This window comes from Shimia sagamensis (assembly GCF_900182745.1).
Classification (GTDB): domain Bacteria; phylum Pseudomonadota; class Alphaproteobacteria; order Rhodobacterales; family Rhodobacteraceae; genus Shimia; species Shimia sagamensis.
The window spans coordinates 396631-452168 of the sequence record NZ_FXTY01000002.1 but is presented as its reverse complement, the minus strand read 5'-3'; the positions used below and the strand labels follow the sequence as shown (position 1 = coordinate 452168).

Sequence of the window (55538 nt, the reverse complement as noted above, 5' to 3'; positions counted from 1 at the left end):
CGTCGGGGAATAGCTCCGCCACCCAGGCAATCTCATCTGTCTGCTCACTCAGGTGGGTCTGCATCAGGCAATCGGGATGCTCCGCCCAAAGGCTGCCAAGCGCTTCCAACTGCTCCGGCGTAGAGGTGGGCGAAAACCGAGGCGTGATGGCATAGCTGATCCGCTCCACACCATGCCAACGCTCAATCAAGGCTTTGCTGTTGTCAAAAGCGCTTTGTGGCGTGTCCCGCAGCCCGTCCGGCGCATTGCGGTCCATACAGGTCTTGCCTGCAATCACCCGCTGCCCGCGTGCTTGTGCCGCCTCAAAGAAGGCGTCCACCGATTCCGGGTGAATGGTGCAATAGCTCGCCATGGTGGTCACGCCATGTTTTGCCGTAAGGTCGAGGTAGGTGGCAGATATCTGATCCGCATAGGCCCGATCGCCAAAGCGCATCTCTTCGGGGAAGGTGTAGCTGTTGAGCCAATCAATCAGCCGTTTGCCCCAGCTCGCGATGATGCCAGTCTGCGGGTAATGCACATGCGCATCGACAAAGCCTGCTGAGATCAGCTTGTCGCCATAGTCGACCACCTCTGCCGCAGGGTGGGCGGCCCGCATGTCATCTGCGGAGCCAAGCGCGACAATGCGGCCGTTCTCCACAACAACCCCACCATGTGTCTCATGGTGCGCCGCGTCCACGCCAGCCTCAAACGGATTGGCGGCAAAACTCAATGTTTGCCCAAGCAGTAGGGTCTGTGCGCACATAAATCTCTCCAATCTCTTGAGGGCGGGTCTTTTTTCCGGGGCAACAGGTCGTGTCCCATTGAGTCCTAGCTTTGATTTACTCTATGGTCCGTGGCAAGTCCAAGGCCACACAAACTGGCCCATCGCCATGAAGGAGCGCGTCATGCCCAACACAGAGTTGCAGACCGCCCCCGAAGCAGACAACGAAGACTACGCGCTCTCAAAGAAACTGGTGGCAGGTGTCCTCTATGCGTTGGAGGCACAGGACCGTCACACGCTGATTGAGCTGACCGAGCCACTGCACCCGGCCGACATCGCTGACCTTCTGGAGCAGATCAGCCCGCTTGACCGCCGCCGCCTTGTGCAGCTTTACGGCGAAGAGTTTGACGGCGACATCTTGTCCGAACTGGATGATGGTCTGCGCGAAGAGGTCATGGCGGTTCTCAAGCCGGACGTGCTCGCAGAGGCGGTGCGCGATCTGGAAAGCGATGACATTGTCGACATCGTTGAGGATCTCGACGAGCCCGCGCAGGAAGCCATCCTTGAGACGCTGGAAGATGCGGACCGGGTCGCTGTTGAACAGGCGCTGAGTTATCCGGAGAACACCGCTGGTCGTTTGATGCAGCGGGAGACTGTTTGTGCGCCTGAGCATTGGACGGTGGGAGAAGCCAGTGACTATTTACGGAGTGCCGAGGAACTTCCGGAACAATTCTACCATGTGATCCTTGTGGACCCGCGTATGAAGCCCGTGGGCAATGTCACATTGGGCAAGCTGATGTCATCGCATCGCGATTTGCCACTGACCAAAGTGGTGGAAGAGTTGTTTCAGGTGATCCCAGCCACGCAGGATGAAGAGGACGTCGCTTACGCCTTCAACCAATATCACCTGATCTCCGCCCCTGTGGTGGATGAGGATGAACGGCTTGTGGGTGTGATCACCATTGATGACGCCATGGTGGTGCTCGATGAGGAACATGAAGAAGACATCCTGCGCATGGCGGGTGTGAGTGACGAAGCAAGCCTGTCTGACACCATCCTTGATGCCGCCAAGGGCCGCGCCACTTGGCTGTTTGTGAACCTGCTGACCGCCATTTTGGCGTCCGGCGTGATCAACCTCTTTGCGGACACCGTCGATCAAATGGTGGCGCTTGCCGTGCTGATGCCCATTGTGGCTTCCATGGGGGGGAACGCAGGCACACAGACCATGACCGTGACCGTGCGCGCTTTGGCGACCAAAGACCTCACCGCGCAGAACGCCTGGCGGGTAATCCGTAGGGAAGTATCGGTAGGGGCATTAAACGGTGCGCTGTTTGGTCTGATCATGGCAGGGGTGGCCGGTGTCTGGTTTGGGGTGCCCATGCTGGCGCTGGTGATTGCCGTGGCCATGTTCCTCACCCAAATCGCCGCCGCGCTGGGCGGTATCCTGATCCCCATGACGCTGGAACGCATGAACGTCGATCCAGCACTGGCGTCCGGGCCCTTTGTGACCACCGTAACCGATGTGGTGGGGTTCTTCCTGTTTTTGGGCCTGTCAGCTCACATGCTGTTGTAACTGAAGGATACGGCAATGGATTTCACTCAGCAGAAGGCCGCCGCGCGGAAGCTGGCCTTTACCCGTCGCAAAGAGGCTTTTGCCAATGCAGGTCCCGGCCAATCGGCGCATCTCTCTGAAGTTCTCGCCGGGTATCGTGGGGTCCCACTGGCCGGATACATGCCGATCCGCACAGAAATCTCACCTCTGGCCGCGATGGCGGAAGCTTCGGCCCATGGCCCCGTGGGGGTGCCAGTCATCCAAGGCGAGGCCATGCCCTTGGAGTTCTCCCGCTGGGAACCGGACTGTGCCCTGCGCGAGGGCCCGTTTGGCGCCCAAGTGCCTGTAGAAGACAACTACTTTGATCCGGAGATTGTGATTGTGCCGCTGGTGGCCTTTGACATCAAAGGGGGGCGGCTTGGCTATGGTGGTGGCTTTTATGACCGCACGTTAGAACGCTTGCGATCTCGCCGTGCCACGTTGGCCATTGGCTTGGCCTTTGACGCACAAGAAGCTGACCACTTGCCTTTGGAAGACACCGATCAGCCTCTTGATATGATGATCACGGACACCCGCATCATCGAGTTTTAGGACTCAAACTCCGGGTTGGCGCCTGTGGCATTCACACGGAAATACTCCCAAGCATCCTGCTCACCGCCGCCTTTGAATTTACAGACGCCGTATTGATTGCCGTCTGCGTCTTTGCGGATTTCATAGGCGTGACCTTGATTGATACAGAAGGTGGCTGCGGGGTTGGCCGCATCTGTGGCTTGGTTTGGTGCGGAGTATTCGTCACAGCCTGCAAGGACAGCCAAACTGCCAGCCGCTGCCAGAGTCAAAATTGGTTTCATAAAAAACATCCTGTGTTGTCAGTTCCCGCTTAAGATATCGCCTGATTGGTGTGGAGCAAGGGCGGAGTACACGCTGACTGGCGCCATTACGCCACATTCCGCTGGTGACACTCTTGCCAAGCGCGAAACTCCCCCCTAGGACGATCCCCATGAAAATACTTTTCCTTGGTGATGTGATGGGCCGCGCGGGACGTGCGGCTGTGGCGGAACGCCTGCGGAAGCTGCGCGACGAATGGCGACTGGATTTTGTTGTTGTGAATGGCGAGAACGCCTCCAACGGCATGGGCTTGTCCGGCGATCACGCCAAGTCGCTGCTGGACGCCGGCGCGGATTGCATCACGCTGGGCGACCATGCCTTTGATCAAAAGGACATGTTGCAGTTTATTCAAAATGAACCTCGTGTCATTCGTCCGCTGAACATTGCTCGCGGCGATGTGCCCGGCAAAGGCTTTCGCGTGTTCACCGCTCGCGCCGGTCGTAAGGTGCTGGTGACACAGGCGTTGGGTCAAGTGTTTATGAAGCAGCCATACAGCGATCCGTTTTCGGCGGTGGACCAAGTGCTGCGCGCCCATCCACGTGGTGGCATGGTGCAGGCGGCGATTGTTGACATGCACTGCGAAGCCACGTCTGAGAAAATGGGCATGGGGCACTACTGCGACAGTCGTGTGAGCTTGGTAGTGGGCACCCACACGCATATCCCAACCGCAGATACACAGATCCTGCCGGGCGGCACCGCGTTTCAGGCCGATGCCGGCATGTGCGGCGACTACAACTCGGTGATTGGTATGGAAAAAACCGAACCCATGCGCCGCTTTGTAACCGGCATGCCAAAATCACGCTTCACACCCGCGCTGGGCGAAGCCACACTGTCTGGTGTCTATGTGGAAACCGATGACCGCACCGGCGCCGCGACCCGCATTGAAATGGTGCGACAAGGTGGCCGTCTCAGCCAATGTGGGCCGAGCTAACCCGACCGACAGCCTTCAAAACCAGACGATCCTCAATCACGTTGACCACGCAAATGCATTTGCGAGTAGATATGACGTTAGAGCGATCCAAGTCCTATGATGCACCTGCGGAAAATCTGTTGCCCAACAGGGCCTTCATGCTAAACGTTGGCCGCTGGTAACATTGGGATTGGTATGGACCTTTTTGCATTTTCGCAAACCACACAGGCTGTTTTGGCGCTTCTTACCGTGTTGGGCATGTTTGTGCTGTTTCTGCGCGAAGCGTATCCCACCGAGGTGGTTGCTATCGGCGGTGTTGCGGTCCTCCTGTTTTTGGGGGTTCTGCCGTATCAAGCCGCCTTAGGGGTTCTGTCCAACCCAGCTCCATGGACCATCGCAGCGATGTTCATTGTCATGGGCGCCTTGGTGCGCACGGGGGCTCTGTCTGTTTTCACGGCTTTGGCAGATGGGCAGGCGCAAGAGCGCCCACAAGTCGCGATCTCTGTGTTGCTGTGCTTTGTGGTCATCGCCTCTGCCTTTGTGTCCAACACGCCGGTCGTGGTGGTGATGATTCCGGTGTTCACCCAACTGGCGCGAACCTTGGGAACGTCGGCATCCAAACTTCTGATCCCATTGAGCTATGCGGCCATCATGGGCGGAACGCTGACCCTTATCGGGACGTCGACCAACCTTCTGGTCGATGGTGTGGCCCGCGACCAAGGCTTGGAGCCGTTCAGCATCTTTGAAGTCACGCCTCTGGGCCTGATCATCGTCGCTTGGGGCATGGCGTATCTCTACTTCTTTGGCCGCCGTCTTTTGCCGGAACGCGCCAGCATGGCGGACCTGCTTTCCAACCGCAGCCAGATGAAATTCTTCACCGAGGCGGTGATCCCTCCGGAAAGCAACTTGATTGGCCGAGAAGTCACCGGGGTGCAGTTGTTCAAGCGGGACGGCGTGCGTTTGGTTGACGTGATCCGGGGCGACACCTCTCTGCGCCGCAATTTGGCTGGTGTGACCTTGCACGTAGGTGACCGTGTGGTGTTGCGAACCAAAATGACAGAGCTGTTGAGCCTTCAGCGCAACAAGTCTTTGAAACGTCTGGATCAGGTTGGCTCAGTGGAAACCACCACGGTGGAAGCGCTGATCACGCCGGGCTGTAAAATGGTTGGCCGTCGCCTTGGTGCCTTACGTTTGCGTCGCCGATTTGGCGTCTATCCGCTGGCGGTACACCGCCGAAACCAGAACATCGGACAGCAGTTGGATCAACTGGTGGTCCGCGTGGGTGACACATTGCTGCTCGAGGGCGCGCCGGAAGACATTCAACGCCTCGCCAGCGAGATGGACATGGTAGACGTGTCCCAGCCCTCGGAGCGGGAATACCGTCGAGGTCATGCCCCCATAGCCTTAGGCGCGATGATGGGCATTGTGATTCTCGCAGGCATGGGCGTGGCCCCAATCCTGTATCTCGCAATTCTGGCGGTGGCTGTGGTGCTGCTGACCCGCTGTATTGATGCGGATGAGGCGTTTTCCTTTGTGGATGGCCGTCTGCTGTCGCTGATCTTCGCCATGCTTGCCATCGGGGCCGCGCTGTCGCATTCCGGCGCGGTGTCGCTGATTGTGAATGGCCTTGCCCCGGCGCTACAAGGCCTGCCGCCGTTCCTGCTGATTTGGGCGATCTACCTGCTGACCTCGGTGCTCACAGAGTTGGTGTCCAACAATGCGGTGGCCGTGGTGGTCACGCCAATTGCTGTAGGATTGGCACAGGCCATCGGCGTGGATCCGCGCCCATTGGTGGTGGCGGTGATGATTGCCGCTTCGGCCAGCTTTGCCACCCCAATTGGCTATCAGACCAACATGCTGGTCTTTGGCCCTGGCGGCTACAAGTTCACCGACTTCATGCGCGTGGGCATTCCGCTGAACCTGTCGATTGGCATTCTGGCCTCCGCGTTGATCCCTTACTTCTGGCCGCTTTAAGTAGAGGGGCCAGGGGAGGCAACGGGCGTTGCGTTTACCGTTGCGTGGTTTTGGCGTCTGAAAAAACGCACCTCTGCAAAGCAGTCGCGATACAGACCAAATACCGACGTCAAAACAGCCTCAAATCTGCCGGTTAACAGGCCAACAAAAAACGCGCCGCAGAGGCCTGCGGCGCGTTGTCTTTGGATCAGATGAAGATCACTTCTTTTTGCGCGGTGGCATCAGGTCGGTGATTGTGCCTTCAAACATCTCAGCGGCAAAATTGATGGTCTCGCTGAGCGTTGGGTGGGGGTGAATGGTGTGGCCCAAATCAACCGCATCCGCGCCCATTTCGATGGCCAAAGCCACCTCCGCAATCAGGTCACCAGCGTTGGGACCAACAATCCCTGCGCCAATCACGCGCTCGGATTCTTCGTCGAAAATCAACTTGGTAAGCCCTTCAGAGCGACCCAGAGACAGCGAGCGACCAGAGGCGGCCCAAGGGAAGACACCCTTGCCAACCTTCATGCCCTCGGCCTTGGCCTGTGTCTCTGTGACACCCACCCAAGAAACCTCAGGATCGGTGTACGCCACAGACGGGATCACCCGTGCATCAAAGTGGCGCTTGTGACCCGCAGCCACCTCAGCGGCCACTTTGCCCTCGTGCACAGCTTTGTGGGCCAGCATTGGTTGTCCAACAACGTCACCAATGGCAAAAATATGAGGCACCCCAGTGCGTTGCTGACTGTCGACCGCAATGAACCCGCGCTCATCCACAGCCACACCAGCCGCCGCCGCATTGACCTTCGCCCCGTTTGGACGACGGCCCACCGCAACAAGCACTTTGTCAAAGGTATCAACCACTTCGCCCTTAGGGCCTTCCATGGTGACCTCAAGACCAGCGTTCGTTGCTTTAACAGCTGTGACTTTTGTCTTGGTTAGGATGGCCTCATACCGCCCTTCAATCCGCTTATGCAGCGGTTTCACAACGTCTTTGTCCGCACCTGGAATGATCTGATCCATGAACTCGACAATGGTCACTTTGGAGCCCAAAGCATCATATACGGTGGCCATTTCCAGGCCAATAATGCCGCCACCCAGCACAAGAAGGCGCTCTGGCACATCTTCCAGCTCCAGCGCGCCAGTGCTGTCGATTACGCGCGGATCATCATGCGGAATAAAAGGCAGGGTGACCGGCTCGGAACCGGCTGCGATGACACATTGGTCAAAGCTGACGGTGGATTTTTCGCCGTCATTGTCGACTTCGATCATGTTGGGGCCAGTGAAGGTGCCGTAGCCGTTCACAACCTGCACTTTACGCGCCTTGGCCAATCCGCCAAGGCCGCCAGTCAGCTGATTAACAACACTTTCTTTCCAATCGCGCAGCTTTTCGAGGTCAACCTCAGGCTTGGCGAAGCTGACGCCGTGTTCCGCCATTTCCTCAGCCTCGGTGATCACTTTGGCCGAGTGCAGCAGCGCTTTGGAAGGAATACAACCTACGTTGAGGCAGACACCACCAAGCGAGCTGTCTTTTTCGATCAGCACAACCTTTTTGCCGAGGTCCGCGGCGCGGAACGCCGCTGTGTAGCCACCTGGGCCAGAGCCCAAAACAACCACTTCGGCATGCACATCACCTGCACCTGTCGCGGCACCGGTTGCAGCAACAGCTTGTGGCGCAGAAGGGGCTTCGGATACGGCAACCTTTGGCGCCTCAGCAGCACCTTCAACTTCCAAAACAAGGATCAGGCTACCCTCAGAAACAGCGTCGCCTTCGGCCACTTTGATGTCCTTCACCACGCCTGCGGCGGGTGATGGCACTTCCATGGTTGCCTTGTCGCTTTCGACCTCAATGAGCGGGTCTTCTGCGGCGACAGTGTCGCCCACAGAGACCAGAACGGAGACCACAGGAACTTCGGAAAAGTCCCCAATATCAGGTACTTTGACGTCCATCTTTGTTCTCCTTACCACATCAATTTGCGCATATCGCCAAGTAGGGTTTTCAGCGTCACGGTGAACCGTGCAGCCAAAGCCCCGTCGATGGCGCGGTGGTCGTAAGACAGCGATAGAGGTTGCATCAGGCGTGGCACAAACTCTTCGCCATTCCAGACCGGCGCCATTTTGGAGCGGGTCAGGCCAAGGATCGCCACTTCCGGCGCGTTCACGATGGGTGTGAAGGACGTGCCGCCAATGCCGCCAAGGCTGGAGATTGTGAAGGTTGCACCTTGCATGTCGGGGCCTTTGAGCTCGCCTGCGCGGGCTTTGCCGGACAACTCCATGAGATCCTTGGAGATTTCTACAATGCCCTTACGGTCCGCATCTTTGATTACTGGCACAACCAACCCGTTTGGCGTGTCCGCAGCAAAGCCGATGTTGTAGTAGTCCTTCTTGATCAGCTTGTCGCCGTCCGGATGGATTGACGAGTTCACTTCCCAGTGCTGCTTGAGAGCAGAAACCGAGGCTTTGACCACAAAGGACAGAAGCGTGACCCGATAGCCTTCTTCTTTGGCCAACGCGTCCATTTCTTTGCGATACTTGTCCAGATCGGTGATGTCCGCCTCGTCGTTGTGGGTGACGTGCGGAATGTTGAGCCAGCTGCGGTGCAACGCCGGTCCGGACAGTTTCTTGATGCGTGGCATCTCGACGTCTTCGACTGGACCAAATTTGGAGAAATCCACCGCTGGGATCGGCGGAATGCCCATGCCACTCTGTGCTGCGCCAGCAGCCACTGGGGCGGCTGTGGTGCTCTTCAAGAAGGCTGTCACATCTTCACGCAGGATACGACCTTTGCGACCCGAGCCATTCACCTTGGCCAGATCCACGTCCAACTGGCGTGCAAAGGCGCGCACAGATGGGGAGGCGTGGGTCTTGCCAAATCCGGCATCGGTAACCGCCGCGGGAGCTGGTGCGGCGACTGGGGCTGGTGCTGCAGCTAAGGGCGAGGCGGTTTCTGCTTTAGGGGCAGGGGCTTCCGCCGCATCACCTTCCGCGTCCAGCGTCAGGATCAGGGAGCCTTCCGAAACCGCGTCGCCTTCGGCAACTTTGATTTCCACGATTTTGCCCGCCGTCGGGGAGGGCACTTCCATGGTGGCTTTGTCGCTTTCCACTTCGATCAGCGGGTCTTCTGCGGCGACCACGTCACCGGCACTCACAAGAACGGAAACCACTGGAACTTCAGTGAAATCGCCGATGTCGGGAACTTTGACTTCGATTGTCATTTTCAAATCTCCTCTCTTCCCGATCACACCAGGCGCGGGTTCGGCTTGGCGCCGTCGATGTCATATTTGGCCAAGGCGGCCTCAAGGTCTTTCTTGGTCACAGCGCCCTCTTTGTAGAGGTCGACCATGGCCGCAGCTGCGATGTGGTTTGCGTCCACCTCAAAGAAGCGGCGCAGGTTCACGCGGCTGTCAGAGCGGCCAAAGCCGTCTGTGCCCAACACGGTGTAGTTGCCCGGAACACAGGTCCGGATCTGCTCCGCGTAGTTCTTCATGTAGTCGGTCGCTGCAATCACTGGCCCTTTGGCCTTAGAGAGCTGCTCTGCCACAAATGAGATCTTCGGTGTGGCCAGCGGGTTCAAGCGGTTGTGGCGGGCCACATCCTGACAATCCCGTGCCAGTTCATTGAAGCTGGTTGCAGACCAGATTTCGCTTGTCACGCCAAAGTCTGCTTCGAGCATTTCCGCAGCCTTCATCGCCTGCACCAGAATGGTACCGGAGCCCATCAGCGTGACGTGTTTCTTGGAGGGTTTCTTGATCTCTTTGAAACGGTAGAGACCTTTAATGATCTCATCTTCCACACCCATCGGCATATCCGGGTGGGCATAGTTTTCGTTCATGAGTGTGAGGTAGAAGAACACGTCTTCCTGATCTTCATACATCCGTTTCATGCCGTGCTGCACAATCACCGCCACTTCGTGTTGGAAGGTGGGGTCATAGGTGATGCAGTTCGGAATGGTGCTGGCGAGAATATGGCTGTGGCCGTCTTCGTGTTGTAGGCCTTCGCCGTTCAACGTGGTTCGGCCAGCGGTGCCGCCAAGCATGAAGCCACGCGCACGGCTGTCGCCTGCGGCCCAGGCCAAATCGCCAATGCGCTGGAAGCCAAACATGGAGTAGTAGATGAAGAATGGGATCATCGGTACGCCATGGTTGGAGTAAGCGGTGGCCGCCGCAATCCAATCTGACATGGCACCAGCTTCGTTGATGCCTTCCTGCAGTACCTGACCGTCAGTTGTTTCCTTGTAATACATCATCTGATCAGCGTCTTGCGGCGTATACTTCTGACCTTCCGGGTTGTAGATGCCTACGGAACGGAACAGGCCTTCCATACCAAAGGTGCGGCTTTCATCGGGCACAATAGGCACAATGTTCTGGCCGATTTTCTTGTCCCGCAGAAGCGTTGTCAGAATACGCACAAAGGCCATCGTGGTGGAAATCTCGCGATCGCCTGTGCCTTTAAGCTGCGCGGCAAATTTGTCCAACGGCGGGATTTCCAGCTTGGGGGATTGGCTTTCCCGTTTGGGGAACTCCCCACCAAGTGCTTTCCGTCGATCCGCAAGATAGGCTTTCTGCGCGTTGTTCAGCTTCACAAACGGCGCATCCCCCACATCTTCGTCGCTGACCGGGATCTCAAAGCGGTCACGGAAGGCGCGCAGTTGATCCTCGTTCATTTTCTTCTGTTGGTGCGTGGTGTTCTGGCCCTCGCCAGCAGTGCCCATACCGTGGCCTTTGACGGTTTTTACAAGCAGGCAACTTGGTTGCCCTTTGGTATCACTCGCGCGTTTGAACGCGGTGTAGACCTTTTGTGGGTCGTGACCACCACGACGCAGCGACCAGATTTGTTCGTCAGTCCAGTCTTTCACCAGCTCGGCTGTCTCAGGGTATTTGCCGAAGAAGTGTTCACGAATGTAGGCGCCGTCTTTGGATTTGAACGTCTGGTAGTCGCCATCAACGGTTTCATCCATCAACTGACGCAGCTTGCCAGAGGTGTCTTTCTCAAGCAGTTCGTCCCAGCCCTTGCCCCACAGCAGCTTGATCACATTCCAACCCGCGCCGCGGAAGTCACCTTCGAGCTCCTGCACAATCTTGTGGTTACCGCGAACCGGCCCATCAAGGCGTTGCAAGTTGCAGTTCACCACAAAGATCAGGTTGTCGAGGCCTTCGCGTACGGCAAGGTCAATGGCCCCCCGGCTTTCCGGCTCGTCCATCTCGCCGTCGCCAAGGAAGCACCAAACCTTACGGTCGGCCATGTCGATCAGGCCGCGGTTGTGCATGTATTTCATGAACCGTGCTTGGTAGATCGCCATCAAAGGTCCTAGGCCCATGGAGACGGTTGGGAACTGCCAATAATCCGGCATCAACCAAGGGTGCGGATAGGAGGAGAGGCCGCCGCCGTCCACTTCGGAGCGGAAGTTTTCCAATTGCTCTTCGGTCAGGCGGCCTTCCATGAAGGAGCGCGCATAAATGCCGGGGATCACGTGTCCTTGGAAGAACACAAGGTCGCCGCCATGGATTGCGGATTTGCTGCGCCAGAAGTGATTCAGACCTATATCATACATCACCGCAGAAGAGGCGAAGGAGGCAATGTGCCCGCCATACTCGCTGCTCACTTTGTTACGACGCACCACTGTTGCCATGGCGTTCCATCGGTTGATGGTGCGAATGCGCCATTCCATGTCCAGATCTCCAGGGAACTCTTCCTGATCGTCTGTTGGGATGGTGTTTTGGTAGGGGGTGGTCGCCGAGAAAGGCAGGGTGGCCCCAGCTGCTCGGGCCTGTTGAACCGCTTTGTCGAGCAGGTAATGCGCTCTGTCCGGTCCATCCCGTGCGATGACATCCTCAATGGCGTCTTGCCATTCTTGGGATTCTACCGGGTCGATGTCTGAAAAGTCATTTGCCATGCGGCGTCTCCTCCACTGCAATCCGCGTTTCAATTCTTATAGTTTAATATTAAACCATGTAGCTAGTGCGTGAAATGCATGGGTCCCATGCGTGAGGCGCAAAGCTGTCTGTAAAGAATACCCGACGAGTGTAGCGTAATTTGTCGACAAAAAAACAGGGACCCAAGGGTCCCTGTAAGTGTTTGAATTTAAGTGGTTTCAGTCTTCTTGAGGAAGAACCAAGTTCAGAACAATCGCACACAATGCAGTTGGAGCCACAGCAGACGTCATCAGCGTTTTCACAACACCAGGCAGGTATTGCACAGCTGTTGGTACAAGGTTCAGCCCCAAGCCCACAGCCAGAGACACTGCGATGATCACCATATTGCGGCGGTTCATTGGAATCTCTGACAACATGTTTAAGCCGGCGGAAGCCACCATGCCAAACATCACAATCACACCACCCCCAAGTACTGGCAAAGGCATGGAAGCAATCACGGCGCCAACTTTCGGCATCAAACCACAGAGGATCAGGATGACGCCACCAATGGTCACGACGTGGCGGCTCATCACACCTGTCATGCCGACGATCCCGACGTTTTGCGAGAATGATGTGTTTGGCAGGCCGCCAAAAACACCAGCGATGGCTGTGCCCAGACCGTCTGCATAGGTCGCGCCTTGGATCTCTTCGTCGGTTGCATCACGGCCCGCGCCAGCTTTCGCTGTGGCAGAAGCGTCGCCCACGGTTTCAATGGCTGAAACGATGGACACCAGTGTCACGGCAATCACAGCGCCAAGGCTGAATTCAAAACCATAAGGCAGTGGTGTGATCCCTGTCACCCAAGATGCTTTGGCCACTGCGCCGAAGTTCACCATCCCGGACAAGTAGGCCACGATATAGCCTGCGATCATGCCAACAAGAATGGCTGCACTAGAGAGTGTGCCTTTGGTGAAGAACTTTAGGACCAGCGCAACGATGACAACTGTCAAAGCCACAGTCCAATGCTTCAATGAGCCAAAACTTTCGGCCTCCATTTGGAACTGTGCGGCACCGCCTGCAGCGTATTTGATTGCCACTGGAATCAGGTAGAGACCAATTGCCAAAATAACCAAACCTGTGACCAGAGGTGGGAACAGCCAGCGTAGCTTGCCAATGACAGAACCAAGGGCGAAGTGGATGACACCACCAATGATACAGGCGGTTAGAGCAACGCTGAGGCCTTGTGTTGCGGCCACACCGGCGAGCACACCAACAAAGGCAAAACTGGTGCCTTGCATGATTGGCAGGCGTGCTCCAATTGGGCCAATACCCACGGTTTGGAACAATGTTGCGATGCCCGCAAACAGCATGGCCATCTGAATCAGGTACACCTGTTCAGCGCCACCAAAGGCGAGGCCGGCCGCTCCGGCCACAATGATGGATGGGGTCACGTTTGAGGCAAACATTGCCAGAACGTGTTGGAATCCCAGTGGGATCGCCTGCCCCAATGGGGGCGTGACGTTTGGGTCGGAGTATTGTCCGGTCGCTTGTGTTTCCTGAGCTGTCATAGTGTCAGCCATGTCCTTCTCCTGTCGGTCGTTGAGCCCCGCCGCTTCTTTTTCCGAGCGGCTTAAGGGCGGTTTGGTCAGGGGATACCTGACCGTTGGTTTTGATCCGCCACCACTTGGTAAGCTGTGTCGAACCAAAATTCTTCCAAGTTGGCGCCGTCGCCAATGCGGTCCACCACGGCAAAAATGCCGGGAGCCGCAAGCGGGGTCAAAACGCCGTGCCACGTGTTGCGATGAAAGTTGATGGCTTGTCCCGGCAGCGTCTGAAACGCGACGGGTGTATCTGGCTTGCCGCTCAAATCTTTTGCAACAATCACTAGAAATGCGTGTTCTGTCATCGGAATGAAAGCCTGGCTCCCGTCCGGATGCCGCTCCACCATTTCAAGAGTGTAGGGCAGGCTGCGTGGCTGCGCATTGAACATACTGATACCAGCGCGTCCATCAGCAAAATCCATCACTGCAAGGTCGTGATGACGGCCACACATACCCTGGTTGATGATTTTGTCAGCCTCGGGCTTGAGGGCAATCACATTTCCAAAGGGAGCGAACGCCTTAGCAGTCAACGGCTGAATGACAATTTCGCTCACGGAAACAAGTCCATCAAACGGAATTCGGCAATGCGTTCCACTTGTTTGCAGGCCTCGGAAAGTTCGGTTGAGCTGTCATTGCAAATGCGACGGTCAAAGGCCGCCATGATCGAGGTCTTGTTATGGTCCCGCACGGCAATAATAAATGGGAACCCGTGTTTGGCAACGTATTCAGCGTTGAGCTGCGTGAAATGCATTCGCTCTTCATCGGTGAGCATATCGAGGCCAGCGCCTGCCTGTTCGGATGTGCTTTCTGCGGTTAATCGGCCAGCCGCTGCCAGTTTACCAGCAAGGTCCGGGTGTGAATTGAGCACGCCAAGCCGTTCCTCATCGCTTGCCGTACGGAAGGCACGGCATAGAGCATTGTGTACTCCGACAGCGCAGTCATGTGCTGGACCAAGTTCCAACGCGTGTGCCCGCTCTGCAATCCAGGCAGAGTGCTCAAAAATGCCGCCGTATAGTTCCACGAAACGCGCTTGGTCCATTTGGCTTGGACGCTCGAACCGTTGGTGCGGGTGAGTGTTGGCCCAATGCTCCGCAATTTCGACCCTGCGCGGGGTCCATACCCCTTCAAAGCTTTGAATGTAGTCCAAAAACTGGGCCAGACCTGCAAGTTTGCCAGGGCGACCAATCAAGCGGCAATGCAATCCGATCGACATCATTTTGGGAGCGCCTTCGTCACCTTCGGCATAAAGCACGTCAAAGGCATCCTTAAGGTAAGTGAAAAAATCTTGTCCCGTGACCCAGCCCGGCGCTGTGGCAAAGCGCATATCATTGGCTTCCAGCGTGTATGGAATGATCAGTTGATCACGGTCTCCAAATTCGCGCCAGTAGGGGAGGTCATCGTCATAAGTATCTGAGATGTAGTCAAACCCACCTTCTTCAGCAACAAGGCGCACCGTGTTCTCAGAGCAACGTCCCGTGTACCAACCGCGTGGCGGTTCCCCAACCACTTCGGTGTGTAGACGGATAGCCTCAACAATAGAGGTTCGTTCTTCTTCTTCGGGCATGTCCTTATGTTCGACCCACTTGAGGCCGTGGCTGGCGATTTCCCAATCCGCAGCTTTCATGGCGGCAACCTGTTCTGGGTTGCGAGCCAATGCGCTGGCGACTCCATAAATGGTTACGGGAATGTCTTTGCCGGAGAAGAGGCGATGCAGTCTCCAAAAGCCTGCGCGGGCACCGTATTCGTAAATCGATTCCATGTTCCAGTGGCGTTGGTTCTGCCACTGGGCCGCGCCGGGAATGTCGGAGAGAAACGCTTCTGAGGCTGCGTCTCCGTGGAGGACACAGTTTTCGCCACCTTCTTCGTAGTTCAACACAAATTGTACGGCAATCTTGGCGTTATTTGGCCATTGAGCATGTGGTGGATTGGGGCCATAGCCCCGCATGTCCCGTGCGTAGCGCGTCACGACAATTCTCCCCTGTTTCGCGATTGCTTTGTTTTAGCTTAAAAACCACATCGTGACTTTCCAATTTTTTTTGAAAGAGTTGTTGTCACGAACGCCGTTTGCAAAAAACCTATTGGCCAGATGTCTTGGGGCTAGGTACCTGCTACGGCTTCCTTTTTTTGAAGAGCAGCTTGCACACGTGGTGTCATAAACTCAATCAGGAGCCTTGTTTTGGGATCTTGGTGACGTCGGTGCGTATACAGAAGAGCCATTTGGATCGGCATTGGCGGTGTGTTGGACAGCACAGGCACCAATGTTCCTGACGCCAGGTGCTCCGCAATTTCAAATTCTGGTTTGAGCGTGATTCCGTGTCCTTCGAGGGCCCAATCAGTGAGTACATCGCCATCGTCTGATTCAAAGGGACCTTTGACGGCGAACCGCCGAGTGCCCTCTAACGTCTCCAAGGGCCATTGGAATTCTGGTGCGCCCGGGTAACGTAAATTGAGGCAGTCATGTGTGCCATTGGTCAGTTCTTCGGGCGCGGTCGGCGCTCCCCGCTCTGACAGGTATTTTGGGGACGCGCATAAGACACGGGGACAGTCCGCGATTTTTCGGATTCGCAAAGTGCTGTCTTCTGGAACACCCAAAAAGAAAGCCACATCAAGGCCTTCTGCCGTTAAGTCCAACTTGCGATCAGACAAGCGTAAGCGCAGATCAATGAGCGGGTATTCTTTTTTGAACTCGGGGATCAGTGGGGCGATCAGGCGTCGACCGACGCCCAAGGGTGCAGCAATATGGATCAAGCCGCGCGGGCTTTGTGTGATCGAGTTTACGGCCGCCTCGGCTTCGTCAATGGTGGCCAAAATCTTACAGGCGCCCTCATAGAAAGTGTTGCCTTGCTCTGTGGGGTTGAGCTGCCGTGTCGTGCGGTGAAACAAGCGAACACTAAGGTAATCTTCCAATTGTGAAATTCGCGAAGACGCCACGGCTGCCGAAATGCGTTGGTCCCGCGCGGCAGCGGACATGCTGCCAAGCTCATAGACACGTACAAAGGTGCGAATGTTGTCGATGTAGGACATAGCGATCTTCAGGCATTTCTTGAAACTGACATTGTATTCCACGGTATCCCAAAATGATTGGCGGCACCAGTGGGACCAGAGGACAAACGATTTCGCGCTTTTCATTGCCGGCGCGGCGTGGTTGAAAACCCACAGAACCATAGGCTTTAGAGGTGGGCGCGATGCAGACTGTGATCTTTGACTTGGACGGCACCTTAGTGGACAGCGCACCGGACATCCGCGCCTCTGTGAACAAAATGTTGGCGGAGGAGGGCTTGCCAGATCTGAACCTCCCGACAGTTATATCCTTTGTTGGCAACGGATTACCGACGCTAGTGCGTCGTGTCATGGCGCATTTCAGTATAGAGGACAGCCAGTTTTCCCGTCTCAATGCGCGGGTTTTGGCAATCTATAATGCGTCAACTTATGAACACACGGTGATGTATTATGGTGTACGGGAAGTGCTAAGCATCCTTCATGCGAAAGGGGTGCGGTTGGGGGTGTGTACCAACAAACCTGAAGAACCTGCGCGGCATGTTTTGGATGCTTTGGACCTGACGCAGTATTTTGACGTCGTGGTTGGCGGCGACACGTTTGAAAAACGGAAGCCTGACCCTTTGCCGCTTTTGAAAGTGATTGGTGAGACATCGTTGTCGGATGTGCTCTACGTTGGGGACAGCGAAGTTGATGCTGAGACCGCGCGGCGAGCTGGCGTAACTTTTGCTTTGTTTACAGAGGGGTACAGAAAGTCTCCAGTTGAAGACATGCCACACGACATGCGGTTTTCTGAGTGGCGGGAATTTCTGAGCGTCGTTGAAGCGAAGAAAGTAGAATAGGCCAAAAATCGCGTTTCAGTCGCACCCCCATAACTGTGACTTGCTCATTGGGGGGTGTTGGTTTTAGGCTATCCCCAAACGCCATGACGCGAGGAGTTTGGTTGTGAAATCTTTTATTGTCAGTGCTTTGGCCGCTGTTTCTATTTTGATTGGGGGGGCGGTCTCTGCACAAGTGATTGATTTGACCCCGGCCAATCCTCAGCCAACAGGGGTGAAGCGAGGGCTGAAGGTCAACTATTTCACCGGCGAGCGCAATGTGCGAAATCTGTCCCAAGCGAAGTCGAAAATCAAATGGTCCAAGCCAGGTAAGCCATTGCCTGGGTTGAATTTTCCAGACAAAGGACAGGGTGCGCCTGTGCTGACTTCCGGCAAGGCAACTTTGGTGGTTGCGGACATTAACGGCTATATCAAGTTTGATAAGCCCGGGGTCTATGACCTTGAATTGCTTTAGCAATGATGGCTCTCAGATTTGGATTGGTGGCAAGTCGGTGGCCAAGCTGAACAAGATCACGCCTTGTGCCAGCGTGGGGCGGCCGAAGGTGAATGTGCCCTCGGCAGGATGGTATGATTTCAAGGTGTTATACTGGCAGAAAGAGGGAACGGCGTGCCTCGAAAGCGAGTGGAAGGCGCCGGGAGGCAAGCGTCAGCTGATCCCAAACAGCGCGTTTGGCTACAAGTAAACGCCTGTTCAGCAAAGTTAATTGGGGGCTTCGGCCCCCTTTTTTGTGGGTGAAATCCGCGTCGGTAAACTGTCTGTATCACGACTGTTTTGCGACTGTGGCGATTTTTGCACCAATCAGCGGCAGATATTCTTAATCTGTGCGTCTTTCCACGGCAGCACCACTGCGTCAGGGCGGGGCAAATCATCGACCGGGAAGTGTGGTGAGAGCAGGGATTTGAGCCGGGCTGTGCGTGGGGCCTTTGGGTCCAGCAGGGAACAGCATAGGTATTCCTCGACCACGGCGGCCTGTTGCTCATATCCGTAGTCCAAGAACGTGTCCGCAGAGGCGCTTTCAAACTGGTACGGGTCGGCGCCATTATTGTGCTCGCGTGCGGCACGGGTCGGGGTGTAGCCGGTGATCTCGCGGTTTTGCCATTGCCAGACGTGCACCATTTCATGTGCAAAGAACATCGCGGCGGTCAAGTGCAGTTGTTCCGGATAGCTGGGCACGTAGTTGGGCAGCGACCAGTCCTTGGACGTGTAAAGCTGCTCATACAGCACCACACCGGCAGCGGAGGCGGTGATTGTGTCGCCTTCGGGTTCCGGATTGATGCGTTCGCGACAGGCCAGACGCGGGCGCTTTTTGTACTCAAACGTCTGAATGCCCAAGGGCGCGTTTTTGGTGACGCGGATGGGCGCGGTGTCAATTGTGTCGCCCAGAATGTCAGCGGTAAACGCTTGTTCCGTTTCGGTCAGGGACCGGCCACAGGAGATTAAAGCGAAACAGAGGAAAACGGGCCAGATGCGCATAACGGGAAGACTACCAAAGCGCCTTGTGGTGGCAAGGTGGGAAATCACAGAAGACTGTCGATTGTGCGGCCCAAGCGGAAAGGTGCCGCGAATGCCACAAGGCAGAGGGCAATGATTTGCAGGATCAGCAGGGCGCGGCCGGATTGCAGGCGCTGCCATGCGTCGCGCAGGGCGGTGATGTCGGCAATCAGCGTGTCGTAAGTGAGCGCCAAGACGCGGTAGTCAGCGGCGATGTTGGGACGTGTGGGTGCGAGGGCTTCCACGGCCATGATGGTGGGCACGTCGCGGGTATCAAAGGCGAGGAATTCGGCCATCTCGAGCTCGGCGGCGGCTTGGCTCATTTGGGCCTGGTCACGGGGGCTGCCAAAAAGCAGCGAGAACCCTGCGAGTGGGGCGGCGCGTTTTGTGATGGTGAGGAACAGGGGCAGGGCGGTGTTTTCGGCTGAACTGGCGGAGAGGAATTCGACCTTCTCACAGAGTGTGGTCAGGTGTTCGTTGTTGGTTTGTGCGCAGTAGCGCAGGCGAAAGCGGGCGGCGTCCGTGTCAAAGGCACGCGACGCGGTGTAGGCGACGGTGATCTGGCGATTGAGCGCGGTGCTGTCCTCTTGGTAGATGCCCGCCGCGATGGCGACCACGGCACCAACGCCACCCAAGGCGACCCAGATGACGTCAGCGATTTGCCACGCGCGGGTGTCTTCGGTGCGTTTGAACAGCGTGAGTGCGGCGAGGCAGCCCAGCACAAAACAGACAAGGATCAGGGGCAGTTGGTAGGTTTGTAAAAACGCGGCCATGGGGGCAGCTTAGCGACGATTGGGTGAAACAGGTATCACGTGTCGGTCAGATCGCGTGTTGGGGATGTTGGATGGTTCGCAGTAAATGCGCACCCTACCGGGGGGTGGTGACCAGACGGCCACCGTTCATGCATTCATGGAAATGGAATTGGTAAAACTGCTGGTCTTGCGCGTTGCCTGCTGCCGAGCCAATGGCGCCGCCGATCATGCCAAAAGCTTCGGCCTGTGTGCGATCTCGTGTGCCGATGTAGCCCGCGCCTTGGCCAAGGCTGGTGCCGGTGCGGCTGCCTTGATCGGTGCCGCGCATGCCGGTGGCGGCGCGGGCGTATTGGTCACAGAAAAGTTGCGTGCGCTGTTGGGTTTGCGGCCATTGATGCAGGTCTGGCGTCTGGCGTTTTTGCGGGCGGGCTTGTTGGCTCTCAGGGGACATGAAGTTGTTCTGATGCCGCGCGGAATCCTTGCGGGCTTGGGCCAAGGTGTCGGTGGCGGGCAGGAAGAGTATGAGGATCAGGGCAAGGGCAGGGCGCATGGGGGGAGTTTGGCAGGGCGTCCGATGGCGGGCAAGATGTAGGGTGTGCATTTATGCGCACCGGCGTGGCGTGTTGGCGAGGTGCAGATTGTGGGAGGTGCGCAATGAATGCGCACCCTACGGGGAATTGTCGCGTGTCGTTTGAGAGCCAATGCGGAATGCAGAGCATTCCGCCGCGCCCGACCCTCCCCCATGGGGTGAGCAGCGAAAAAGAAACCGTCCAGTGGACGGGTTCAGCTGCGAACGGGCGGAGCCCAAAACGCGTTCCTCACCCACCCTCGGGTCAGGCGCTGCCTAACTTGGTCTGTCTCTTCAGCTGTTAGAAGAGAAGCGCGTAAACCCAGCTGTAGATGGAAAACGAGCCAGCCAGGAGCATGGCGCAAACATCCAAACAGGCCACGATATAGAATGCCAAGGCAGTTAGAGTTCTGCGTTGGGGAAAGTCAGTCATCCAAATGAGCAGAATGACCTTAGCGGCAAAAAGCGGATATGCGAGGTTGATGCCGCCAACTGTGAGGGGCAGGAAAACTTTCAGAAGAGCCGATGCGCCGATGTTGTAGAGTTGATAGACCCAAAAAACTTTGGGATCGGAACCTTGGAGTTTGGACATCTCAGTATCTTGGAAGCGAAGCGTTAAGCCTCAAACATCCAACTCCTCCACAAACCGGGCATTCTCCTGAATGTACTGGAAGCGTTTTTCCGGCTTTTTGCCCATCAGGTCATTTACCAAACCATCGGTCTCGCCCGGCTCGTCTTCGTCAATGGTGATCCGGATGAGCTTGCGGCTCGCGGGATCCATGGTGGTCTCTTTCAGGTCTTTGGCGTCCATTTCCCCAAGCCCCTTAAAGCGGGACACGTCTATGCGCCCTTTGCCGCCGATGCCTTTTTCCAGCCAGTCGTCTTTCTCGGCCTCATCTACACAGTAAACGCGTTTGGCCCCCTGGGTGAGGCGGAACAGCGGCGGGCAGGCCATGTAGAGGTGGCCGGCGTCGATCATCGGGCGCATTTGGGTGTAAAAGAAGGTCATCAAGAGTGCTGCGATGTGGGCACCGTCGACGTCCGCATCGGTCATGATGATGATCTTGTCATAGCGCAGATCGTCGACGTTAAATTTGGTGCCAAGCCCCACGCCAAGCGCCTGGGTCAGGTCGTTGATTTCCTGGTTGGTGCCAATTTTGGAGCCGGCCGCGCCAAGCACGTTGAGGATTTTACCACGTAGGGGGAGGAGCGCCTGGGTCTTGCGGTTGCGGGCCATTTTGGCGGAGCCGCCCGCGGAGTCCCCCTCCACGATGAACAGCTCGGTGCCGTCGCGGTTGGTTGCCGAGCAGTCCACCAGCTTGCCGGGCAGGCGGAGTTTCTTGGTGGCTGTCTTACGCGCGGTCTCTTTTTCCTGACGACGGCGCAGGCGTTCTTCGGCGCGTAGGATTAGGAAGTCGAGGATGGCGCCTGCGGATTTGTTGTTGGAGGCCAGCCAGTTGTCAAAGTGGTCGCGCACGGCGTTTTCCACCAGTCGTTGGGCTTCGACTGTCGCAAGGCGGTCTTTGGTCTGGCCCACAAACTCTGGCTCACGGATGAAGCAGGACACCAGCGCGCAGCCGCCGGTGATCAGGTCGTCGCGGGTGATTTGCGCGGCCTTTTTGTTGTTCACCAGTTCGCCGTAGGCCTTGATGCCTTTGAGCACGGCAGACCAGAAGCCAGCCACGTGTGTGCCACCTTCGGGGGTGGGCACGGTGTTACAGTAGGACTGGATGAAACCGTCGCGAGAGGGGGTCCAGTTGATCGCCCATTCGACCTTGCCTGGCACGTTGAAGCGCTCCTGGAAATCCACGGTGCCGCCAAACGGCTGCTCGGCGTAGGTGGTGGCCTTGTCCATGGTTTCTTTGAGGTAATCCGAAAGCCCGCCCGGAAAGTGGAAGGTGGCCTCGGTTGGCGTTTCACCGTCGTCGATGGCGGTTTTCCAGCGGATTTCAACGCCGGAGAACAAGTAGGCTTTGGAGCGGATCGATTTGAATAGGCGGGCCGGTTTGAAGCGGTGGTGCCCAAAAATCTGTTCGTCTGCGTGGAAGGTCACGGTGGTGCCACGCCGATTGGGGGCGGCGCCAATTTGGGCGATTGGACCTTGAGGGATGCCACGGGAGAAGCTTTGTTCAAACAGCTTTTTGTCGCGTGCAACCTGGACTACCATCGAGTCTGACAGGGCGTTCACAACCGAGGCGCCCACACCGTGCAGACCGCCCGAGGTTTGGTACGCTTTGCCCGAGAATTTACCGCCTGCATGCAGCGTGCAGAGGATAACTTCCAGCGCGGATTTGTCGGGGAACTTGGGGTGTGGGTCTACTGGGATGCCACGGCCATTGTCGCGAATGGACATGGAGTAGTCCGCGTGCAACTCCACTTCGATCCGATTGGCAAAGCCTGCTACTGCTTCATCCATCGAGTTGTCGAGCACTTCGGCCACAAGATGGTGCAGGGCGCGTTCATCCGTGCCGCCAATATACATGCCCGGTCGTTTTCGGACAGGTTCCAGCCCCTCAAGGACTTCAATGGAGGAGGCATCATAATCAGACGGCTGTGTATCGGCCAGAAGGTCGTTGGGCATTCGCGGGCTGCTCTTGTTGGTGTTGTTTGGCGGGCAGTATGGCAGGGAGGCGCGGCGGGGGGAAGAGGCAGGACGCAAGAACCGTAAAGCCGCCTGTTGGAAAACAGACGGCTTGTTGGAGAGAGGTAGAATGCGGTGCCCGGATGGAGGGACAAATGTTTACCCGGGCACCACAAGATCACATGGGGATGTGATGTCGTAAGTTGCTGGTCACATAGACAAATAATTGTCTGCCAGCGTGTCGCGGTACTTGTCGATCCACTTGGTGTTGATCGCGGCGATGGTGCCGTTCGCTTCCAATTCGGAGAAACAGCGGTCAAAAGCCACGGACATGTCCGGGTCCCGGAAGTTCATAGCATAGTTTGACGGTTCAAAAATCGCGCGAAATTCCAGTTGCTGGCTGGCGTCGACACCGGCAGAAGAGCCTGCGTCGCGCAGGCTGGCGGCGTAGGCAGCAAAGAGCATGCCATCGCCGAGAATACCGTCCACGCGACCACCAAAGAGCAGTTTGGACTGGGTTTCCTGGTCAGCCATCTCGCGGTAGGAGCCAAAAGAGCCTTGGGCGTCGGACAGACCCGGCAGGATGCCGGAAGCGCCTTCAAAGGCTGCAATGCTCAATCCTGCCAAATCATCCAGCGCGCCAAAATCGCTGCCGATGGAAGCAAGGTAGGACACGCCGTTTTGATACGCGATATAGGGTGCGCTTTGCGCTCCATCCATTGGCATACCAAGTGGCACGGTCATAACCGCGTCGCCGGTGCCACCTTCGTAGGTCGCCCAATGACGTGTGAAAGGTTGCACAACATAGTTCACGTCGTGGCCGCAGTGCTGCATGACCTGGGTCACAATTTCTGCTTCGCGGCCGGAGCCGTCAGAATAGACCATAGGTGGCAGGTCAGCGGCTAGAATGGTGACAGTGTCAGCGACGGCTGCACCTGTCGAAATGGTCAGCGCAATGGCGGACACCGTGGCAGTCAAAAATTTCATGAGATCAATCTCCTCGCAATCCCTGCCGCAGCCTAGGCGCCGAGTTCTTAATGACACCTTAGCGAGAGATGGGTTTTGTTGAGGGGAAAATTAATTGCCTAATTTCATGACTTAAAACGAAAATTTCTGAACTTTATGTAGGCGGCCCTCAGAGGGATTCATTAAAATTGTACCGTTTGGACAAAAATATGGCGGGAGATCCCCGCCATACCTCAACACACCAAACCTATTCTCCAAGTGTCCGCGTTTCAAATTGTAGTCCAACGGCGGTACGAGCCGGAAATCCGTGCCAATACGTGTGATCAGACTTAAGGGTGCCGTCCTCCTCGGCAGAGTAGACTCCGTCTTTGGCGTTGGTGACCAGATCCAGATAGACGGCTTTGTCCTGATCATCTTTGAGGTGCAGATCAAGGAAGGCGGTCGCAAAATGCTGGGTGATATTGTTCATGCGCACGGTGTCCCACACGGCGTCTGCGTAGTGGTCAAATGGCGGGAAGCCGAGGGTTTCGGAGGGTTGCCAGCCTGCCATGGGGACCGGGATAGGCGCGGCGGCATTATGATTGGCGTTCTCAAAGGTGAGCAGGTGGCGGTCCGTTCCTGTGGTGTTTTCAAAAATTTCCCGCATGGCTGCATAGACCGACACGTCGTCAACTTCTCCTGCCATCAGCAGGGTGGGTTTGCGCAAACCTGCGAGGCCAGCGTCATCCCATAAACCGTAGTTGCGACCCCAAGGGCCAATAGAGATGATCGCCTTCACGCGATCGTCGATCAGCGCCTCATGGGTGTCGGTGCCTGCCACATTGTGGATGAGCGTACCTTGCGGGGGTGCAAACGGGGATGCCTCGACGCCTTGAGCCAGACCAGCACCGCCAAAAATCAACGCGCCGTAGCCGCCCATTGAGTAACCGACCACCGCGGCGGTGTCCGCGTTGGTGATGGCCCCAATGGGCCCGTCGAGAGTGGCCATGCTGTCAACGACAAACCTTTGGTCGATAGGGCGATTAAGGAGAGTCGAGCCAAAGGCCGCTTGATCCGGGTAGGTGCTGTCGGTGTGATCAATTGAGGCAACCACATAGCCTTTGGAGGCCAGGTTCTCACCCAGATGAGACAGCAACAAGCGGTTGCCGGGATAGCCGTGTGAGATCACGACAAGGGGGTAGGCACCATCCGACTTAGGGGGAGCATCCCGCGCCGCACGTCCGGTGAGGGTGACGGTCATGGAGGGGTCGCGAAGCTCGGTTTCATAGGTGCCGCCTTGTGGCGTTCCCGCGGCTGCGGGATACCAGATTTCAACGGTGAGCGGACGGTTGTAGCGCGCCAGTGTGTCTTCGTCTGAGTTCAGTACGTCGACTTGGTCTTTGTGTTCAAAGTGGCGTGTTGTGACGCCAATCGGCAGCGCGCCGTAAGGGGCAAGAACGGGGGCATCGGGTCGGATCAAGTCAATGCGGTCTTGCGCGACAAGCGGTGCGGCAGCGAGGGTCAGTGACACAGCAATCTTCCAAAAACAGGATCTGGGTTTAACAAACATGAACGTCCTCCAATGTCTGCAGGAAGTCTAGAGGCGACATTCGCTGTAATCTACTCAGAAGGGAATAAAAGACGCTGGGTCATTGTGTGCCGTTGTGTACGAGGAACAGCTCTGAAATAGCTGGGAAGGCAAAGAAAATATGGGTGATTTGAGAATTTTGTTGACGTGTATCAAGGAGTTTTTGCCGACAAAATGCTAGCTGACTTGTGATCTTAAAAGAAACGTATGGAGACGCTTATGGATGACCAGTTGGATGGTGTGGCTCAGGTAAAAAATGGCGTGAACAAAGACGCGGCGGAGGTGTCCGATGATGTGACACCTACCGAGGAAACAACGCTTGATGTGCGGGCAAGCAATGAGCCTTCTGCGGATGAGTTGCGCCGCGCGTTTGAGCGGGGGGAATATCCTTACGCAAACAAACTGTCTCGTCGGTCGTACGAAAAGCAAAAAGCGCAATTGCAAGCGGAGTTGCTGAAAGTACAGCTATGGGCTCTGGAAACTGGCCAGAAGTTTGTGATGTTGTTTGAGGGGCGGGACGCGGCTGGTAAAGGGGGCACAATCAAGCGCTTCACAGAGCATTTGAACCCACGGTCTGCACGGGTGGTGGCGCTGAACAAACCCACCGATGAAGAGCGCGGCCAGTGGTACTTTCAACGCTATATTGATCACCTCCCGACCGCCGGTGAAATGGTGCTTTATGACCGCAGCTGGTATAACCGCGCCGGTGTGGAGCGGGTGATGGGCTTCTGTGAGCCGGGCGAATATCTTGAATTCATGCGCCAGACCCCGGACTTGGAGCGGATGTTGGTGCGTTCGGGCATTCGGCTCTACAAATACTGGTTTTCGGTCACCCAGGACGAGCAGAAGCGCCGGTTTGAGAGCCGGGAGACCGATCCGCTCAAACAGTGGAAACTGAGCCCAATTGACAAAGCCTCTCTGTCCAAATGGAACGACTACACCGAAGCCAAAGAAGCGATGTTCTTCTATACCGATACGGCGGATGCGCCGTGGACGGTGGTGAAATCCAACGACAAGAAACGCGCGCGTTTGAACTGTATGCGGCACTTCCTGGCGTCGCTGGACTATCCGGGTAAGGATCACAGTATTGTGGAACAGGCCGACCCGCTGATTGTGAACACCGCGAGCCATGTGATCCACCAATCTGATCACATTCTGGGCGCGGCGTTGCATCCAAATACACGTAAGCCGCGTTAAAGTGTGCGGAGCAGTTGCGTTAGCGGCTGCAGTTTTTGAAAGGCGGTCTCGATTTGCGACACGAGGCCGCCTTTTGTGATGTCGCTTTCGTCAAAGTCAAACCAGACCGTGCAGCTTTTGCGTTTTAGCAGCGCTGCTTGTGGGTGGTCTTTGTCAAAGGGGGCGGGCACCCGTTTGAGTTCGGCCTCGTCCATGCGCGCGCCGCTGGCTTGTAGATCAACCAAAGCAGCGGCGATTTTTGCGCCGCTTCTGCCATCGACAGCCGCACGCCATCGGGTGAGCTTGTCTTTGTCCAACCCCATGATGCCACCGCCCACCGAGAGATAGTCGCGGCCAATGCCAAAGAAGAACCCGGTGGGCGGGGTGGACCACAACATGTGCAAATGCAGGTGATAGGGTGTTTTGTCTTTGGAAAACCGCACGTCGCGGTGGGGGCGGAAGAGTTTAGTGCTGGGCACTTGGCCGGTTTGCTTTTCAAGTGAGGCCGCCACAGTGTCGAGCAGGGCCAAAGCGGGAGATTTCAGGTTTGTCTCGTAAACTGCCTTGTTTCCCGCAAACCACTCTTTGGAATTGTTGTCAGCAAGGTCGTTCAAAAAGGCGCGGCTGTCGGAAATCAACGAGGCAAAGGGATCAGCAGACATGGGAGGACCTTCTAACAAAATATCCGCGTCATGGTGGCAGAGGACGGAAGTTTGATCAACGCAAAGGCGGCTCTTGCTCTGTCTAATTAACAAGCTTACTGCTTGGGCATGACAACATCACCAGCGACCTCCCCCATGCGGACGTCTGATCACGTTCGCGCCCTTATGCGTATTGGCCTGCCACTCATTGGCGGGCATGTGGCGCAGTTTGGAATCGGTTTGACCGACACGGTCATGTTGGGCTGGTACTCGGTTGAGGCCCTGGCCTCTGTGGTGCTGGGCAGCATGTTCTTCTTTGTCATTTTCATTCTGGGGTCAGGCTTTGCCATCGCGGTGATGCCGCTGGTTGCAGAGGCGGACGCGGAAGGGGATGAGCAAGCGCTGCGGCGTGTGACGCGCATGGGGCTGTGGTTGTCGGTGATCTTTGGCGTTGTGGTGCAACCACTGTTCCTGATGTCCGGCCCACTTTTGCTGGCGCTTAAACAAGCGCCTGACGTGGCCGAATTGGCGCAGGACTATTTGCGGATTGCCGGGCTAGGACTGGTGCCTGCGCTGTTGGTGATGGTGCTCAAATCTTACCTCGCAGCTTTGGAGCACACCCGCGTGGTGTTCTGGGTCACGGTGGCCGCCGTACCAGTGAACGCGGTGGTGAACTACGGGTTGATTTTTGGCAATTGGGGCCTGCCGGAAATGGGTGTCAAAGGCGCAGCAATTGCCTCGATCATTGTGCAGTTTGTGTCCCTGGTTGGTGTGATCCTCTATGCCATCAAAGCCTTGCCACAACACACGCTGTTTGCCCGCGTCTGGCGGCCAGATTGGGAAGTGTTTGCCAAAGTGTTCCGTCTTGGTTTGCCCATTGGCGTGACAAATCTGGCCGAGGTTGGGCTTTTCTCTGCGTCCTCAATCATGATGGGCTGGTTGGGCACCGTGACGTTGGCGGCACATGGTATTGCGCTGCAATTGGCCAGCCTGGCCTTCATGGTTCATCTGGGGTTGTCCAATGCTGCCACGGTGCGGGCGGGCAACGCCATGGGGCGAAAAGATGCGGATCACATGGCCCGTGGCGCTTGGGTGGCAATCGTCGCCTCGCTGCTGATTGCCTTCGTTGCGGTCGCGATCTTCTTGATTTTCCCGGAGCAGCTGCTTGGCGCCTTTATTGACCCGCAAGAGCCTCAACGCGAGGTGATCATCGCAACAGGTGTAAGCTTGCTCTACGTGGCGGCGCTGTTTCAGGTGATGGATGGTGCACAAGTGATGGCACTCGGATTGTTGCGCGGCGTGCAGGACACCCGGGGCCCAATGGTGATCGCTGCGATCAGCTATTGGGGCATTGGCGTGCCAAGTGCCTACGTGCTGGGTTTCACATTTAACTTGGGCGGCGAGGGTGTCTGGCTTGGGCTGGTCTGCGGCCTCACGGCAGCTGGTATCCTGTTGATGTATCGCTTCTGGGTAACCGATCTGACCCGCCTGCGTAAGCGGTTCTCTGAGAAAAAGGCGTCGGCCTAACACCGACGCCCCAAATTCTCATTCCACAAATATCCTGGGGAGTCCCATCTGTGATGGGGCGGGGCAACGCCCCTCCTACTTTTTGCCTTTGAGCAGGCGATCTGCCTTTTTGCGCACCAAGACAGAGCGCAGGTCATGCATGGCCAACAACAGCGTGTCGGTGATCTGCTCGAGCTGATCCGGCGTGGCCTTGGATTGCGCCCACTGTGAGGTCAAGTTGAGATGATCCACGGAGCGCAAGATGTCGTCGATGTCTCGCTCCGCGAGCAGGGCGCGGCGATCCTGCATCCATGCATCAATCTCTGCCTTGTCGTCTTTGGTCAGCTTGGTGTTGCCATGCGGTTTCACCTCGCCATTTTTGATGTTGATGACGGCAATCTGGTCCATCTCAATCCGCCGTTGGCGGTTTTCCGTATCGACACGGAAAACCATGGCGCCGTTTTCACGGACGCGGAAATAGTAGTCTGGCAGGTCACTGCTCATGGGCCACCTCTGTAGCTCTATCCGTGTTTAGGTCAGCGAGGCGCAGAAGTCTTGAATGCGCGCACAGGCGGTTTTTAGGGCTTCATCGGAGGTGGCGTAGCTGACGCGGAAATTGGGTGACAGGCCAAAGGCCGCGCCAAAGACCACAGCCACATCCGCTTCGTTCAGAAGGGCGTTGGCAAAAGCTTCGTCGGTGTCGATCACGGTGCCCTTGGGCGAGGTTTTGCCAATCAACCCGTCGATGGACGGGTAGACGTAGAACGCGCCTTCGGGTGTGGGGCAGGTGAGGCCGTCGATCTGGCTCAGCATCTCGATCACCAGGTCGCGGCGGCGCTTGAAGACGACGTTGTTAGGCGCCAGGAAGTCCTGCGTCCCGTTGAGCGCCTCAACAGCCGCCCACTGGCTGATGGAGCAAGGATTGGACGTGCTTTGGGATTGGATTTTGCGCATGGCTGCGATCAGCTCGACAGGGCCAGCCGCGTAGCCAATGCGCCAGCCAGTCATGGCATAAGCCTTGGACACACCGTTGCAGGTGAGCGTGCGGTCATAGAGGCCGGGCTCAATTTCGGCTGGGGTGCAAAATTCAAAGCCGTCATAAGCAAGGTGCTCATACATGTCGTCGGTCATCACCCAAACATGTGGGTGGCGCATCAGCACGTCTGTCAGTGCCTTGAGTTCTTCCCGGGAATAGCCTGCGCCGGTGGGATTGGACGGCGAGTTGAAGATCAGCCATTTGGTTTTGGGCGTGATCGCGGCCTCAAGTTGATCGGCGGTGAGTTTGAATTTGGTGTCCAGCGAGGTTTCCACAACAACAGGCGTGCCACCGGCGAGCAGCACCATGTCGGGGTAGCTGACCCAATAGGGCGCCGGGATGATAACCTCGTCGCCATCGTTCAGGGTGGCCATCAGCGCATTGTAAAGCGTCTGTTTGCCGCCGGTGCCGACAGAAACCTGCCCCGGGGTGTACTCCAAGCCGTGGTCGCGTTTCATTTTTGCGCAGACGGCTTGTTTCAGCTCGGGAATGCCATCCGGCGCGGTGTATTTGGTTTTGCCTGCCGCAATCGCGGCCACGGCGGCATCTTTGATGTTTTGCGGCGTGTCAAAGTCTGGCTCGCCTGCGGAGAGGCCAATCACATCACGGCCTGCGGCCTTCAGCTCGGCGGTCTTTGCTGTCATGGCGATGGTCGGGGACGGTTTCACGCGGGACAGGGTGTTGGACAGGAAAGACATTTGGGCCTCGTTTGTAATCACTGCCTCCATGTCTTAGGGTGCGCAGGAATGCCGTTCAAGGCAGAAACCAAAGGAATGTATATGTCACAGGACCAAGTGGAACCGCTGACCGACGAAGGTTGGTATGGTGAGGACGTGGCAACCTTTGGTGATCGCTTGGCCGCCGCGCGGGACGCGGCGGGTCTGAAACAAGGCGAGCTGGCAAAACGTTTGGGCATCAAACGCAGCACTCTGTCCAATTGGGAAGGCGACCTGAGCGAGCCACGTGCCAACCGGCTGTCGATGATGGCGGGCTTGTTGAATGTCTCTGTGGGCTGGTTGCTGACCGGCGACGGGGACGGCGTGGAGATGCCCGGCGACGAAGAAACCGCGGATACGGACCTATTGGCGATTGTGCAGGAAATCCGTGTGATCCGCAGCCGCATGAAAAATGATCTAGAGAAGCTTGCGCGTTTGGAAAAAGCGCTGCGCAATAAGGTGTGACGATGATCGACGTGCCCACAAGGACCCCGAATCCGGCAAATGAAACCCATGAGAATCGCCTGAAACGCATGCAGATGCGCTCGATGCGGCGCGGGATCAAAGAGATGGACATTATTCTGGAGCGCTATGCGGCGGACAATTTGTCCTCCATGGATGCGGCGACGCTGGATCTGTACGATTCTTTGCTACACGAGAATGATCAGGACTTATATCAATGGGTTACGGGGCAAAAACCGGCTCCGGCGCAGTTTTCTGCGATGATTTTGGACATTTCCAAAGCCATCAGTGGCCGTAACTGACGCGAATTTGTGACGTCTTTTGGACGGTTTAACCACTTGTTGGGCTTTATCCGTCAGTCTTGTTGTCAGACAAAGCTGACGGAGAACTAGAATGAGCTTTCATTCATCAATGGAAAGCGGGCCAGAGCAGTCGTTTATGACTGATTATTTGGACTCGCTGGCGCTTGTTGAGCGCCTGCACCGGCTGTTGCTGGATGTGATCAAAGACGAGTTTGAGCGTGTTGGGGTTATCGAAATTAACGCGGTACAGGCGCTGTTGCTTTTCAATATTGGCGACAACGAGGTGACCGCGGGCGAACTCAAGACACGCGGATATTACCAAGGCTCCAATGTGAGCTACAACCTGAAGAAGCTGGTTGATGCGGGTTACATGCATCATCAGCGTTGCGAGATCGACCGCCGCTCTGTGCGGGTGCGCCTAACCGACAAAGGCCGTGAAATCCGCGACGTGATTTCAAAGCTGTTTGCGCGTCATGCCGAAGGCCTTCAGGCCAAAGGTGTACTGGGCGAAGACGGAATCGAGCAGATCACCCACGCGCTGCGTCGTGTGGAGCGGTATTGGACCGACCAGATCCGCTACATCTACTAAATTCCCGGACACCCTAGAACGGGGAATCCGCGGCTTTTGCGCGCCCGCCTAGAAAGGCACGGCGCGCTTTTCCTATTTCGGGTGTCCAACTAAGGCCGGTTCTGTACGGTGATGCTGTTCATCAGCGGCGTGTCGACCAGCGCCAGAGACAAACCTTCCAATTCGCGCAGAAGTTTGCGCGTCATTGCCGCCTCGTAATCCGCAAACCCATATGCAACTTCAACAAAGGCATCTGGGCCACGTGTGACCCAAGCGTCAAAGTAGGCCACCAAACTGGCGGTTTCCTCTCGGGATTCACCACTGGGACGTGTTGAACCGGGACCAATCACCAACGCATTCACAGTTATTTGCTCGGACATGAGGATGTCGCGAGGCAGGGGGCCTGTGTTGGCTTTGCCATCACCGGAGATGTCCAAAGTCCAACGCCAGCACGCAGGCTGCGCTTGCAACAAGTCAGCACCAAAGGCAATGGCAGGTCCCAATCCGGTGGAGACATCCATTTTAGGGCGACCCGTTTTGCGCAATGTGGTGGTTACATCAGACAAAACACTAGGCGAGGTGATGTCTGTCCATGGAACAATCAAGTTCTGGTGGTCTGGCCCACTCCATTCAAAAACTGATAACGCCACAGGTGGGGTGCCGGGTTGCAGCAGCGCCTTAGCCACGCTTGCGTTCTCAAAAGCGGCGGCCAAACCATTGATTTGCATGCGATATTCGGCGTCATCTACGGACCCGGACACGTCCAAACCAAGCGCGAGGGCTTGCCGGCATTGGGCCTGGGCAGCTTGAGACAGGCACAGAGAAAACACGGTAAAGGCGGTGGTGAAAGCAAATCGAAAGTTCAAGGGTGCAAGTCCAACTGACCCAGTACTGTTACGGAAAGTTCACGGGAAAGTTTGCGACGCATGGCGTTCTCAAAATCGTCAAACCCGTCTGCCACTTCAACAAAAGCGGCAGGGCCACGAATCAACTCGCGTTTGTAATAGGTCACCATATCGCCGGGTTGCGCACCAAGGTCGGCGGCTTTTTCGCCAAAAGTTTCAATCGCCAACGCGTTGACCGTGACACCGTCAAGAGGGAAGGCGTTGTAGGCTTGTTTTGGGGTGAAGCCGTCGTTGTTTTCCCCATCTCCGCTCACATCCAAAACCTGAACGTCACAGGGAGGAGCCTCCCGAAACAGCCGGGCTGCATGGCCAACGGCGTGGCCCAAAGCAGTTGGGAATTCGGTGGTGGACCGTTTGGAGAGGGCCAATTGGGCTGCGCTTTCCAAAAGGGTCTGGCGGCTGTCGATGACGGTCCAGTCCAGCAGTGTGTGGTGTTGCGTGCGGCCGCTCCATTCATAGACAGAAAAGGCCACCGAATGAGGAGCGTTTAGGAAGGCGGCTTGCACTTCTGGCGCGGTGAGCGCTGCGGCCAATCCACGACGTTGCAGCATGTCCTCTTGGGCATCCACGGAAGAGCTGACATCCAGCGCAAGCAGCAACGCGATACGGCACACAGGTGGCGTGGTGGCCGCAGAAGGAGGAGGGGAGGCCGTGAGGGCCATCCCCAAAAGCGCGACATATGCCGCGCGGCGTATCACCAGTGACCGGAGCTCTCCATGCTGGCCCAAGGCTCAGCCGGAGGCAGGGCATCACCCTGCTGAAGCAGCTCAATTGAAATGTTGTCAGGCGACCGCACAAAAGCCATGCGCCCGTCACGCGGAGGGCGATTGATCACAACGCCATTGTCGGCGAGGTGTTGGCACATCTCGTAGATGTTGCCGACCTCATAGGCGAGGTGACCAAAATGGCGACTGTCAGACGGCAGGCCCTCGTCGCCGTCCCAGTTGTGGGTGAGCTCCAAAGGTGCATCATGGTCGCCATCTGCGGCCAAATAGACCAGCGAGAAACGGCCTTCTTCGCTGTCGTAGCGTTTGATTTCTTTGAGGCCAAACAGCGCATAAAACGCCATGGAGGCCTCCAGATCCGCGACGCGGACCATTGTGTGCAGGTATTTCACATGCATCTAAGTATTCCTTGGTTGGTGTTGGCGCTATCAAAACACAGAGCGGATACCAAAATCCAGACCATATTGCAGGGTTTCATATTGGGTCACGTTGCTGTGATTACGTTTGTAGTTCAATCTGATTTCAGGTGCGAAGCCATAGAGGTCCCATTGATCCATCACCAAACTGAGCGCTGCAGTGTACTGATTGTCTCTGCGGGGATCCGGGATCTCACGGGGATAATCATACCACCGCCCTTCGTATTCGAAGGACAATCTAGGCAAGCCGCCGGCAATGCGGGTGTCGCTGCTGTAAACCACTCCAAGCCGGAGATTGTCGTGTGCAATGGCGTTGGACTCGGATTTTTTATCACCAAGCCGACCATAAACGTTGATCTGCCCGCCGCGTTTGAAATGATATCCGTAGGTGCCGCCCAATTCGATCAAATCAGAATCCCTGATCGACGCATCTTTGCGCCAGGTGCGTTCAAAGCTTCCCAATGCGGTGATGTAGGAGCGCTCTGACAGGCCAAACCGGTTGGATCCCCATAGACGGAGATAGTTTGAAAGGTGATCACCGCCATAGGTGTTTGCACCTGCAGTGAAGCCCAGCCGCGAGATTCTTTGCATTGTGTTGGGTTGCCGCTCTCCGCGCCAGGTTTGAATGACGTGGCCTTCTAACCGCGTATAGGCAAAATCACTGGCCCGTGCATTTGGATTGGTTTCTTTTGCGTGCTCAGACAACACGTATTGGCGGGTTTCAAAGCTAATCCCAAAAGTCAGCCGCTCACGGTTCTCAGCGAGCGGGCGGTAAAATGCTTTGAAGCCCGTTTCGATTTCTAATCCAGAAAGGGGTTCCGCTTCGGGATTCACAAAAACCAATCCGCCCCAATAAAGGCGATTGTCTCGGGAGCCGTTGTTTATGTTGGAGGAGGGCCGAATGCCAATAGACAAGGCATATTGCCAAGGGTTTGTGTCGCGTACGTAGCGGAAGTCACGGATTGCGCGCAGCCGCGATTGCTCGTCTGGGGCAACCTCTGCTGCGCGTCGCAGCCAGAGCTGGCTTGCCGACTTTTGGCCGTTAGCGCTGAGGGATTGCGCCATGACCATCGCTGTGACGTAGCGCATTTTTGCAGACGTTGCAGACTCAAAGGCCATTGACGCATGGGTTTGAGCCCCCTTGTAGTCCCCTTTGGACCGTAAAGTTTGCGCGGCGATCAAATGGGCTTGTGCGTCGGAACTGTCAGACGCAATGAGAGCAGTTGCAATACTCAGGGCCGCCTCGCTATTGCCAGACAGCATATGCTTGGCGGCCAATTGGCGTGCGTCTTCCTTGGGAATATCGACTGTTTGGGCTTCAGTCATCCCAACGCACGTCAGAAGGACTGCTGCTGCGTTAAGAAGAAAATGACGCATCAAATTAGTCGATGATGAAGCCGCCTGTTTCACGCGAATTATCCTCTGTCAACAAAACAATGCCCGCCAGCTCTTCGCCGTTTGGACCTGCAAAAAGCGCATCCCAAGTGCCGGCATTGTCCGCGCCGCCGGAAATATTGACGCTGCCTTGTTTGAGGGAGGCATTTTCGTGATCAATTGATGTCAAAACCAGAGAAAGGTTGGGCAGTGTGCCGCCATCGCTGACACCGGCAGAGTCGTAAGTGTCTCGATTGTAAATCGCGCCAACCGCGGTACCTGTGCCAGCGTCGTCAAAGTCCAGAACTATCCGTGTGTCGCCAGTGACAAATTGGGCCACAGTGTTTGAATCTTCCGAAGTGGTAATGCGGACCCCTGCATATTCGCCGGAATACACGTAGTTTCCGTCATTGGGCAGGGTGACATCGGCGCTGAACCGTTGGGTTGCTGCGCCGGCAAAGCCCGTGTCTCTAAAGCCGTTGGTACCTGCAGCTACAACTTGGCTGTTGCCGCTGTCTGAGCGGCGAAACACAGCAAAGTAGTGCATTTCAGCATCGGAAGTTGCCGGATTGCTTTCATAAGCGGCAAAACCGTTGGAGAGTGCTGCGCCGGAAATCAAGGTATAGGTGTCGTCGGCGGCATCAAAGGGCAGGTTGGTCAATTTGAGTTCGCTGGTTTTTTCGTTGTAGTCAACGGCGTTCAAAGTCAGCTGGTCAGAGTCACTTTCCAAAAACACTTCATTGACGGCAACTGTTGTGTCTCCACTGTTGCCAGAATCGCCTCCGGTCCCCGTGCCGTTCAAACTTACGTTTCCGCTGCAAGCCGCCAGAGCCGATAATGCCAGTGTGCCGAAAATCTGTTTCATTTGTCTGCCTATGAAGAATGCCTTTTGGGCCTATTTTTCGCACATTTTCGCACTATGGTTGAATAGTCAACGTGATTTTTCTCTCCGTTTGAAGGCGTGTTGTAGATGGAACAACGGAACACGTGCCGCGCTTTTTGGTAGTCCTATCGCATTGAAACTTGGCGCCAAGTGCTGCACGATGGAGGCTCACTTTCTGAATGTAGGGCGGGCAAATTTTGCAGCAGTATCACGACGCACTTCGCACCATTTTGGACCATGGTGAAGAGTCCACCGACCGAACCGGCACCGGCACCATTTCCCACTTTGGCATGCAGTCGCGCTACCGTCTGTCAGATGGCTTTCCCCTAGTGACCACCAAGAAGCTGCATCTGCGCTCAATCATCCATGAACTGCTGTGGTTTTTATCGGGTGACACCAACATCAAATACCTGAAAGACAACGGTGTTTCCATTTGGGACGAATGGGCAGACGAGAACGGCGACCTTGGGCCTGTTTATGGGTACCAGTGGCGGGCGTTTCCCACATTGCAGGCATCTGGTATTGCGCATGAAGGGGAACCGCTATTTGTGAAAAAAGGCGTGGATCAGATTGCCAATCTGGTGGAGATGATCAAAATCTCACCCGATAGCCGACGGTTGATTGTGTCTGCCTGGAACCCCGGTGATGTGCCACAGATGGCGTTGCCGCCGTGTCATACGATGTGGCAGGTGCGCATTATCAACGGCAAGTTGCATTTGCAGCTGTATCAGCGCAGTGCCGATATGTTCCTTGGTGTGCCGTTCAATATTGCGTCTTACGCGTTGTTGCAGGTGATGCTGGCACATGTAACCGGCTATGAAGTGGGCGATTTTGTGCATTCAATTGGCGATGCGCATATTTATTCCAACCACTTGGATCAGGTGAATTTGCAGTTGTCTCGCACGCCAAAAGCCTTGCCGCAGTTGCTCTTGAAACGCGATGTGAGTTCGATTTTTGACTTCGAATATGATGACTTTGAGTTTGTCGGGTATGAGCCTGACCCAGGCATCAAAGCGCCGGTGGCGGTGTAATCATGATTTCATTGGTTGTCGGACGTGCGCGCAATGGGGCGATTGGTCGGGATGGGGACATTCCCTGGTTCTTGCCGGAAGATTTGAAGACGTTTCAACGCGAAACACTTGGGGGCGCGATCATCATGGGGCGGGCAACCTGGGTGAGTCTGCCGAAGAAGCCTTTGCCGCGACGGTTTAATATTGTTGTGTCTTCTCAAAACGATGCGGCGGATGTGGTGGTGCCAAGCGTGGCCGAGGCAGTGAAGCTGGCCTATGCGGAGGGCTATCATCGGGTCTATGGCATTGGCGGATTTGGCATCTATTCCGAGATGCTGCCTTTGGCGGATCGGTTGTTGATTTCAGAGGTGGCTATGGAGGTACCGGATGCGGATACGTTTTTCCCGGAAGTGGATCTTGCTGAGTGGCGGCTGGGCTCCTCTCGGGTGTTGCCTGGGGATGGTCCGACGTGCGAGGTTCGCGAGTATCTGCGGCGTTGATGCAATCCAGAAATGAGCGAAACACATTGTTCTGCAGGACCAAATTGACAGTTTCCACGTCTAGGCAGTAGGTTAACAGAAGTTAACCACGTTGTTTCAGCCATTGGAGCTTGGGCCCTATGAAGCGTTTTTCCATTCTTGTTGCCGCATTAACTTTGACCGTGGCCGCGCCCATTTCGGCGCAAACCTGGAGCAGCAATGCGCCGGTGATCGGTCCCGTGAACCAACCTGAGGGTATGTTGATGCACCCGTACCCCGCGTCCACAAATTTTTGCCCCAATGGCTTGCAGCCAGTGACCATGGGCGGCGTGATTTGTTGTGGCAACCCAAATACCGGTGAAGTGTATTACAACGCCGGTGGTTCCCGTAAGCGCAGCTACAGCATGAGCTGCCCGCCGGGCACTAAGGGCTGTTCCTAAGTCAGCATCGCAAAACAAAACGCGCGCCGATGGGGCGCGCGTCTGTTGCAGAAAGGGGCGCGAAATGGCGCCCCAATCTTATTATAGAACTTTGAGCTCACCCGCCATATCGCGGCCGTCTCGACCTTGGGTCATTTCAAATTCAACTTTTTGATTGTCAGTCAGGCCTTTTAGTCCAGACCGTTCAACAACGGAAATATGGACAAAAACATCCTTTCCGCCTTCTTCCGGTTCGATGAACCCAAAGCCTTTTGTGGTGTTAAACCACTTTACGGTACCGCGTGGCATACCGTTCTCCTCTATATTCACTTTTAGTCAATCCGGGCTGGGGCCCGATGGTGCAAAAATTACTAGATCTGAAAGCACGCTTTCAGAGGCACGAAAAAACTGCACCACCTAGAGGATTGCACGGCTCCCGCAAAAATCAAGAAAAACCGCAGTGAATTTTGAAATCAGTTGCTTTAAGTCTTTTGGGGAACCGAATAGAGGGCCAAAAATGATCACGCTATATGGGCTAAAAAATTGCGATACGTGCCGCAAGGTTTTGAAGTTATTGGAAAATGCGAATTTTATTGACGTGCGGAGCGAAGGAGTGCCGGAAGAGACACTGAAGGCGGCTTTTGAACAGTTTGGAGCCGCTTTGGCGAACACGCGCTCAACCACATGGCGAAATTTGAGTGACGAAGAGCGGGCAAAACCGGTGTTGGAGCTTTTGGTTGAGCATCCAGCGCTGATGAAACGACCGCTGATTGAGCAGGGTGGAGTGCTCTATTTGGGGTGGGACAAAGCCACCCAAGCCGCCTTGATCTAAGCTCAAAAGCCCGCGCCAACAGCGCGGGCTTTTCATTTGTTGGCGGAAACTTTAAGCGGGGTCGCGGCGTTTAAACAGTGCGTCCAGTGAAAGCGGGCCTGCGCCTTTTAGGACCAGGACCGCAAAGAGGAACACCCACATCATGCGCTGGTCAATCAGGGCTTGCGCGCTGTCAAAGAGGGAACCAAGCGCAACCCCGTGGCCTGTCACATCAACAATCGTCTGCACGGCAATAAAACCAATCATGCCGATGGCAGCGAGTCGTGTGAGCAAACCGAGCAGGATCAGTACTGGAAGCACAAACTCCGCAACTGTGCCGGCGAAGATCACCAGGCGTTGGAAAAGGTTCATTTGAGAGACATCCCAGACCACAGCTTCGGCGGCTTTCGGGAAGATCTGGCCAAAGGCACCAGCGGACGGAGAAAAGATCGAACCATCGATTTTCAGCATCGCAGAGTTCCAGAAGTAGAAAAACAGCACCATCAGGAAGGTCAGGCGCGCCAAAGTCGGAACCAGCCAGTCGAGGCGACTTAAGCGGTCAATGAGGTCTTGATAGAGGGTGATGAGATTGGACATAGAGACCTCCGGTTATGTCGAAATAGTAATGGAAGTCAGGGCGTTGCCCGACATAAGTAAAGTGAGGAGCGCGCCAAGATCAAAGGTGGCGGCTGCTTCGGTGGCTTTGGTAGCTGCGACGCCAAGCGTGTCACCCGCACGCAAACTGGTCAGGCATACATAGCCGCCAGGCGGCAGGGCATGTGGTTCCGGATCAAACTCCGGACGCAGGATGATCACGTCTTGCGCGATAGCTTCGGGTTTGGGGCCATCCTGCATGTTGAAAGCCCAAATAGCGTGCAAAGGCCATGGTGATTGAAAGGCCAAGACTGCCGGTGCAAAGGTGAAAGTGACATCACCAAGCTGTTCCGGCGGTATCGCGGCCAGCGCATCGGGCTCGATCGGCGGCGTGTCGGCGGCGTGATAGCTTTGGCGCAGTGCGAGTTCGAGGTCTGCCACGTCACCGAGGTAGCCGAGATGCGCGAGGGGTTCGAAGTCGCGTAGGAAGTCCGGGAAACCCGCCCCATAGTGCATCATCAAAGGTGAAGCCGGGGGGGATTGGCGCAGGAAAATACCTGCTATGGCGTTGAAGTTCTCATCGCCGATGAGTTTCGCAATGGTTGGAAAACCGGTTGCCAACGCGTCGGTGAGGGAGACCGCCACATTGTTGCGGTAGACGTCAAACCGGCGTCCCGCAGGTTGGCCTTCGGCGTCGGACAAACCAAGTGGTCGGTCCTGTTGGCTGTCCAAAATGGCGCTCCGAAAAGTGGTTTGCGTGACAGTCATGCCGTCACCTTTGATAGGGCGGTTTCCGCACGTTCGGCTTCGGCGTGCAAGATCGGCCACTCAGGCACATCGGTGTCCCATTCGATCAGGATGGGGCGCGGACCAGACAATGCCAGCGTGTGGTCGAGCAATGCCCAAACCGGATCAACAATAGGCGCACCGTGGCTGTCAATCAGCAGCGGTTTGCCGTGGTCGTCTTCGTCCTCGTCGTGGCCGCCGAGGTGAATTTCCCTCACATGTTCAAGCGGATAGTCGGAGATGTATTGCTTTGGGTCGTAGTTCAGGTTGGTTGCGGAGACAAAGACGTTGTTCACGTCCAGCAACAGGCCGCAACCTGTACGCTTTGCCACCTCACGCAGGAAATCCGGCTCAGACAAAGTGCTTTCGTCAAAGGCCAGATAGCTGGAGGGGTTTTCCAGCATCATCTGCCGCCCAATAGTGGTTTGTAATTCGTCGATGTGATCGCAAACGCGGGTGAGTGTGTCTTCTGTGTAAGGCAGGGGGAGCAGGTCATTGAGGAAGGCCCCATCGTGGGTGCTCCAGGCCAGGTGCTCAGAGAAGACAGTGGGATTGAGCCAATCGACCAGGTGTTTCAGACGGGCAAGGTGTGCAGAATCCAATGGGCCTTCGCCACCAATTGAGAGCCCGACACCATGCACCGAGATGGGGAAGCGTTTGGTGAGTTCCCGCAGTTGCGCAATGGGGCGCCCCCCGTCTCCCATGTAGTTTTCTGCATGGACTTCGAGCCAACCGACTGAGCCAGGATTGGCGATCAAGTCATTATAATGCTGCGGCTTATAGCCGACACCAGGCAAGTTGGGCAGGCCTTTGGGTGGGTGTGGCGCATCATACATCAGGTAAATCCTTAAGAGGGTAGGTCACGAGGCAAGGCCTCAAGTGAGGGCGTGCGAGGGGCGCCGTCCGCCATGGCGGGCAAAGGTATGTCGAGGCAGGTGCCAGACTCCACAAGGGTCCAAGCATTTCCTTGGTAATCGACAGTCGAAGTGCCGGCGCAAGTGGTGCCGGGGCCTGCGGCACATCCATTTTCACCAGCTTTGGCTACACCGTAGCACTTCTCCTTTTTAGCTGCGTCGGCAGGTGCAGCCTGTAAGGCCAGCGCGGTCGCAACGGCGCTAAAGAGAGGGAGTGTTTTGATGGAATGGGTCATGACTTTGGATCCTGAAACAGAAGCGTTGGCAAAAACGAACATAAACTCAGGGGCAGTATGGCATTTTTTGTGTGATTTGGGGTGTTTGGGTGAAGCCCCGGCGCACCGGGGCTTCGAAAGTCTGACTTAGGACTTTGGCAGGTCGCGCTCCAGCGCTTCCAAAGAGCCCATGCGGGCTTTGCCGTCTGCCATGGCTGGCAGTTCCATAGAGGCGCAGGTGCCCGCATCAACGAGTTTCCAAGCGTTGCCTTGGTAGTCGGAAGTGGATGTACCGGCGCATGTTGTGCCTGGGCCGGCGGCGCAGTCGTTCTGACCTGCGAGGGAAACGCCGTAGCACTTCTCTTTTTCAGCGGCCACAGCGGTGGTGGCGTGTGCGGACAGGGCTGCGGCTACGGCGCTTGCTACTGCGAGGGTTTTTACGGTGTTGGACATTGGTTCTCTTCCCTTGTGAATGTCTAAAACTCGGCCGCCTTGCTGATCTGTGTGTGATCGTTTGCTCGGTGGCATGAGTAGAGATTAGGTCGGAGCGCGCTTCAAAGGCCAATCACGGGGCTGTGTGTCACAGACGCGTTAGATGGCGTGACGGTTTCGTGAAGATTCCAGCGCTGGAAGGTTGATTTTCCTTCAAAATTGAAACAGGCGCGCCCGGTTTCCCGTAACGCGCCTGCTGAAATGTTGCAAAAGCTGTTAGGCCAAATCGGGTGGCGTTGCCTCTTGTGACAATTGGCTCACGATTTCGTCCAAAGACTGGACTTTGCTTTGCTTTTCGCCAAGGCGGCGGGTGGAGACCGTGCGTTCCTCGATCTCTTTCTTACCAATCGCCAAGATCACCGGCACTTTGCCCACGGAGTGTTCGCGGACTTTGTAGTTGATCTTTTCATTGCGCAGGTCAGCCTCGGCACGCACGCCAACGGCTTTCAATGCTTCGACCACTTCAAGGCAGTACTCATCGGCATCAGACACAATTGCGGCCACAACTACCTGACGTGGGGCGATCCAGAACGGCAGTTTGCCCGCGTGTTCCTCGATCAGGATGCCGATGAAGCGTTCAAAAGAGCCGAGGGTGGCGCGGTGCAACATGATGGGGCGGTGTTTGTCGCCATCCGCACCAATGTAGCTGGCGTCCAGACGTTCCGGCAGGTTTGGATCCACCTGGAGCGTGCCGCACTGCCAATTCCGGCCAATGGCGTCGGTCAGGGTGAACTCAAGTTTCGGGCCGTAAAACGCGCCTTCACCTTCAAGAATTTCAAACTCGTGGCCAGCTGCATTACAAGCGTCGCCCAGAGCTTTCTCTGCGTAGTCCCAGCTTTCGTCCGTTCCGATACGCTTTTCCGGGCGGGTGGACAGTTTGATGGTCCAGTCGTTGAAGCCCAGATCAGAATAGATTTCGGATAGGAAGTCGATGAACTTCTTGGTTTCCGAGGTGATCTGATCGCCGGCACAGAAGATGTGACCATCGTCTTGAGTAAAGCCGCGCACACGCATGATGCCATGAAGCGCGCCGGAGGGTTCATAACGGGCGCAGGAGCCAAACTCAGCCATGCGCAGGGGCAGGTCACGGTATGACTTCAGACCTTGGTTGAACACCTGCACGTGGCAAGGACAGTTCATAGGCTTAAGCGCGTTCACAGCCTTTTCACGGGCGTGGTCTTCGTCCACTTCCACAATGAACATGTTTTCCTGGTACTTGTCCCAGTGGCCTGAGGCTTCCCAGAGTTTGCGGTCAACCACCTGAGGCGTGTTCACCTCAACATAGCCGCCAGCTTCCTGCTTACGACGCATGTAGTCTTGCAAAGTGGTGTAGATGCGCCAGCCGTTGGGGTGCCAGAAGATTTGACCAGGGGCCTCTTCCTGCATGTGGAACAGGTTCATTTCGCGCCCCAGCTTGCGGTGGTCGCGTTTTTCGGCCTCTTCCAGCATGTGCAGGTGGGCTTTGAGGTCTTCTTTGTTTTTGAAGGCAACGCCGTAAATTCGCTGCAGCATCGCGCGGTCGCTGTCGCCACGCCAATAGGCACCTGCCACGGACATAAGTTTGAAGGCGTCGGCAGGCACCTGACCGGTGTGTTGCAGGTGTGGGCCGCGGCAGAGGTCCTGCCAGTGGCCATGCCAGTACATGCGCAGCGGCTCGTCGCCGGGAATGGACTCGATCAGTTCTACTTTGTACGGCTCGTTGTTGGCCTCGTAGAACTTAACGGCGCGATCACGGTCCCAGATTTCGGTGGTCACAGGCTCACGTTTGTTGATGATCTCTTTCATCTTCTTTTCGATGCGGCTGAGATCTTCGGGGGTAAACGGCTCCTCGCGGTCAAAGTCGTAGTACCAGCCGTTTTGAATCACAGGACCAATGGTGACTTTCACGTCAGGCCAGAGTTCTTGCACAGCGCGGGCCATGATGTGGGCGCAGTCGTGCCGGATCAGTTCCAGTGCTTCGACGTCGCTGTCCTTGAGGGTGTTGATCGCAATGGTTGCGTCAGCTTCAATTGGCCATTGCAGGTCCCAATGCTGGCCATCCACAGTTGCGGAAATGGCCTTTTTGCCAAGGGAGGTTGAGATCGACGATGCGACCTCAAGAGGGGTTGTGCCGCTCTCGTAAGAACGTGCGTTACCATCAGGAAAAGTAAGGGAAATATCGGCCATTAGCCTCAAGCTCCTCGTCAGTTTGGCGCCCACGGAACGCCCGGTTGCAAGTATATGGTTCGGCGCTTTCATGAACCTTAGAAAGGGGCAAGTCAAGCGGGGTTTATCCCTTCTGCGCAGAGGGTTAAGGTCAGGTCAAATCAAGGAGAGAATTCGGGCCATGACCGTCACGCAGTTTTTTGACACGCCGCAGGGACGGCGCATAGCTTATCACAAGAGCGGCACCAAAGGGCCAACGGTTGTGTTCCTGGGCGGGCTGAAGTCTGACATGGAAGGCACCAAAGCGGTGCAGCTTGAGGCGTGGGCGCAGGCACGTGGACAGAAGTTTTTGCGGTTTGACTATTCCGGGCACGGAGAGAGTGATGGCGCGTTTGAAGACGGCTGCATTGGGGATTGGCACGAGGACACGGTCGCGGCGATCCATGCTTTGACAGATGGGCCGTTGATCGTGGTTGGATCGTCGATGGGCGGTTGGCAAGCGTTGCTATTGGCCAAAGCCATGCCAGAGCGCATTCAAGGCATGGTGACCATCGCTGCCGCGCCGGATTTCACCGAGGACAGCTATTGGGCGGGGTTCTCACCTGAACAGAAAGCGCAGCTTGAGGCGGAGGGGCAGGTGGCTTTGCCGTCTGATTACATGGAGCCCTACATCATCACCAAGCGCATGATTGTAGATGGGCGAGACCGGTTGGTTCTGCGCGCGCCATTGGCGTTGCCTTTCCCGACACGGTTCCTGCAAGGGACGGAAGATACCGCGGTGAACAGCTCGGTTGCCTACCAGTTGTTGGATCACGTGGAAGGAGACGACATCCAGCTGCAAATGGTCAAAGGAAAGGATCATCGCTTCTCCGATTCAATTTGTCTAAAATTGATCGAATTGAAGGTTGAGGAGGTGATTGGGGCATCTCAATTTTCACAATGACGACATTCCGGCGATTTGGGTGCGATAATAAGTATCCTCGTCAGGGCGCATCGTGGGTGTCAAGAATTGCGGCGTGTGTGAAAGGTTTTGACAGATGAATTCGACCGATTTGACGATGGAGCAGCGAGTCAGTTTGATCACTTTGGCCGTAAAAGATGTGCAGGCCTCGGCGCGGTTTTACGATGGCTTGGGCTGGCAGCGCGCAACGGGGCCGGACGACCCAGACGAGGTTGTGGCCTACAATCTGCCAGGTCAAACCTTGGGGCTCTATTCAAAATCGATGCTGGCCAAGGATTTGGGCATTCCCGAAGAGGCCATTGGTGGCTTTTCGGGCGTGACACTGTCGTACAATGTGCGATCAAAAAACGAGGTCGCACCGGTGCTGGATCTGGTCGTGCGGGCAGGAGGGCGTATCTTGAAACCCGCAAGTGAGATCTTTTGGGGGGGCTACATCGGGTACTTCTGTGATCCGGACGGTCACGTTTGGGAAGTTGCCCATAACCCATTCTCGCCGTTGGACAAAGATGGCGCATTCCGATGGGGTGGATATTGAACGTTTCACACAGGATGGCTTGACCTAGAGGCTCTCTCTGTCACAGTTACCCACAACAAAAAGAGTATATAAGGGGTAGAGCATGCAGGAGCCTATCGTTCTGCTGCCGGGCATGATGTGTGATGCGCGTTTGTTTGCGCATCAGGTCGCGGATTTGTCGAAAGATCATTTGGTGACGGTGGCGCCGATGACGCAGGGAGAGCGGATCAGCGAAATTGCCTCGTCTTTGATCCCGCATTTGCCACCGAAGTTTGCTCTGGCTGGTCTCAGCATGGGTGGCATTGTTGCCATGGAGTTGCTGCGCAAAATACCGGATCGCATCACCCGTATTGCCTTTATGGATACCAACCCATTGGCGGAAACCCCAGCGAGTGCAGCGAGTTATGAGCCCTTAATTGTTGGCGCACGCGCCGGGCGCTTGGATGAGGTTTTGGCGGAGTTTATGCGACCAGAGTATTTGGCACCGGGACCTCAGCGGAATGAGGTTTTGACACAGGTGCTTGATATGGGGCGCAGTTTGGGGGCGGAAACGCTTGTGCGGCAAGCGCGCGCCTTGCAGCGAAGACCGGATCAACAGGGCGCATTGCGGCGGTGCAAATGTCCCGCACTGGTGCTGTGTGGCGAACATGATGGCCTCACGCCAGTGAAGCGGCACAGCTTTATGGCGGAGCTAATCCCTTATGCGGAGCTCGAAATCATTGCAGATGCCGGGCATTTGCCAACCTTGGAGCAGCCGGAAGCCACAACACTGGCCTTGCGTAAGTGGTTAGAGCAACCTTTGATCCTCAGATGAGGATGCTATCAGACCAAACAAAGCGAAAAATCCGCCGTGCCAAAGCTTGGGTGCGGTTGAAAGTGCCGCCAGGCATGCGTTTTCTGCTTGGCGTGACGTTGATGGTTTTTGGTGTGTTTGGGTTCTTGCCGGTGTTGGGATTTTGGATGCTGCCGTTGGGCGTTGCGGTTGCGGCCATGGACATCAAGTGGATAAAGAGCAAGCTGGCCAAGATGTTTGGCCGTTGATGACTAGGCTTCCAGTTCCTGCACGATCTCAGCAGCCAACCCAAAGGACTTGAGCCGAGCCGTGTGGTCATGGATCATGCCGGTGAGCATAATTTCATCAGGTTGATGGCTGTCGATCAAAGCACGTATTTGCTCTTTGACCATGGCTTTGGTGCCAACCGCTGTGACCCGCAAGGCATGGTTGACCAATCGGGCTTCGGCGTCAGTTGCCACATCTTCAAAACGGTCGACGGGCGTGGGCAATGGCCCGGGGATGCCTTTGCGCAGATTCAGAAAACCTTGTTGCGGGGACGTGCGCAGACGGCGTGCCTCTGCTTCGGTTTCAGCCACAAAAACATTCACGGCGATCATGAAATGCGGCTTTGGCGTTTTACCGACCGTAAACCGATGGCGATAGAGGTCCGCGGCTTCTTCCAGAGAATCTGGGGCAAAGTGAGAGGCAAAAGCATAAGGTAGTCCCAGCTGTGCAGCGAGCTGTGCGCCAAATAGGCTGGATCCCAGGATCCAAATCGGCACGTTGGTGCCTTCGCCGGGAATAGCGCGAACCGTTTGTCCTCTCTCTGAGGTCTGAAATAGCCCAATGAGGTCAACGACATCCTGTGGAAAGTGGTCTGCGCCAGCCAAACCGCGCCGGAGAGCGGAGGCTGTTTTCATGTCAGTGCCAGGTGCCCGCCCTAAACCAAGGTCAACACGGTCAGGGTAAAGTGACGCGAGAGTCCCAAATTGTTCCGCGACGATCAGTGGCGGATGATTGGGCAACATGATGCCACCAGCCCCGACGCGCATAGTTTGCGTCGCCGCAAGGATTTGACCAATCAATACTGCTGTGGCGGATGACGCGATGCCCGGCATGTTGTGATGCTCGGCGATCCAATAACGCGTGTATCCCCAGCGTTCCGCGTGTTGTGCCAAGTCGAGCGAATTGCGCAACGCGTCTGCGGCTGTGGCGCCTTGTGGAACGGGCGACAGGTCGAGCAGTGAGTAAGGGATCATGGCGCGCTCCGGGCACTTAAAGGAGTTCACCATATAGAGTGCTTTCCGTGCAAAGCTAGAGCTGTGGTGCCGGTTAGAAAAAGAAAAGCGGGCTGTTGTGACCCGCTTCTCCGTAAAATTGTAACTAGCCGTTAAGTGCCGTAAGATTTGACTGCGCCCATGACATCTTGGGCAGCACCGGTCAAAGCCCCCGCAATCAAATCCAGCTCCTCGGTCTTCAAACGGGCAGGCAGGCGCACGTCACAGGCCGACATCAGCATTGTGCGAGTTTTGGGAAGCTCTTGTTTTTCAGGCACAAACTGCCAATTCCAAAAGGCGCGGGCGTTGTCGGTGGATTGACCAAAAACTTGCACTTTCACGCCACGGGCATTGGCGGCGTCTTGGAATGCAAGGATTTGCGGGTTGTTCAAACCTTCGAGGTTGAACTGGATGGAATCTGGCGCACGCTCTTCTGCTGGCAGTTTCTCCGGAACTTGCAGCCAAGCAGAGGCGTTGAGCAGGCCCGCCACATAGTCGTGGTTGGCGCGGCCGTCACGCACGCGACGTGGGACTTCGTCCAATTGCGGGCGGATGATTGCTGCAGAGAGGTTGGAGAGGCGGAGATTGTACAGCGGCAGGAGGTTTTGCCAACGGGCAAAGGCCGCCGCCAGTTCGCCGGTGTTGTCGCCTTCCGGGGCTTTGTGCTTCTTCCAGTTGTGCTCATAGGCGCCAGACATGATCACCGCACGGGCAATCAAGTTGGCGTCGTCAGACACCATGATACCACCTTCACCCGCATTGATCAGCTTGTAAGACTGGAACGAGAAGCAGCCAACCTTGCCAATGGTGCCGATGTTGCGGCCATGCCACGTGGTGCCAAGGCTATGGGCGGCGTCTTCAATCACCGGGATATTACGGGCCTCGCAAAGCGCCATAATGGCGTCCATGTCTGAGGTATGCCCGCGCATGTGGCTGATGATCACGGCGGAGATGTTGTCATCCAGTCGCGCTTCAAAGTCTGCCAGATCGATGCGGTAGTTGTCCCCAACTTCACAGAGGACCGGCACCAGGTCGGCGTGCACCACAGAGGACGGCACCGCAGCGAAGGTGAAAGCGGGCAGCAAAACGCGAGCGTCACGCGGCAGGTCCAGAGCTTTTAGGGACAGGAACAATGCTGCGGAGCAGGACGACACAGCCAGCGCGTATTTGCTGCCCAACATCGCCGCAAATTCCGACTCCAGCAGGGCAACCGGCGCATTTTCGGCCGCTGTGTAGCGGAACAGGTCGCCGGAGTGCAGCAGGCGCTCGATCTCTTCGCGGGCGGTGGCGGGAATGGGTTCCGCGTCATACACATTGGGAGGCAATGCCATAGTTTTCAACTTTCTTAAGTTGTGTTTTCGAAAACATAAAACAATGCGCCAGCACAGGGAAGTGGAAACACGGGTTTGTGTGTGTAACGTCGCGGAAAAAGTGTCGCGGTTTGCTTAGACGCCAAGCCGGTCGCGCAAGGCGAACCATGTCATTGCAAGCGCAAGCAGCGGGCTGCGCATGCGGGAGCCGCCGGGGAAGGGCGATGCCGGCACGCGCGTCATCGTGTCAAAGCCTTCTGCTTCCCCAGCCAGTGCCATTGCGACCAACTGCCCTGCATGGGTTGCAGTGCCGACACCGTGGCCGGAGTAGCCTGAGGCGGAGATCACATTGGGTGCGAGGCGGCGCAAATAAGGCATGCGCTTCATTGTGATCGCCAGGGTGCCCCCCCATGCATAGTCGATGCCGATGTCCTGAAGGTGAGGGAAAATTTCCACCATTGGCTTGCGCACGGTTGCGGCGATGTCAGATGGGAACCTGTAGCCGTAGCTTTCTCCGCCACCAAACAACAGGCGGTTGTCGTGGCTAAGGCGGAAGTAGTTGATCACAAATTTGGAGTCCGCGACAGCCACATCCTGTGCCAGAACCTTGGCCACTTCTGCGCCCAAAGGTTCCGTGGCGGCGATGAAGTTGTTGATCGGCATGACGCGGCCGGCGACTTTGGGCTCCAGATCCCCAAGATAGCCATTACAGGCCAGAACAAGGTGGTCGGCTGAAATCTGTCCGGATTCTGTTTTGACGGTGACTTTGGTCCCACGTTCAATACTGGTCACGCGAGATGTTTCGTGGATAGTTGCGCCAGCTCCAGAGGCCGCTTTGGCGAGGCCAAGGGCAAACGAAAGCGGGTGCAGATGGCCCGCGCCCATATCCAAGGAGCCGCCGACATACTTAGGCGAGGGGCAGATGGCCTGAAGTGCGTCGTGGTCCAAAGTTTCGATCTGCGCGTAACCGTATCGGTCTTGCAGGTGCCGCGTGTAGTCGTGTTCCTCACGCACCTCTTTGGCAGAGAAACAGGCATGCGCGATGCCGGGCGTGTAGTGACAATTGATGTTGTGTTTTGAGATCAACCCTTTGACCAGATCTTTGGAGTCTTCGGCCAGTTTCCAAAGCTTGGTTGCGTCGTCCTGCCCAACCAATTTCTCAAGCCCGTCCTGTTCCATACGCTGGCCGGATCCCAACTGTCCGCCGTTCCGCCCGGAAGCACCAAAGCCAACGCGATGCGCTTCCAGCAGAACCACATCAAAGCCGCGTTCTGCCAGATGCAGCGCGGTCGACAGGCCGGTGAAACCACCGCCAACCACACAGACGTCTGCCTTCCGTACGCCTTCCAGTGGGGCAAAAGGCGCCAGCGGTTCCACTGTTGCCGCGTACCAGCTGTCTGGGTAGTTCCCCTTGCGATCATTGGCATCGAGCAGGTTCATGACGCGCCTCGTTTTCTCATTCTTCAAATATCCCCGCCGGAGGCTTCGGATTGGCCAATGGCCAATCCCTTGATTGTCAGACGTTCAGCAGCAGATGCTCACGTTCCCATGGAGAAATCACGGATAGGAACTCTTCGTATTCGGCGCGTTTCACAATGGAATAGACCCGGGCAAACTCTGGCCCAAGCACGTCGTGCAGGTCTTTGGCCTCATCAAACAGATCCAGCGCGCCACCCAGGATACGAGGAATGGCTTCCTCGCCATCATAGGCGTCGCCTTTGAACTGCTTGTCGGGGCGTTCTTGCTCCAGAAGACCCAGATAGCCACAGGCCAAAGAGGCCGCGATACCGAGGTAGGGGTTGCAGTCCATGCCCCCGATGCGGTTTTCAACCCGGCGCGCTTGCGGGGACGAGATGGGTATACGAATGCCGGTGGTGCGGTTGTCGCGCGCCCATTCCAAATTGATTGGTGCCGCATGATCGCGCACGTAGCGGCGGTAAGAGTTCACATAGGGCGCCATCACCGCAATTGCGGCGGGCAGGTGGTTTTGCAGGCCAGCAATAAAGTGGAAAAACGCATCTGTTTCACCACCTTGTGGGCCGGAGAAGATGTTCTGTCCAGTTTCGATGTCGAGGATCGAATGGTGGATGTGCATAGCAGATCCCGGTTCGTCCTCGATTGGTTTGGCCATGAAAGTGGCGTAGCAATCGTGGCGCAGCGCTGCCTCGCGGATAAAGCGTTTGAAGTAGAAAACTTCATCGGCCAGTTTGAGCGGATCGCCATGCACCATGTTGATTTCAAGCTGACCAGCGCCACCTTCTTGGGTGATGCCGTCAATCTCAAAACCTTGGGCTTCGGCAAAATCATAGATGTCGTCAATCACCGGGCCAAACTCATCCACGGCGGTCATGGAGTAAGCTTGACGCGCGGCGGCAGGGCGGCCGGAACGGCCCATCATCGGTTTGATTTCTTGGCGTGGGTCTGTGTTGCGCGCGACTAGGAAGAACTCAATTTCCGGGGCCACAATCGGCTCCCAACCCTTGTCATGATATAACTGAATCACACGTTTCAGTACATTTCGCGGGGAAAACTCGACCGGCGTGCCATCAAGGTTGTAGGCGTCGTGAATGACCTGAAGCGTCCAATCTGCGGTCCAAGGCGCGGCGGTTGCCGTGCTCCAGTCCGGGCGCAGGATCATGTCTTTTTCGATAAAGCCTTCGTCACCTGCCGCTTCACCCCAACCACCTGTCAGTGTTTGGTAAAAAATGGAATCGGGGAGGTGGAAATACTCTTGGCGGGCAAATTTGCTGGCCGGTACAGCTTTGCCGCGGGCAATCCCCGGAAGGTCGGAGATGATGCACTCTACTTCGTCGAGACGGTGGCCCTCCAAATAGGCGCGGGCGGCGTCTGGGGTCTTTGAAAGCCAATCGGTCATCGGGGGCGCTCCTGTCGGAAGAAGTCTGCAAATTGATCTGCAATGGTTTGACTGTTTGTCGGTTCATCAAGTTCGTCGATTGCGGCGTCCAGTACCTCGTCGGGAACAACGCCGCGGCCGCGCGTGTTGATCAGGCCGTCGACAAAGTCGGCGGAGAACTCCGGGTGGGCCTGCACCGTGATCGCACGGTCGCCATAAAGAATTGCTGCGTTCTTGCAGAAATCATTGGAGGCGATGGCCACTGCACCAGGTGGCAGTTCGGTGACTTGATCCTGATGCCAGGCGTTCATGGCGATTTCCGTGCCGGAGAAATCATAAGATTGACGGCCAACAGCCCAGCCACCGTTGTATTTTTCAACAGTTCCACCAAGAGCTTGCGCGATGATTTGATGGCCAAAGCACACACCAACCAATGGGATGCTCTGCGTCACGGCCGCGCGGATGAAGTCTTCCAAAGGAGGGATCCAAGCGTGGTCTTCGTAGACGCCGTGTTTGGAGCCAGTGATAAGCCAGCCGTCGGCGTCGGTCACCGCTTCGGGGAACTCGCCGTCGACCACTTTGTAGCCTGCGAATTCAAAATCCTGGCCGGAAAGCAAGGACTTAAACATTTCGATGTAGTTGCCGTAGTGCGGTTCAAGCTCATCCGGGGCGTGGCCGGTCAGGAGAATGCCGATTTTCATAGTTCACCAGAATTTGATCAAATTTACGGTAGCGAGTGACTAGCCGTCGTGCAAGCGTGTCATACACGCTCCAGATAGGTTTTCCATCGGGCCTCTGGCACAATGTCGGCGAGTTTTTGCGCCTCTTGCCGTTTGGTCATCACCAGATTGCTGATCAACTGCTGTGGCAGGCAGCGGGCGATGAAGGTGTCGCTTTCAAACAGATCGATGGCCTCTTCCCAGCTTTTGGCCAGTTCGGGCAAGTTCTGAGCATAGGCGTTGCCGGTTGTTGGGACAGGGGGCGTCAAGCCTTCGGAGATGCCTTCGACCGCAGCACCAAGGATGGCGGCGAGCATCAGATAGGGGTTCACGTCACCGCCGGCAACACGGTGCTCAATCCGACGTGCGGCATTTGGGCCGCCCGGAATACGGATGGCAGCGGTGCGGTTTTCATAGCCCCAGCAGACGGTTGTGGGCGCATGCGCACCGGGCGCAAAGCGGTCATAAGACGGGCCATGCGGTGCAAAGATCAACGTGGAGGCGCGCATGGCCTCCAAGCAGCCCGCCACGGCGGACTTGAGCAGGTCGGAGCCTTCGCCGGTGCCATCGTCAAAGATGTTTTTGTCGGTTTCATCCACCACAGAGAAATGCACGTGCATGCCATTACCCGCGTCATCGCTGTACGGTTTGGCCATGAAGGTGGCGGCAAAGCCGTGATTGCGCGCTGTTTCACGCAACAATTGTTTGATCAGCAAAGCATCGTCAGCGGCCTTCATGGCAGTCTGGTGGTTGAGCGTGACCTCAAACTGTCCAACGCCACCTTCGCAGGTCATGGTTTGCAGTGGGATGCCCATTGCGGCAGCGCCGTCGTAGATGTCGGTGAAAAACGCGTCAAAGGCATCCAGTTCAGACACGCTCAAAATTTCGGAAGCGTCGAGTTGGCGGCTATTGCGTGGGTGCTTTGGCGGGATAAGCTGCGCGCCATTGTCGTCCACCAATGTGAACTCCATCTCAGTGGCGGCCACCACGGTCCAGCCGCGTGCGGCGTAGCGTTCTAGCACGGTGGCTAAGGCCTGAATTGGGTCGCCCATAAAGGGGCTGCCGTCTTCGTTGGTCATGCCCATCAGCACCAGTTGCGATGGGGTTTTGAGCCACGGCATTGGCACGGCACCGCGCGGGGACGGTACAAGCACACCGTCTTCATCGCCGCTTTCAAACACCAGGGGGCTGTTTTCGATATCACAGCCCCAGATATCGAGATTGAGAGCCGAGAGAGGCAGTCGCGCGCCGCCTTTGTCGAGTTTTGCGAGATGTTCAGACGGCAGTCGTTTGCCGCGCAATTGGCCGTTCAGATCTACTGCGCCAATCCGGAAAGTTGCGCTATGTGCCGGGTCCATGGGTCACCACATTTGTAATTTGATCAAATTATCGAGGGCGTCAGATCAATTGTCCAGAAGAAAATTTAGGGCATTTGCGGGCGTGTCGGTATTGCGTCTGTATCGCGGCTGTTTTGCGGAGGTGGGTAAAAGCCAAAACACCCGCCAAATTGGGGCGGGTGTTTTGCAAAAGTTCACTTGGTTGGCTGAGATCAGCGGATCAGATTTGGGCGCACCTTCAGTTTCTTGATGGCAGCTTGCGGCAGGTGTTTGTTCAGGCGTTTGTTGATCACGCCAAAAATCCAAATGATGATCAGTGTCAGCAGAATAAAATAGAAGGCCAGGATCGGGTAGGGCACAAACGGATTGAAGGTTTTGTCCGCAAAGTAGTTGGCATAATAAAGCGCGTCGCCTTTTTGCCGCCATGCCGGGAAACCAGAGAAGAACACCAGTGTTGTGGCGTGAAACAAAAAGATCGCTTCGTTGGTGTAGGCAGGCCACGCGAGGCGCATCATCGTTGGGAACATGATGCGACGATAGCGGAACCAGCCGGTGAAACCATAAGCGTCTGCCGCCTCTACGTCGCCTTTGGGGATCGAACGTAGCGCACCATAGAAGATTTCCGCAGAGTAGGCCGAGGTGTTCAAGAACAGAACAATCAGCGCTCCAAGGGCCGCAGAGGTCAGCGGGTTGAACATGGGCGACACGCCCTTGAGGGACAAAAACAGGAAGTAACCAAAGAAAAACTGGATGAACAACGGGCTGCCACGGAAGAGGAATATGAACCACTCTGCCGGTTTGCGCGCCCAGCGGCTGTTGGAGTTTTTAGCCACTGCCAGAAGGTTGGCAAACAGGAATCCGGTCAGGATCGCCAGCACGCCATAGTAGACGTTCCAGATCATGCCAGATCCGATCAGCGTGAAGTGCTCACACAGAGTGAAGTCAGTGCGTGGCAACATGCGCTCGCCAAAGCCCAGAGACCGGAAAGCATAGTTTTGAATGGTGTCGATACAGCTCATGCTGTGCTCCCCGCATTTTTGCGTTGGGACTCGCCGTCCAGCGTGGCCTGACCGTGAGACAGGCGTTTGGTGATGCGCGTCAGGGCGATTTCGGACACCCGTGTGAACAGCAGATAGAAGACAAGCAACGCAAGGAAATACCACATGCGCCAATCCCCATGCGGGTAGGCGGTAAACCGTGCGGTTTTAGATGCACCTAGGTCTCGTGCCCAGTAGACGATGTCTTCGACACCCAGCAAGAACAACAGTGGTGTGGCTTTGATCAGCACCATCCAGAGATTGGACAGGCCGGGCAGGGCATAGATCCACATTTGTGGCATCAGGACACGCCAGAAGGTCTGGCGGGGGGACATGCCATAGGCTTCGGCGGTCTCCAGTTGAGGGCGTGGCACAGCCTGCATGGCGCCATAGAGAACGTTGGCGGCAAAGGCGCCAAACACGATGGCAAAGGTGAACACGGCCACCCAGAAGCCATAGATTTCATGCACCCATTGCGGCGAGGAACTGAGTGGCATTTTGGCGATGTCACAGACGAGGAACTCACTGCCCTGGCGGACAGGCTCCGTCCAATCTGGACACTTGACCTTGTGACGCAGCCATTCGATGCCCTGATCCAAGGCGATCACAAAGAAGAGGAAAAACGCGATGTCGGGTACGCCGCGCACAATGGCGATGTAGCCTTTGCCAAACCAGCGCAGGAGGGCAAAGCGGGCACGCGCGGCCATTGCGCCGCCAAGGCCAAACAGAAGCGCTGTGGGGGCCGTGACTGCGAGCAGAAGAAGCACGGTGCCAAAAGAGGCATAAAAGGCCATGTGCTTCCCAGTTGTGAGATAGCAGCTAAGCCAGGGCAGACTGTCTAAGACAGAAGGATCTGAGCAATAGGCAAAAATGGCTGGCCTCTTTCGTGTCGTCTTAAGGGCGGATGAGATGCCGGTATATGGCCCGCCAGGTGGGAAAAAGGGGGAGCAAGTGCTCCCCC

59 protein-coding genes (1 of these 59 running past the window's edge) are annotated in these 55538 nt (G+C 56.2%); 20 read left to right on the top strand and 39 right to left on the bottom strand.

Going from position 1 to position 55538, the window contains the following annotated elements:
* Positions 1-742, bottom strand: partial view of a guanine deaminase gene (gene guaD, locus QOL67_RS06650; RefSeq protein WP_283425182.1) — the 5' portion only. 545 nt of this gene lie to the left of the window's left edge; the window shows 742 of its 1287 coding nt (coding positions 1-742); its start codon is at positions 740-742; the stop codon falls past the left edge of the window.
* Positions 743-884: 142 nt separating this feature from the next.
* On the opposite strand from guaD, the gene mgtE reads away from it, so the two are divergent.
* Complete coding sequence (gene mgtE / locus QOL67_RS06645; RefSeq protein WP_283425181.1) at positions 885-2273, top strand: magnesium transporter; 1389 nt, start codon at positions 885-887, stop codon at positions 2271-2273.
* A 15-nt stretch (positions 2274-2288) separates the two neighbouring features.
* Entirely contained in the window at positions 2289-2843 is a 555-nt protein-coding gene (locus QOL67_RS06640) for a 5-formyltetrahydrofolate cyclo-ligase (RefSeq protein ID WP_283425180.1), read from the top strand.
* Here the strand turns inward: QOL67_RS06640 and QOL67_RS06635 are convergent.
* Complete coding sequence (locus QOL67_RS06635) at positions 2840-3103, bottom strand: putative hemolysin (protein WP_283425179.1); 264 nt, start codon at positions 3101-3103, stop codon at positions 2840-2842. The genes QOL67_RS06640 and QOL67_RS06635 overlap by 4 nt on opposite strands.
* Before the next feature lie 149 nt (positions 3104-3252).
* Between QOL67_RS06635 and QOL67_RS06630 the strand changes: the two genes are divergently transcribed.
* Both QOL67_RS06630 and QOL67_RS06625 read left to right on the top strand, forming a co-directional pair.
* A complete protein-coding gene (locus QOL67_RS06630) occupies positions 3253-4071 on the top strand; it encodes a TIGR00282 family metallophosphoesterase (RefSeq protein ID WP_283425178.1) in 819 nt (272 codons plus the stop codon).
* A gap of 174 nt (positions 4072-4245) precedes the next feature.
* Positions 4246-6024, top strand: a complete 1779-nt coding sequence (locus QOL67_RS06625) for an SLC13 family permease (protein WP_283425177.1) — start codon at positions 4246-4248, stop codon at positions 6022-6024.
* Positions 6025-6222: 198 nt separating this feature from the next.
* Here the strand turns inward: QOL67_RS06625 and lpdA are convergent, their stop codons facing one another.
* From lpdA to QOL67_RS06590, 7 genes are all read right to left on the bottom strand, one after another.
* The gene (gene lpdA / locus QOL67_RS06620; RefSeq protein ID WP_283425176.1) at positions 6223-7953 is read right to left on the bottom strand and encodes a dihydrolipoyl dehydrogenase; all 1731 of its coding nucleotides are present in this window, start codon (positions 7951-7953) and stop codon (positions 6223-6225) included.
* A gap of 11 nt (positions 7954-7964) precedes the next feature.
* Positions 7965-9218 (bottom strand): dihydrolipoyllysine-residue acetyltransferase, encoded by a 1254-nt coding sequence (locus QOL67_RS06615; RefSeq protein WP_283425175.1) that lies wholly within the window; start codon positions 9216-9218, stop codon positions 7965-7967.
* Between the two features lie 23 nt (positions 9219-9241).
* Positions 9242-11896, bottom strand: a complete 2655-nt coding sequence (aceE, locus tag QOL67_RS06610) for a pyruvate dehydrogenase (acetyl-transferring), homodimeric type (protein WP_283425174.1) — start codon at positions 11894-11896, stop codon at positions 9242-9244.
* A gap of 198 nt (positions 11897-12094) precedes the next feature.
* Positions 12095-13435: a uracil-xanthine permease family protein gene (locus QOL67_RS06605; protein ID WP_283425173.1), complete on the bottom strand. Its 1341-nt coding sequence runs from the start codon at positions 13433-13435 to the stop codon at positions 12095-12097.
* A 65-nt stretch (positions 13436-13500) separates the two neighbouring features.
* On the bottom strand, positions 13501-14010 hold the full coding sequence (locus tag QOL67_RS06600) for an ureidoglycolate lyase (RefSeq protein ID WP_283425172.1): 510 nt from the start codon (positions 14008-14010) through the stop codon (positions 13501-13503).
* Positions 14007-15422, bottom strand: a complete 1416-nt coding sequence (gene puuE, locus QOL67_RS06595; protein WP_283425171.1) for an allantoinase PuuE — start codon at positions 15420-15422, stop codon at positions 14007-14009. Before puuE ends, QOL67_RS06600 begins: the two co-directional genes overlap by 4 nt.
* 131 nt (positions 15423-15553) lie before the next feature.
* Positions 15554-16480 carry a LysR family transcriptional regulator gene (locus QOL67_RS06590; protein ID WP_283425170.1) on the bottom strand — a complete coding sequence of 309 codons (927 nt, stop codon included), beginning with the start codon at positions 16478-16480 and terminating at the stop codon, positions 15554-15556.
* Between the two features lie 161 nt (positions 16481-16641).
* Between QOL67_RS06590 and gph the strand changes: the two genes are divergently transcribed.
* The 3 genes from gph (at position 16642) to QOL67_RS06575 (ending at position 17975) form a co-directional block, all read left to right on the top strand.
* The gene (gene gph, locus QOL67_RS06585) at positions 16642-17295 is read left to right on the top strand and encodes a phosphoglycolate phosphatase (protein WP_283425169.1); all 654 of its coding nucleotides are present in this window, start codon (positions 16642-16644) and stop codon (positions 17293-17295) included.
* Positions 17296-17398: 103 nt separating this feature from the next.
* Positions 17399-17746, top strand: a complete 348-nt coding sequence (locus QOL67_RS06580) for a hypothetical protein (RefSeq protein WP_283425168.1) — start codon at positions 17399-17401, stop codon at positions 17744-17746.
* A gap of 37 nt (positions 17747-17783) precedes the next feature.
* Positions 17784-17975: a hypothetical protein gene (locus tag QOL67_RS06575; RefSeq protein WP_283425167.1), complete on the top strand. Its 192-nt coding sequence runs from the start codon at positions 17784-17786 to the stop codon at positions 17973-17975.
* Between the two features lie 116 nt (positions 17976-18091).
* On the opposite strand, the gene QOL67_RS06570 is transcribed toward QOL67_RS06575, so the two are convergent.
* From QOL67_RS06570 to QOL67_RS06540, 7 genes are all read right to left on the bottom strand, one after another.
* Positions 18092-18766 (bottom strand): hypothetical protein, encoded by a 675-nt coding sequence (locus QOL67_RS06570; protein ID WP_283425166.1) that lies wholly within the window; start codon positions 18764-18766, stop codon positions 18092-18094.
* A gap of 44 nt (positions 18767-18810) precedes the next feature.
* Entirely contained in the window at positions 18811-19557 is a 747-nt protein-coding gene (locus QOL67_RS06565; RefSeq protein WP_283425165.1) for a hypothetical protein, read from the bottom strand.
* A gap of 94 nt (positions 19558-19651) precedes the next feature.
* Positions 19652-20086, bottom strand: a complete 435-nt coding sequence (locus QOL67_RS06560) for a hypothetical protein (RefSeq protein ID WP_283425164.1) — start codon at positions 20084-20086, stop codon at positions 19652-19654.
* Between the two features lie 319 nt (positions 20087-20405).
* Positions 20406-20696, bottom strand: a complete 291-nt coding sequence (locus QOL67_RS06555; RefSeq protein WP_283425163.1) for a hypothetical protein — start codon at positions 20694-20696, stop codon at positions 20406-20408.
* Positions 20697-20726: 30 nt separating this feature from the next.
* Positions 20727-22685: a DNA topoisomerase IV subunit B gene (parE, locus tag QOL67_RS06550; RefSeq protein WP_283425162.1), complete on the bottom strand. Its 1959-nt coding sequence runs from the start codon at positions 22683-22685 to the stop codon at positions 20727-20729.
* 210 nt (positions 22686-22895) lie between these two features.
* Positions 22896-23672: a substrate-binding periplasmic protein gene (locus QOL67_RS06545; protein WP_283425161.1), complete on the bottom strand. Its 777-nt coding sequence runs from the start codon at positions 23670-23672 to the stop codon at positions 22896-22898.
* Between the two features lie 226 nt (positions 23673-23898).
* Complete coding sequence (locus QOL67_RS06540; RefSeq protein ID WP_283425160.1) at positions 23899-25200, bottom strand: alpha/beta hydrolase family protein; 1302 nt, start codon at positions 25198-25200, stop codon at positions 23899-23901.
* Between the two features lie 237 nt (positions 25201-25437).
* Here QOL67_RS06540 and ppk2 point away from each other — a divergent pair, with 237 nt between their 5' ends.
* Positions 25438-26415: a polyphosphate kinase 2 gene (gene ppk2, locus QOL67_RS06535; RefSeq protein WP_283425159.1), complete on the top strand. Its 978-nt coding sequence runs from the start codon at positions 25438-25440 to the stop codon at positions 26413-26415.
* On the opposite strand, the gene QOL67_RS06530 is transcribed toward ppk2, so the two are convergent.
* Positions 26412-27056 carry a TIGR02453 family protein gene (locus QOL67_RS06530; RefSeq protein ID WP_283425158.1) on the bottom strand — a complete coding sequence of 215 codons (645 nt, stop codon included), beginning with the start codon at positions 27054-27056 and terminating at the stop codon, positions 26412-26414. The two genes, ppk2 and QOL67_RS06530, sit on opposite strands and share 4 nt — an antisense overlap.
* 135 nt (positions 27057-27191) lie before the next feature.
* Here QOL67_RS06530 and QOL67_RS06525 point away from each other — a divergent pair, with 135 nt between their 5' ends.
* Positions 27192-28562, top strand: a complete 1371-nt coding sequence (locus QOL67_RS06525; RefSeq protein WP_283425157.1) for an MATE family efflux transporter — start codon at positions 27192-27194, stop codon at positions 28560-28562.
* 75 nt (positions 28563-28637) lie between these two features.
* Here QOL67_RS06525 and QOL67_RS06520 read toward each other — a convergent pair whose 3' ends face one another.
* Positions 28638-29045, bottom strand: a complete 408-nt coding sequence (locus QOL67_RS06520; RefSeq protein WP_283425156.1) for a hypothetical protein — start codon at positions 29043-29045, stop codon at positions 28638-28640.
* 27 nt (positions 29046-29072) lie between these two features.
* Entirely contained in the window at positions 29073-30275 is a 1203-nt protein-coding gene (locus QOL67_RS06515) for a pyridoxal phosphate-dependent aminotransferase (protein WP_283425155.1), read from the bottom strand.
* An 81-nt stretch (positions 30276-30356) separates the two neighbouring features.
* Here QOL67_RS06515 and QOL67_RS06510 point away from each other — a divergent pair, with 81 nt between their 5' ends.
* The 3 genes from QOL67_RS06510 to QOL67_RS06500 all read left to right on the top strand — a co-directional run bounded on the left by QOL67_RS06510 (position 30357) and on the right by QOL67_RS06500 (position 31646).
* Complete coding sequence (locus QOL67_RS06510; protein ID WP_283425154.1) at positions 30357-30758, top strand: helix-turn-helix domain-containing protein; 402 nt, start codon at positions 30357-30359, stop codon at positions 30756-30758.
* Between the two features lie 2 nt (positions 30759-30760).
* Positions 30761-31057 carry a succinate dehydrogenase assembly factor 2 gene (locus QOL67_RS06505; RefSeq protein ID WP_283425153.1) on the top strand — a complete coding sequence of 99 codons (297 nt, stop codon included), beginning with the start codon at positions 30761-30763 and terminating at the stop codon, positions 31055-31057.
* Between the two features lie 91 nt (positions 31058-31148).
* Positions 31149-31646 (top strand): MarR family winged helix-turn-helix transcriptional regulator, encoded by a 498-nt coding sequence (locus QOL67_RS06500; protein ID WP_283425152.1) that lies wholly within the window; start codon positions 31149-31151, stop codon positions 31644-31646.
* Between the two features lie 89 nt (positions 31647-31735).
* On the opposite strand, the gene QOL67_RS06495 is transcribed toward QOL67_RS06500, so the two are convergent.
* From QOL67_RS06495 to QOL67_RS06475, 5 genes are read right to left on the bottom strand one after another with little or no spacing between them, the layout of a single operon-like run.
* Entirely contained in the window at positions 31736-32491 is a 756-nt protein-coding gene (locus QOL67_RS06495) for a DUF1194 domain-containing protein (RefSeq protein WP_283425151.1), read from the bottom strand.
* Positions 32488-33228: a DUF1194 domain-containing protein gene (locus QOL67_RS06490; RefSeq protein ID WP_283425150.1), complete on the bottom strand. Its 741-nt coding sequence runs from the start codon at positions 33226-33228 to the stop codon at positions 32488-32490. The genes QOL67_RS06495 and QOL67_RS06490 overlap by 4 nt, the downstream gene beginning before the upstream one ends.
* Positions 33225-33653 carry a VOC family protein gene (locus tag QOL67_RS06485; RefSeq protein WP_283425149.1) on the bottom strand — a complete coding sequence of 143 codons (429 nt, stop codon included), beginning with the start codon at positions 33651-33653 and terminating at the stop codon, positions 33225-33227. Before QOL67_RS06485 ends, QOL67_RS06490 begins: the two co-directional genes overlap by 4 nt.
* A gap of 30 nt (positions 33654-33683) precedes the next feature.
* On the bottom strand, positions 33684-34997 hold the full coding sequence (locus QOL67_RS06480; RefSeq protein ID WP_283425148.1) for a surface lipoprotein assembly modifier: 1314 nt from the start codon (positions 34995-34997) through the stop codon (positions 33684-33686).
* 55 nt (positions 34998-35052) lie between these two features.
* Positions 35053-35910, bottom strand: coding sequence for a hypothetical protein (locus QOL67_RS06475; RefSeq protein ID WP_283425147.1), 858 nt, complete (start codon positions 35908-35910; stop codon positions 35053-35055).
* Between the two features lie 215 nt (positions 35911-36125).
* On the opposite strand from QOL67_RS06475, the gene QOL67_RS06470 reads away from it, so the two are divergent.
* From QOL67_RS06470 to QOL67_RS06460, 3 genes are all read left to right on the top strand, one after another.
* Positions 36126-36959 (top strand): thymidylate synthase, encoded by an 834-nt coding sequence (locus QOL67_RS06470; protein WP_283425146.1) that lies wholly within the window; start codon positions 36126-36128, stop codon positions 36957-36959.
* Positions 36960-36961: 2 nt separating this feature from the next.
* Complete coding sequence (locus tag QOL67_RS06465) at positions 36962-37438, top strand: dihydrofolate reductase (protein ID WP_283425145.1); 477 nt, start codon at positions 36962-36964, stop codon at positions 37436-37438.
* Positions 37439-37557: 119 nt separating this feature from the next.
* Positions 37558-37857 carry a hypothetical protein gene (locus QOL67_RS06460; protein WP_283425144.1) on the top strand — a complete coding sequence of 100 codons (300 nt, stop codon included), beginning with the start codon at positions 37558-37560 and terminating at the stop codon, positions 37855-37857.
* 81 nt (positions 37858-37938) lie between these two features.
* Here the strand turns inward: QOL67_RS06460 and QOL67_RS06455 are convergent, their stop codons facing one another.
* On the bottom strand, positions 37939-38145 hold the full coding sequence (locus QOL67_RS06455; protein ID WP_283425143.1) for a cold-shock protein: 207 nt from the start codon (positions 38143-38145) through the stop codon (positions 37939-37941).
* Positions 38146-38356: 211 nt separating this feature from the next.
* Here QOL67_RS06455 and QOL67_RS06450 point away from each other — a divergent pair, with 211 nt between their 5' ends.
* Positions 38357-38668: an ArsC/Spx/MgsR family protein gene (locus QOL67_RS06450; protein WP_283425469.1), complete on the top strand. Its 312-nt coding sequence runs from the start codon at positions 38357-38359 to the stop codon at positions 38666-38668.
* 51 nt (positions 38669-38719) lie between these two features.
* Here QOL67_RS06450 and QOL67_RS06445 read toward each other — a convergent pair whose 3' ends face one another.
* The 6 genes from QOL67_RS06445 to thrS form a co-directional block, all read right to left on the bottom strand.
* Positions 38720-39244 carry a DoxX family membrane protein gene (locus QOL67_RS06445; RefSeq protein WP_283425142.1) on the bottom strand — a complete coding sequence of 175 codons (525 nt, stop codon included), beginning with the start codon at positions 39242-39244 and terminating at the stop codon, positions 38720-38722.
* Between the two features lie 12 nt (positions 39245-39256).
* A complete protein-coding gene (locus QOL67_RS06440; RefSeq protein WP_283425141.1) occupies positions 39257-40009 on the bottom strand; it encodes an HvfC/BufC N-terminal domain-containing protein in 753 nt (250 codons plus the stop codon).
* Entirely contained in the window at positions 40006-40863 is an 858-nt protein-coding gene (gene bufB / locus QOL67_RS06435; RefSeq protein WP_283425140.1) for an MNIO family bufferin maturase, read from the bottom strand. The genes QOL67_RS06440 and bufB overlap by 4 nt, the downstream gene beginning before the upstream one ends.
* Before the next feature lie 11 nt (positions 40864-40874).
* Complete coding sequence (locus QOL67_RS06430; protein ID WP_283425139.1) at positions 40875-41177, bottom strand: BufA1 family periplasmic bufferin-type metallophore; 303 nt, start codon at positions 41175-41177, stop codon at positions 40875-40877.
* A gap of 126 nt (positions 41178-41303) precedes the next feature.
* Positions 41304-41609: a BufA1 family periplasmic bufferin-type metallophore gene (locus tag QOL67_RS06425; RefSeq protein WP_283425138.1), complete on the bottom strand. Its 306-nt coding sequence runs from the start codon at positions 41607-41609 to the stop codon at positions 41304-41306.
* Positions 41610-41864: 255 nt separating this feature from the next.
* A complete protein-coding gene (thrS, locus tag QOL67_RS06420; protein ID WP_283425137.1) occupies positions 41865-43814 on the bottom strand; it encodes a threonine--tRNA ligase in 1950 nt (649 codons plus the stop codon).
* Between the two features lie 160 nt (positions 43815-43974).
* Between thrS and QOL67_RS06415 the strand changes: the two genes are divergently transcribed.
* From QOL67_RS06415 to QOL67_RS06400, 4 genes are all read left to right on the top strand, one after another.
* Complete coding sequence (locus tag QOL67_RS06415; protein ID WP_283425136.1) at positions 43975-44736, top strand: alpha/beta fold hydrolase; 762 nt, start codon at positions 43975-43977, stop codon at positions 44734-44736.
* Between the two features lie 115 nt (positions 44737-44851).
* Positions 44852-45289, top strand: coding sequence for a VOC family protein (locus QOL67_RS06410; RefSeq protein ID WP_283425468.1), 438 nt, complete (start codon positions 44852-44854; stop codon positions 45287-45289).
* A gap of 82 nt (positions 45290-45371) precedes the next feature.
* Entirely contained in the window at positions 45372-46082 is a 711-nt protein-coding gene (locus QOL67_RS06405; protein WP_283425135.1) for an alpha/beta fold hydrolase, read from the top strand.
* Positions 46079-46309: a hypothetical protein gene (locus tag QOL67_RS06400; protein WP_283425134.1), complete on the top strand. Its 231-nt coding sequence runs from the start codon at positions 46079-46081 to the stop codon at positions 46307-46309. The genes QOL67_RS06405 and QOL67_RS06400 overlap by 4 nt, the downstream gene beginning before the upstream one ends.
* A 3-nt stretch (positions 46310-46312) precedes the next feature.
* On the opposite strand, the gene QOL67_RS06395 is transcribed toward QOL67_RS06400, so the two are convergent.
* From QOL67_RS06395 to QOL67_RS06360, 8 genes are all read right to left on the bottom strand, one after another.
* A complete protein-coding gene (locus QOL67_RS06395; RefSeq protein ID WP_283425133.1) occupies positions 46313-47302 on the bottom strand; it encodes an LLM class flavin-dependent oxidoreductase in 990 nt (329 codons plus the stop codon).
* A 131-nt stretch (positions 47303-47433) separates the two neighbouring features.
* Complete coding sequence (locus QOL67_RS06390) at positions 47434-48651, bottom strand: DegT/DnrJ/EryC1/StrS family aminotransferase (protein WP_283425132.1); 1218 nt, start codon at positions 48649-48651, stop codon at positions 47434-47436.
* 114 nt (positions 48652-48765) lie between these two features.
* Positions 48766-50070, bottom strand: coding sequence for an NAD(P)/FAD-dependent oxidoreductase (locus tag QOL67_RS06385; RefSeq protein WP_283425131.1), 1305 nt, complete (start codon positions 50068-50070; stop codon positions 48766-48768).
* A gap of 76 nt (positions 50071-50146) precedes the next feature.
* Positions 50147-51505 (bottom strand): glutamine synthetase family protein, encoded by a 1359-nt coding sequence (locus tag QOL67_RS06380; RefSeq protein WP_283425130.1) that lies wholly within the window; start codon positions 51503-51505, stop codon positions 50147-50149.
* Positions 51502-52185 (bottom strand): type 1 glutamine amidotransferase, encoded by a 684-nt coding sequence (locus QOL67_RS06375; RefSeq protein WP_283425129.1) that lies wholly within the window; start codon positions 52183-52185, stop codon positions 51502-51504. Before QOL67_RS06375 ends, QOL67_RS06380 begins: the two co-directional genes overlap by 4 nt.
* Positions 52186-52244: 59 nt before the next feature.
* Entirely contained in the window at positions 52245-53561 is a 1317-nt protein-coding gene (locus QOL67_RS06370) for a glutamine synthetase family protein (protein ID WP_283425128.1), read from the bottom strand.
* Positions 53562-53752: 191 nt separating this feature from the next.
* Entirely contained in the window at positions 53753-54559 is an 807-nt protein-coding gene (locus QOL67_RS06365) for an ABC transporter permease (protein ID WP_283425127.1), read from the bottom strand.
* A complete protein-coding gene (locus tag QOL67_RS06360; protein ID WP_283425467.1) occupies positions 54556-55449 on the bottom strand; it encodes an ABC transporter permease in 894 nt (297 codons plus the stop codon). The genes QOL67_RS06365 and QOL67_RS06360 overlap by 4 nt, the downstream gene beginning before the upstream one ends.
* Positions 55450-55538 lie beyond the last annotated feature (89 nt).

Coding starts and splice junctions, on each gene's coding strand:
- mgtE (WP_283425181.1), top strand. CDS start 885: ATGCCCAACACAGAGTTGCAGACCGCCCCCGAAGCAGACAACGAAGAC.
- QOL67_RS06640 (WP_283425180.1), top strand. CDS start 2,289: ATGGATTTCACTCAGCAGAAGGCCGCCGCGCGGAAGCTGGCCTTTACC.
- QOL67_RS06635 (WP_283425179.1), bottom strand. CDS start 3,103: ATGAAACCAATTTTGACTCTGGCAGCGGCTGGCAGTTTGGCTGTCCTT.
- QOL67_RS06630 (WP_283425178.1), top strand. CDS start 3,253: ATGAAAATACTTTTCCTTGGTGATGTGATGGGCCGCGCGGGACGTGCG.
- QOL67_RS06625 (WP_283425177.1), top strand. CDS start 4,246: ATGGACCTTTTTGCATTTTCGCAAACCACACAGGCTGTTTTGGCGCTT.
- lpdA (WP_283425176.1), bottom strand. CDS start 7,953: ATGGACGTCAAAGTACCTGATATTGGGGACTTTTCCGAAGTTCCTGTG.
- QOL67_RS06615 (WP_283425175.1), bottom strand. CDS start 9,218: ATGACAATCGAAGTCAAAGTTCCCGACATCGGCGATTTCACTGAAGTT.
- aceE (WP_283425174.1), bottom strand. CDS start 11,896: ATGGCAAATGACTTTTCAGACATCGACCCGGTAGAATCCCAAGAATGG.
- QOL67_RS06605 (WP_283425173.1), bottom strand. CDS start 13,435: ATGGCTGACACTATGACAGCTCAGGAAACACAAGCGACCGGACAATAC.
- QOL67_RS06590 (WP_283425170.1), bottom strand. CDS start 16,480: ATGTCCTACATCGACAACATTCGCACCTTTGTACGTGTCTATGAGCTT.
- gph (WP_283425169.1), top strand. CDS start 16,642: ATGCAGACTGTGATCTTTGACTTGGACGGCACCTTAGTGGACAGCGCA.
- QOL67_RS06570 (WP_283425166.1), bottom strand. CDS start 18,766: ATGCGCATCTGGCCCGTTTTCCTCTGTTTCGCTTTAATCTCCTGTGGC.
- QOL67_RS06565 (WP_283425165.1), bottom strand. CDS start 19,557: ATGGCCGCGTTTTTACAAACCTACCAACTGCCCCTGATCCTTGTCTGT.
- QOL67_RS06560 (WP_283425164.1), bottom strand. CDS start 20,086: ATGCGCCCTGCCCTTGCCCTGATCCTCATACTCTTCCTGCCCGCCACC.
- QOL67_RS06555 (WP_283425163.1), bottom strand. CDS start 20,696: ATGTCCAAACTCCAAGGTTCCGATCCCAAAGTTTTTTGGGTCTATCAA.
- parE (WP_283425162.1), bottom strand. CDS start 22,685: ATGCCCAACGACCTTCTGGCCGATACACAGCCGTCTGATTATGATGCC.
- QOL67_RS06545 (WP_283425161.1), bottom strand. CDS start 23,672: ATGAAATTTTTGACTGCCACGGTGTCCGCCATTGCGCTGACCATTTCG.
- QOL67_RS06540 (WP_283425160.1), bottom strand. CDS start 25,200: ATGTTTGTTAAACCCAGATCCTGTTTTTGGAAGATTGCTGTGTCACTG.
- ppk2 (WP_283425159.1), top strand. CDS start 25,438: ATGGATGACCAGTTGGATGGTGTGGCTCAGGTAAAAAATGGCGTGAAC.
- QOL67_RS06530 (WP_283425158.1), bottom strand. CDS start 27,056: ATGTCTGCTGATCCCTTTGCCTCGTTGATTTCCGACAGCCGCGCCTTT.
- QOL67_RS06525 (WP_283425157.1), top strand. CDS start 27,192: ATGCGGACGTCTGATCACGTTCGCGCCCTTATGCGTATTGGCCTGCCA.
- QOL67_RS06520 (WP_283425156.1), bottom strand. CDS start 29,045: ATGAGCAGTGACCTGCCAGACTACTATTTCCGCGTCCGTGAAAACGGC.
- QOL67_RS06515 (WP_283425155.1), bottom strand. CDS start 30,275: ATGTCTTTCCTGTCCAACACCCTGTCCCGCGTGAAACCGTCCCCGACC.
- QOL67_RS06510 (WP_283425154.1), top strand. CDS start 30,357: ATGTCACAGGACCAAGTGGAACCGCTGACCGACGAAGGTTGGTATGGT.
- QOL67_RS06505 (WP_283425153.1), top strand. CDS start 30,761: ATGATCGACGTGCCCACAAGGACCCCGAATCCGGCAAATGAAACCCAT.
- QOL67_RS06500 (WP_283425152.1), top strand. CDS start 31,149: ATGAGCTTTCATTCATCAATGGAAAGCGGGCCAGAGCAGTCGTTTATG.
- QOL67_RS06485 (WP_283425149.1), bottom strand. CDS start 33,653: ATGCATGTGAAATACCTGCACACAATGGTCCGCGTCGCGGATCTGGAG.
- QOL67_RS06480 (WP_283425148.1), bottom strand. CDS start 34,997: ATGACTGAAGCCCAAACAGTCGATATTCCCAAGGAAGACGCACGCCAA.
- QOL67_RS06475 (WP_283425147.1), bottom strand. CDS start 35,910: ATGAAACAGATTTTCGGCACACTGGCATTATCGGCTCTGGCGGCTTGC.
- QOL67_RS06465 (WP_283425145.1), top strand. CDS start 36,962: ATGATTTCATTGGTTGTCGGACGTGCGCGCAATGGGGCGATTGGTCGG.
- QOL67_RS06460 (WP_283425144.1), top strand. CDS start 37,558: ATGAAGCGTTTTTCCATTCTTGTTGCCGCATTAACTTTGACCGTGGCC.
- QOL67_RS06455 (WP_283425143.1), bottom strand. CDS start 38,145: ATGCCACGCGGTACCGTAAAGTGGTTTAACACCACAAAAGGCTTTGGG.
- QOL67_RS06445 (WP_283425142.1), bottom strand. CDS start 39,244: ATGTCCAATCTCATCACCCTCTATCAAGACCTCATTGACCGCTTAAGT.
- QOL67_RS06440 (WP_283425141.1), bottom strand. CDS start 40,009: ATGACTGTCACGCAAACCACTTTTCGGAGCGCCATTTTGGACAGCCAA.
- bufB (WP_283425140.1), bottom strand. CDS start 40,863: ATGTATGATGCGCCACACCCACCCAAAGGCCTGCCCAACTTGCCTGGT.
- QOL67_RS06430 (WP_283425139.1), bottom strand. CDS start 41,177: ATGACCCATTCCATCAAAACACTCCCTCTCTTTAGCGCCGTTGCGACC.
- QOL67_RS06425 (WP_283425138.1), bottom strand. CDS start 41,609: ATGTCCAACACCGTAAAAACCCTCGCAGTAGCAAGCGCCGTAGCCGCA.
- thrS (WP_283425137.1), bottom strand. CDS start 43,814: ATGGCCGATATTTCCCTTACTTTTCCTGATGGTAACGCACGTTCTTAC.
- QOL67_RS06415 (WP_283425136.1), top strand. CDS start 43,975: ATGACCGTCACGCAGTTTTTTGACACGCCGCAGGGACGGCGCATAGCT.
- QOL67_RS06410 (WP_283425468.1), top strand. CDS start 44,852: ATGGAGCAGCGAGTCAGTTTGATCACTTTGGCCGTAAAAGATGTGCAG.
- QOL67_RS06405 (WP_283425135.1), top strand. CDS start 45,372: ATGCAGGAGCCTATCGTTCTGCTGCCGGGCATGATGTGTGATGCGCGT.
- QOL67_RS06400 (WP_283425134.1), top strand. CDS start 46,079: ATGAGGATGCTATCAGACCAAACAAAGCGAAAAATCCGCCGTGCCAAA.
- QOL67_RS06395 (WP_283425133.1), bottom strand. CDS start 47,302: ATGATCCCTTACTCACTGCTCGACCTGTCGCCCGTTCCACAAGGCGCC.
- QOL67_RS06390 (WP_283425132.1), bottom strand. CDS start 48,651: ATGGCATTGCCTCCCAATGTGTATGACGCGGAACCCATTCCCGCCACC.
- QOL67_RS06385 (WP_283425131.1), bottom strand. CDS start 50,070: ATGAACCTGCTCGATGCCAATGATCGCAAGGGGAACTACCCAGACAGC.
- QOL67_RS06380 (WP_283425130.1), bottom strand. CDS start 51,505: ATGACCGATTGGCTTTCAAAGACCCCAGACGCCGCCCGCGCCTATTTG.
- QOL67_RS06375 (WP_283425129.1), bottom strand. CDS start 52,185: ATGAAAATCGGCATTCTCCTGACCGGCCACGCCCCGGATGAGCTTGAA.
- QOL67_RS06370 (WP_283425128.1), bottom strand. CDS start 53,561: ATGGACCCGGCACATAGCGCAACTTTCCGGATTGGCGCAGTAGATCTG.
- QOL67_RS06365 (WP_283425127.1), bottom strand. CDS start 54,559: ATGAGCTGTATCGACACCATTCAAAACTATGCTTTCCGGTCTCTGGGC.